Raw genomic sequence first — 57316 nt, 5'->3', positions numbered from 1 at the left:
CGAGCAGATCAGCGCCGAGGCGGTCGCCGAGCGCGCCTTCCGGGTGCTCGACGGCGAGGACGGCCATGCCCACGAGCGCGCCGACCTGGCCGGCATGGTGGGGGAGGCGCACCTCTTCCTCGGCGACTACGAGCGCGCCCAGCGGATGCTCGGCGACGCGGTCACCGCGCTGCCCGCCGACCGCGCCCGGGCCAGGGCCCTGCTGATGGTGCGGCTCGCCGAGGCGTACCGCCGCACCGGCGAGCGGGAGGAGGCCGCCCGGATCGCCGACGAGGCGCGCCTGCTGGCCGCCGGCATGCAGTCCGCCCGGGTCGCCAGGGCCCTGCGCGATTTCGACGCGGCGCTGCGCGAGCAGGCCGCCCCCGTCGCGGGCTGAACGGCCGGCCGGCGGCACCCGTACCGGCGCCCGTGTGCCGCCCCGGGCGGAATCGGCGGCGGGGTGTACGGGCCGTTGCGGTACCCTGACCCCATGCGAACCGTGCGCCTGCTCCTTAGCCGGCCGCGCTGACCAGGACCGGCCCGAGGCCGGAGTCGGCGTGGCGACCCCTCCTGCGAGGGGTTTTTTGCTTTCCGAGTACGTGCTGTTCCGAGTGTGTGCCGCTGGTTCGCCGACTGAAGACGACGGAGCCCGAAGGACCATGAGCGAGACGACGACCCCTGCTTCCGGCGCGGCCGAGGCCGCTTCCGAGCCCTTCCGCTACGGTGCCGCGCTGGCGGCCGAGATCGAGTCCCGCTGGCAGGACCTGTGGGAGAAGGAGGGGACGTTCAACGCCCCCAACCCGGTCGGCCCGCTGGCCGACGGCGCGGTCGGCGACGTCTCCGCCAAGCCCCACAGCTTCATCATGGACATGTTCCCGTACCCCTCCGGCGCCGGCCTGCACGTCGGCCACCCGCTGGGGTACATCGCCACCGACGTGTACGCCCGCTACCAGCGGATGACCGGCCACAACGTGCTGCACACCCTGGGCTACGACGCCTTCGGCCTGCCCGCCGAGCAGTACGCCGTGCAGACCGGCACCCACCCGCGGGTGTCCACCGAGGACAACATCGCCAACATGCGCCGCCAGCTGCGCCGGCTGGGCCTGGGCCACGACTCGCGGCGCTCCGTCGCCACGATCGACCCGGACTACTACCGCTGGACGCAGTGGATCTTCCTGCAGATCTTCAACTCCTGGTACGACGAGGCGGCCGGCACGGCCCGCCCGATCGCCGAGCTGATCGCGCAGTTCGAGTCCGGCGAGCGCGAGGTGCCGGGCGGCCGCGCCTGGTCCGCGCTGTCCGCCGTCGAGCGGGACGAGGTGCTGGGCGAGTACCGGCTGGCCTACGCCAAGGAGGTGCCGGTCAACTGGTGCCCGGGCCTGGGCACCGTGCTGGCCAACGAGGAGGTCACCGCGGACGGCCGCTCCGAGCGCGGCAACTTCCCGGTGTTCAAGTCGAAGCTGCGCCAGTGGATGATGCGGATCACCGCCTACTCCGACCGCCTGATCTCCGACCTGGACCTGCTGGACTGGCCCGAGGCCATCAAGCTGCAGCAGCGCAACTGGATCGGCCGCTCCGAGGGTGCCCGGGTCGACTTCGCCGTGCCCGGCGGCGAGGCGATCACCGTCTTCACCACCCGCCCCGACACCCTGTTCGGCGCCACCTACATGGTGCTGGCCCCCGAGCACGGCCTGGTCGACACGATCGTCCCGGCCGCCTGGCCCGAGGGCCTGCGCGCCGACTGGACGGGCGGCGCCGCCACCCCCGCGGAGGCCGTCGCGGCCTACCGCGCCGAGGCCGCCGCCAAGACCGACGTCGAGCGCCAGGTCGACGCCAAGATCAAGACCGGCGTCTTCACCGGCGCGTACGCCACCAACCCGGTCAGCGGCGAGCAGGTCCCGGTCTTCATCGCCGACTACGTGCTGATGGGCTACGGCACCGGCGCCATCATGGCCGTCCCCGCGCACGACCACCGCGACTTCGCCTTCGCCCGCGCCTTCGGTCTGCCGATGCGCTGCGTCGTCGAGCCCACCGACGGCCGCGGCGAGGACCCGCACGCCTGGGACGACGCCTTCGACACCTACGACTCCGTCATCGTGAACTCCGCCCACGACGACCTGTCGCTGGACGGCCTGAGCGTCGTCGACGCCAAGGCCGCCGTCACCCGGTGGCTGACCGGCCGCGGCATCGGCGAGGGCACCGTCAACTACCGCCTGCGCGACTGGCTGTTCAGCCGCCAGCGGTACTGGGGCGAGCCCTTCCCGATCGTCTACGACGAGGACGGCGCCATGCACGCGCTGCCCGAGTCGATGCTGCCGGTCGAGGTCCCCGAGGTCGACGACTACTCGCCGCACACCTACGACCCGGACGACTCCGCCTCCACCCCGAAGACCCCGCTGTCCCGCAACGAGGCCTGGGTCGAGGTCGAGCTGGACCTGGGCGACGGCCCGAAGAAGTACCGCCGCGAGACCAACACCATGCCCAACTGGGCGGGCTCCTGCTGGTACGAGCTGCGCTACATCGACCCGGCCGACGCCGACAAGGTCGTCGACCCGGCCAACGAGGCGTACTGGATGGGCCCGACGGCCGAGAAGCCGGCCGGCGGCGTCGACCTGTACGTCGGCGGTGCCGAGCACGCCGTGCTGCACCTGCTGTACGCGCGCTTCTGGCACAAGGTGCTGTTCGACCTGGGCCACGTCTCCTCGGTCGAGCCCTTCCACAAGCTGTTCAACCAGGGCATGATCACCGCCGACGTCTACCGCGACGAGCGGGGCTTCCCGGTGCCCGCCGCCGAGGTCGAGGCCCGCGACGGCGGGTACTTCTGGCAGGGCGAGGCGGTCAAGCGCGAGGCCGGCAAGATGGGCAAGTCCCTGAAGAACGCCGTCGCCCCCGACGAGATCGCCGACGAGTACGGCGCCGACACCCTGCGCCTGTACGAGATGTCGATGGGCCCCCTGGACGTCTCCCGCCCGTGGGACACCCGCGCCGTCGTCGGCTCGTACCGCTTCCTGCAGCGCCTGTGGCGCAACATCGTCTCCGAGGCCACCGGCGAGCTGGTCGTCACGGACGAGGAGCCGGACGAGGCCACCCTGCGCGCCCTGCACAAGGCGATCGACGGCATCCGCGGCGACATGGCCGGCCTGCGCTTCAACACGGCCGTCGCCAAGGCGATCGAGCTGAACAACTTCCTGGTCAAGCGGGGCTCCACGCCGCGCCCGGTGGCCGAGCAGATCGTCCTGATGGTCGCCCCGCTGGCCCCGCACATCGCCGAGGAGCTGTGGCAGCGCCTGGGCCACCGCGAGTCGCTGGCCTTCGCCGACTACCCGGTCGCCGACCCGGCCTACGTGGTGGACGAGACGGTCACCTGCGTCGTCCAGATCAAGGGCAAGGTCAAGGCCCGCCTGGAGGTCGCGCCGACCATCTCCGACGCCGAGCTGGAGACCCTGGCGCTGGCCGACCCGGCCGTCGTGGCCGCGCTGGGCGACGCCCAGGTGCGCAAGGTCATCGCGCGGGCGCCGAAGCTGGTGAACATCGTCACCGGCTGACACCGCCGAACCGCAGCCCCGGGCCGGGCGCTCCCCACACGGGGCGCCCGGCCCGGGCGTTCTCACCGGTCCACGGTGTGCGGCCCGCCGGTGGTGGGCGCTGTGCCGTCGGTGGTGGGCGCTGCGCCGTGCAGCCGGTCGGCGAGCGCGGCCAGGTGCTCGACCAGCTCCGGCGGCTCGTGGACGGTGAACCGGTACCCCAGCAGCGCCAGGTGGAGCGCCAGCCCGTCCAACGAGTTGGAGCCCGCGCGCAGGGTGCAGGTCAGCTCGTCGATCGGCTCGACCACCGCCGAGGTCGGCGTGGTCCTCGTGACGACCTCGTGGGCCGGCGCCCGGACCGTGCAACGGGCCTGGTAGCGGTACTGGCCGACCGCGACCTCCCAGGACGCCCATCGGCCCACGTCCTGCTCCGGGGGCTGCCTGGGTGTGAAGCGCGGGCCGTGCGGCGGGCGCAGCGCTATCCGGTCCACCCGGAAGTTCCGCCAGTCCGCCCGGGCGGTGTCCCAGGCCACCAGGTACCAGCGGGTGCCGCTGTGCACCAGCCGGTGCGGTTCGGCGTCCCGGCGGCTCGCCGTGCCGTCGTGCGCCCGGTAGTCGAAGCGCAGCCGCTCGTGCGCCCGGCACGCGCCGGCGACGGCCGCCAGCAGTTGTGCATCCACCACCGGCCCGTACCCCGGCATCGCCACGGTCGCGGAGGCCAGCGCGTCCACCCGGTGCCGCAGCCGGGACGGCATCACCTGGAGCAGTTTCGCCAGCGCCCGCACCGACGACTCCTCGATGCCGGAGACGGTGCCGCCCGCGGCCGTCCGCAGCCCGACCGCCACCGCGACGGCCTCGTCGTCGTCCAGCAGCAGCGGCGGCATCTCCGCCCCCGCACCGAGCCGGTAGCCGCCGGCCGTACCAGGCGTGGACTCCACCGGGTAGCCCAGGCTGCGCAGCTTGTCGACGTCACGGCGCACCGTGCGGACGTCCACGCCGAGCCGGCCGGCGAGATCCGCGCCCGGCCAGTCGCGGCGGACCTGGAGCAGGGACAGCAGACGCAGCAGGCGGGCGGAGGTCTCCAGCATGCGGCCAGTCTGGCAGCGGACGAGGACAACTGCTGTCCTCGGTGCCGTCCCGCGGAGCCCGACGGCAACGGCCTCCCGGGCCGCGGGCGCGAGGGGCCGGCTCCCGGGGGCACCCCTGAGCGGCCCCTGACCTCTCCCTGATCTCTGCCTGATCTCTGCCGAAGCACCGGCCTCGGCCCCCGGAGAGGCGCCCCGGGCGGCTACCGTGGAGATTCCAGGGCGGCCGCGCGGGCCGCGTCCGGCGAGCGGGGCCGGTGGGCACCTGCGGAAGGTGGGGTTGGGATGGACGCGATCGGTGTGGTGATCGCCCTGGTGATGCTGTTCCTGGTGGTGGCGGGGGTGATGGCCGTCGTCGGCACGGTCAAGGCCGCCAAGGCCGTCGCGGCCAAGGTCGAGAAGCACGAGGCCCATGCGCGCCGCACGGTGGAGAACGCCGCCCTGCGTGCCAAGACCTTCACCAAGCCCGGCTCCCAGGGGCAGCTCGCCGCCGTCCGGCTGTCGCTGCGCACCTCCCTCGACGCGACCCGCCAGGTGCTCGAGGCCGGGCTCGCCGAGGACGGCCAGCTCGCCGAGTCGCTCCAGCTGCTCGCCCGCCTCGACGCGCACGCCGCCGAACTCGACCGCGAGATGCGCATCCTGGAACGCGAACCCGACAGCACCCGGCTCGCCGCCAAGCTGCCCGAACTGCGCGAGCGCGCCGGCCGGATCACCCACTCCGCCGAGACCATGCGATGGGCCGCGCAGGACCGGATGCGCCGCTTCGCCGACGACGACCTCGCCCGGCTCGGCCGCGAGTGCGAGAACGAGGCCGGTGCACTGCGCCACTGGGACCGCGTCGGCGGCGAGGACGGCCAGGACGCCACCTCGGGCACCGGCGGCGGCGCGGACACCGGCCGGGCGGCCCGCGCCGCCCGTCCCGACGAGCAGCCGAAGGGCCTCACCGGCGGCAACCGGCTGCGGGCCGAGGACGTGCTCGGCCTCGGCGAACCGCTCAACCGGCTCGCCGACCGGCTGCGGAAGCCGAACACCGGCGGGGCGAACACCGGTGGGGCGTAGGCGTCCTGTCGCGCGCACCGCGCCGCCGGCACCTCGGGCCGCCGGCCTGTAGCGCGGCCCGTGCGCCGGCGGACGACCCGGTGGCGGTCCGCCCGCCGGGCGCCCGGAGCGGGAACGGGGCCGTCGACGCTGTCATCTGCGGCGGTCCCGGAGTAACCTCCGGCACATGCCCGGCCACCTCGCCCTCGTCACCGATTCCACGGCCTACCTGCCCCAGGACGCCGTCGACCGCCATCGGATCGAGGTGGTCCCGCTCTCCGTCGTCGTGGGCGACGAGGTCCTCACCGAGGGTGTCGAGATCTCGCCCAAGGACGTCGCCGAGGCCCTGCGCGCCAAGCGCAGGGTCACCACCTCCAGGCCCAACCCGGAGACCTTCGCCGCCGCCTACCGCGCCGCCGCAGAGGCCGGCGCCACCGGCATCGTCTCCGTCCACATCTCCTCGGAGCTCTCCGGCACCTACGACGCCGCCAAACTGGCCGCCGCCCAGGCGGAGATCCCGGTCGAGGTCGTCGACAGCCGCCTCGTCGGCATGGCACTCGGCCACTGCGTGCTGACGGCGGCCCAGGCCGCCGAGGCCGGCCTCGGCCCCGCCGAGGCAGCCGCCGAAGCCGCCCGGCGATCCGCGCTGACCCGCGGCTTCTTCTACGTCGACACCCTGGAGCACCTGCGCCGCGGCGGCCGGATCGGAGCCGCCCGGGCCCTGCTCGGCTCCGCCCTCGCGGTCAAGCCGCTGCTCCACCTCTCCGGCGGCCGGATCGAACCGCTGGAGAAGGTGCGCACCGCCTCCCGCGCGATCGCCCGGCTGGAGGAGATCGCGGTGGAGTGCGCCGGCGACGACGAGGTCGACATCGCCGTGCACCACCTCGCCGCCGAGGACCGCGCCGAACCGCTCGCCGAGCGGCTGCGCGAGCGCGTGCCCGGGCTGCGGAACCTCTACGTGGGCGAGGTCGGCGCCGTCATCGGCGCGCACGTCGGACCGGGGCTGCTGGCGGTCGTGGTCTCGCCGCGCTGACGGCCGGTGCTCGTTCTTGGTGAGTCCCGTCGAGTTCCCGATCTTCGGTGGGTTCACCCGCGCGGGGTAGGCGAGTTGTCCACACCCCGGGGTTTTCCACAGGGTGACGGAGGTCGGTGGGCGGGGAGCGGCGCGGTTCGTACCTTCCTCGCATGAGGACCACCACCCGGGGCGCCGCACGGCGCCGAGAGACCACCGAGACCGTACGGCGGCGGCTGGCCGCCCTGTTCACCACCGCCCTGCGCGGCGGGCCTCCCCGCAGCAGCAGGGCCCCGACCGGCGGCCGCGCGCAGGCCGGGCCGGGCGGGCCGACCGGGCCCGACCCCGCGGGCACCGCGCCGCCGGCCGGCCCCGGAGGAACCGCCCCTGACAGGCCGTCGGGCAGTGGCCGATCGCCCCGCCGCCGCGCCGTACGGGACGGCCCGCAGCCGCCGGCCCCGCAGCCTGCCGTACCGCCGCAGGCCCCGGCGGCGTTCGCCGCAGCCGACCCCGGTGGCGTTCCCCCGGACGCTCCGCGCTCCGCCGCGGCCCGGCGGTTCGGGCTCTCCCTGCCGGCCGGACTGGTGCTCGACCGCAGGGCCGCACTCGGGCTGGCCGCACTGCTGCTGCTCGCCGTCGGGTACGCCGTCCAGCACTTCTGGCTGAGCCGTCCCGAGCCGGTGGCGGTGCCCACCGTCAGCGGCAGCGCCTCCGCCGTCGCCGGCGACCCGGTGTCCGCCGCACCGGGCGGCTCGGGCATGCCGGGGCCACCGGGGGCACCCGCGCCCACGGTGGTGGTGGACGTCGCGGGCAAGGTGCAGCACCCGGGCCTGCGCACCCTGCCGACCGGCTCCCGGGTCGCCGACGCCCTGCAGGCCGCCGGCGGCGCACTCCCCGGCACCGACACCGACGCCCTCAACCTGGCCAGGGTGCTGAGCGACGGCGAGCAGATCCTCGTCGGCGCACCAGCCGGACAAGCGGCCCCCGGCAGCACGCAGAGCGCCCCGATCAGCCTCAACCGGGCGACCGCCGAGCAGCTCGACACCCTGCCCGGGGTGGGCCCGACGCTCGCCCAGCGCATCCTGCTGTACCGCCAGCAGCACGGCCCCTTCCGCTCGATCGACCAGCTCCGGCAGGTCCCCGGCATCGGGGAGCGCAAGTTCGGCGAGATCAAGGGGCTGCTGACGCTCTGACAGCAGCCGCTTTTGACCCATCGCAGAAGGGAGGTGCAGCCATCGCAGCGACCCTCGCCCCGCCGGGCGATCCGCCCGACCGGGCCCGCACCCCGCGGGACGGTCCGCACGGCACCGCCGAGCGGCCCGGCCCCGCCGGGCGGGCCGCCGACCTGAGGCTGCTGGTGCCCGCGTTCACGGCCTGGGCGGTCACCTCCGCCGTCCTCGCCGTTCCACCCGGACACCATCCCCTCCTCGCCGTCGCAGCGGTGCTCACCGCCGGAGCAGCCCTGGCGCTGCTCCGGCGGCGGCCCGACGGCCACCGCGTCGCCCCGCTGGCAGCCGCCGTCCTGCTCACCGCAGCGGCGGCCGCACTCACCACCGTCCTGCACACGGCCGACCTCCACCGCGGCCCCATCCCGGAACTCGTCCGACCCGCACATCCGGCACGGGCGCCGTCCGCGTCGTGGCCGGGCACACCGGGGCCGGCCGTCTCGCCGGGCCCGCCGACCGGATCGACCGCCCCGACCGCGCCCGGTGCGGTGCCCGCCCCCGCCCCCGCCCCCGCCCCCGCCCCCGTGGAGCTGTCCGTCGAACTCACCGTCTCCGGCGACCCGATCGCCCGCACCGGCCGGGTGCACGGCACCGTGCCCCGGCCAGGCCGTGCTGACCTTCGACGCCGTCGTGGACCGCGTCCGCTTCCCGGCCGATCCCGACCGGCCCGCCGTTGCGGTCCACACCCCGGTCACCGTCGTCGTCCGGGCGCAGTCCATCGCCGCCTGGCGCGGACTCGTGCCCTCCACCAGGGTCGCCGCCGAGGTCCGGCCCGCCGCCCCCGGCGACCGCGACCACGACGCCGCCGCCCGGCTCACCGCCCACGGCCCGCCGCGGGTGCTGGCCGGGCCCGACGGTTCGCAGCGGATCGCGGCCCACCTGCGTGCAGGGCTGCGGGCCACCGCCGACCACCTGCCCGCCGACAGCCGCGGCCTCCTCCCGGGCCTGGTCGTCGGCGACACCTCGCGGCTCCCCGACGACCTCCGGGAGGCGTTCCGCGCCACCGACCTCGGCCACCTGACCGCGGTCAGCGGCGCCAACCTGGCCGTCCTGCTGGCCGTGCTGCTCGGCGCACCGCGCCGGCCGGGCGAGGGCGGCCGCGGCGGCCTGGCTGGCCTGCTGGGCCTGTCCGTCCGGACGACCGCACTCGCCGGCACCGGGCTCACCCTGGTCTTCGTCACCGTCTGCCGCCCCGAGCCCAGCGTGCTGAGGGCCGCCGCCACCGGCCTGCTCGGCCTGCTGGCCCTCGCCACCGGCCGCCCCCGCCAGGGCGTCCCCGCGCTCTCCGGCGCCGTCCTGGTCCTCGTCCTCCTCGACCCCTACCTGGCGCGCTCGTACGGCTTCCTGCTGTCCACCCTCGCCACCGCGGGGCTGCTCACCCTCGCCCCGCGCTGGGCCGATGCGCTGCGCAGCCGGGGCTGGCCGTCGCCGCTGGCCGCCGCCGTCGCCGCCACCGCGGCCGCCCAGGCGTGCTGCGCACCGGTGACGATCCTGTTCGCCCCTCGGATCAGCCTGGTCGCCGTCCCCTGCAACCTGCTCGCCGAGGCGGCCGTCGCCCCGGCCACCCTGCTCGGCTTCGCTGCACTGCTGACGGCGCCCCTGGCCCCCGGCGCAGCGCGCCTGTCGGCCGACCTGGCGGCCGTGCCGACCGGCTGGCTGGCGGCGGTGGCCCGGCACGGTGCGGCCCTGCCCGGTGCCCTGCTCGACTGGCCCGGCGGGGCGGGCGGTGCCGTTCTGCTGGCGGCAACCACGGTGGCCCTGTGCTGGGCCCTGCCTCCGCTGCTGGCGGCCGGCCGGGCCGCACCGCGCCGGGCCAGGGCGGCCCTTGCGGCGGTGGTCGTCCTCGTCCTCGCCGCCGTGCTGCTGCGGCCGCCCGGCATCACCCGGATCGCCACCGGCTGGCCGCCGCCCGGCTGGCGGCTGGCCCTGTGCGACGTCGGCCAGGGCGACATGGCGGTCCTCCCGGTCTCCGCCGACGCCGCCGTGGTCGTGGACACCGGTCCCGATCCGGCCGCGGCCGACGCCTGCCTGGGCGCGCTGGGCATCACCAGGATTCCGATCCTGATCCTCAGTCACTTCCACGCCGACCATGTCGAGGGGCTGCCCGGAGTCCTGCGCGGGCGGAGTGTCGCCGCGATCCAGGTGACGCTGCTCGGGTCGCCGCCGGGTGAGCAGGTCCGCGTCCTGCGGTGGGCGGCGGCCGCCGGCGTTCCGGTCGTCCGGGCCTGGCGCGGCGAGCACCGCACCGCGGGGCCCGACCTCGCCTGGGAGGTGCTCTGGCCCGGCGACGCCCTCGGCCCGGAGACGCCCGGCGCCAACAACGCCAGCATCGCCCTGCTGGCCACCGTCGGCCCGCCCGGGGACCGGCTGCGGCTCGCCCTGCTCGGAGACCTGGAACCACCCGCCCAGGCGGCACTGCTCCGGGACGGCCCGCCCGGCCCGGTCGACGTCCTGAAGGTGGCCCACCACGGCTCCGCCAACCAGGACTGGGACCTCACCGGCGCGCTCCGCCCCCGGCTCGCGCTGATCTCCTGCGGCCCCGACAACCCGTACGGCCACCCGGCCCCGCGGACGGTGGACCGGCTGACCGCCCTCGGCGCCACCGTGCTCCGCACCGACAGGGCCGGGGACGTCGCCGTCCTCGGCGGCCATCGCGACCTGGGCGTGGCCACCCGCCCCCACCCCCACCGGAGCTGACGCACCATGGCCACGACCGGTCCGGACCGCCGGCGCCGTGCCACCCGCGGCTGCCCGCTACTGCACGCCGTCCTGCTCGGGGGCACTGGCGACGCCGTCGCCGAAACGCTCCGTGCCTATCACCCGGAGCAGTTCCAGTCGGCCGACCGCGGCGGTGCCGGGAGCCGGGGTGAACAGCAGCAGCCGCTGGTCCTCCGTCGGCGTCAGCAGCGCCTCGCAGTCCAGGCTGACCGGCCCTATCACCGGGTGCTCCACGCACATCCGGCTGGTGCGGCGCACGGCCACCTCGTGCAGCTCCCACAGCCGGGCGAACTCCTCGCTCGCCGCGGCGATCCGGGCGACGAGCGCCTTGGCCGCCGGGTCGCCCGACCGCCGGGCCACCGCGGCCCGCAGATCGGCGACGTGCACCCGGCTCCAGTGGTCGCGCTCCTCGGCGGGGTAGGCCTGACGGGCCGCCGGGTGGGTGAACCAGCGCCAGACCACGTTGCGTTCGTCCTCCCGCATCGAGCAGACGCTGCCGAACAGCGCCGTCGCCATGGCGTTCTGGGCGAGCAGGTCGCCGAGGTCGCTGACGATCTGTGCGGGGGTGTCCTTCAGCTGGTCCAACAGGTGCAGCAGGGCCGGCCGGATGTGCTCCCCGGCCTGGCGTCCGGCCGGCGGGCGGTGGCCGGCCAGCAGGTGGAGGTGGTCCCGCTCGTCCTCGGACAGCCGCAGGGCCCGGGCGAGCGCGGAGAGGATCTGGACGGACGGCTGCGGGCCGCGCCCCTGCTCCAGCCGGATGTAGTAGTCGGCGGACATGCCGGCGAGCTGCACCACCTCCTCGCGCCGCAGCCCGGGCGTGCGGCGGCGCACACCGGCCGGCAGCCCGACGTCCTGCGGGCTCAGGCGCTCGCGGGAGCGGCGGAGGAAGTCGGCGAGCTCACGGCGGTCCACGTCCATGATCCCCATGATGGGGCGCCGACGGCCCGGCAACCAGGGTCTGCCGATACCACCTTGACCACCTGGGTGCCGCGCGGGCACCTGCAGGCCGCCCACCGTCCCCGGGTGGCCGGGGAACCGGGAGGCCGGGCGGCCGGGGGAGTGGCGCGCGGGCTCAGTCCTGTTCGCGCCAGCCGTCCTGCGCGGCCGCCACGGCCTCGAGCTCGGCCAGCAGTTCCGCCGTCCACCCGTCCTCGGGGGCCTCCAGGACGAGCAGCCACTGGGCGTCCTCGGCGTCGTCCTCGCCTGCCAGCGCGTCCCGGACGAGCTCCGGGTCGTCGAGCTGCGGGCAGCGGCCGGCGAGCTCCTCCCGGGCCTCCTCGGCGGCGTCGCGGTCGGGCAGGACGAGCAGTTGGCGGGCGTGGTTCTCGGTCACCGCACCATTCTGCAACCGGCCCCGCGCCGACCGGTCCGGGGGTCACACGCCGAACCGTCACACGCCGAACCGGTCCGGGGGTGTCACCGCACCGTGCGATCCTGGTACGCGATGGCCAGGAAGAGTGCACCCGACGACCTGCTCGCCCCGCTGACCCTCGCGGTCGGCCAGGAGGAGCTGCTGCTCGACCGCGCGGTGGCCGAGGTGGTCGCCGCCGCCAGGGCCGCCGATCCGGACACGGACGTCCGCGACCTCGCGCCGGGCGCCCTGCAGCCGGGCAGCCTCGCCGAGCTGACCACGCCCTCGCTCTTCGCCGAGCGCAAGGTGATCGTCGTCCGCGCCGCGCAGGATCTCTCCGCCGACTCGGTCAAGGAGGTGAAGGCCTACCTGGACGCGCCCGCCGAGGAGGTCATCATGATCCTCGTGCACGCGGGAGGCGCCAAGGGCAAGGGCCTGCTCGACGCCGCGAAGAAGGCGGGCGCCCGCGAGGTGCAGTGCGCCAAGCTCACCAAGAGCGGCGACAAGCTGGCCTTCGTCCGTAACGAGTTCCGGCGGTTGGGCCGTTCCGCCGGGCCGGAGGCCTGCCAGGCGCTGCTCGACGCGCTCGGCAGCGACCTGCGCGAGCTGGCCGCCGCCTGCAGCCAGCTCACCGCGGACATCGAGGGCACCATCGACGAGGCCGCGGTCGCCCGCTACTACAGCGGTCGCGCCGAGGCCACCGGCTTCGAGGTCGCCGACCTGGCGGTGACCGGCCGCGCCGCCGAGGCGCTGGAGCGGCTGCGCTGGGCACTGGCGGTGGGTCAGCCGCCCACCGGTATCACCTATGCGCTGGCCTCCGGCGTCCGGAGCATCGGCCGGCTGGCCACCGCGGGCCGTTCGATGCGGCCCGCCGACCTCGCCCGCGAGCTCGGCATGCCGCCGTGGAAGGTCGAGCGGGTGCGCCAGCAGATGCGCGGCTGGACGGGCGACGGCGTGGCCGCCGCCCTGACCGCCGTCGCCGAGGCGGACGCAGCGGTCAAGGGCGGCTCCGACGACCCCGCCTACGCGCTCGAGCGCGCGGTCGTGGCCGTTGCCCGTGCCGCCCGCTCCGGTTCCCGCGCGTACTGACGGACTCCTGGGCCGTCGGCGGCTCAGCCGCCCAGCGCCTGGAGCACCGACCGGCTGTCGACCACCAGCGCCTGCCGGATCTGCTCCCGGTCGGGCGCTGTCGTCTTGCCCTCCTGGAACGACCCCGACCAGCTCAGGTAGTACGTCAGGCCGCGGTCCCGCACATAGATCACATGGGTGATGTAGTGCCAGCTGGAGTCCGAGCTGCTGGGGTCGTCCAGGTAGCCGATGTAGGCGTCCTGCCCCAGGTCGGGCACCGAGGTGATCTGGTACTTCCGCTGCTGCAGGCCGGCCCGCTGCGCCTCGAACTCGGGCTCCGGGTCGACGGCCTTGTGGAGCTGCGCCTCCAGGTAGAGCGAGACGTACTCGGTGTCCGCGCCGGTCTTCTTCAGGTACTGGCTGCAGTACATGTCGTCGAGCGCCGGGTGCTTGGTCGCGTAGTGGTATGGCTTGCCGTACTGCGACGGGTAGAGCTGCCCGAAGCTGCCCAGCTTCGCCGAGGTGCAGAGGTCGACGACCGTCCGGTACGGGCCGACCCCCGGCGCCGGGTGCCCGGTCGCCACCAGCTTCGGCACGGTGAGCACGGCCGTCGCCCACACCGCCGATGCCACCAGTACACCGCCCACGCCCCACAGCAGCCCACGCCGTACGCCGCGTCCGCCCGGTGCCGGACCGAGGGGAGCCGCACCGGTGACCGGTGCCGGACCCGCGAGGCCCGGACGGGCAGGACCCGTGCCGACCGGGGTGGCGCGGTCCGGTCCGTGTCCGCCCCCGAGTGCGTAGGGTCCGGGCCCGTACGCCGGAGCCGCGGCGGCCCGGGGGTGCCCGGGGTGCGGCGGTGGCGGCGGTGGTGTCGACATCGGAGCCCCCAGATGACCGTCCGGCGAAGTGGTAGCACCGAACCATACCGGTGGAGCACCCTGTTGCAGAATGTGAGCGAAATATCACGTCGAGCGACCTGCAGTGGTGTCCGGGTGCCTCGTGACGACAACCTCTAGTACGGATCCGGGTCGATGATCTTCCCGAGGACGGCGGCGACGGCGGAGTAGGCCACGCCCTGGGCGGCCCGGTTCTCGGAGTCCGGGGCGCCGGTCGCCACGGCCCGGCGACACTCCTCGGCCTGGCGGTCGGCCCATGCCCTGGCCTTGCGGATGCGCGCGATCAGCTCGTTCGCGTCGACCTGGCTCATGCGTCGACGGTGCCACCGACCTGCCCCGCACCGGGCCGGACACGCCCGAGCAGTTCCATGATCCACCCCCGACGGGCGCACCGGACGGGCCCTGGTGCGGGCCGTACGCCCGGTACCGGGTGCACCAATGCGAACTGCCCGCCCGGTGGGGACCGGACGGGCAGTGGTGGAAGCGCCTTCGCGTCGGCGCTTCCGGTGAAGCTGGGTGTACCGCACCCGCGTGGCGAACGCAGGCCGCGTGCGGTACGGATCGTGCATCCCGGGGCTCCGGGTAGAGGGCCGGGGCGGTCCGGGGGTGGGTGGTCGGCGGCGCGGGTAGAGGGCCGCGGTCGCGCCGACCCGTCCGGGGCGGGCCCCGGGGGTGCCGTCACCGCGGAAGGCGGTGCAGCGGCAACGACAATCAGGCGGCGGTGTTGACCAGCTTGGTGATCGCCGACTTCTTGTTGGCGGCCTGGTTCTTGTGGATGACGCCCTTGCTGGCGGCCTTGTCGAGGGCCTTGGCGGCGGAGCGGGCCAGCACGGTGGCCTTCTCGGTCTCACCGGCGGCGGCAGCCTCGCGGGCCTTGCGGATCGCGGTCTTCAGCGAGGACTTGACGGCCTTGTTGCGCAGGCGCGCCTTCTCGTTGGTCTTGTTGCGCTTGATCTGGGACTTGATGTTCGCCACGAATGAGCCTCAGTCTGTGTGGATCGGTCTCGACGGTTGCACCGTGAACGGCTCCGGACCAGCTGAGAGGGCATGCCGAAACCAGGTGCAGCGCCCAACGCTACCAGGGGCGGTCGACCGTCCCCAAACCGGACGCAGCCGTGCCGCCCGCGTCCAGTAGCCCGCGCCGATGCGAATTCGGAACGGTCAGGCCCGCAGCACCGGCTCCCCGTAGTGCTCCACCACCGGGAAGGGGTCGTAGTAGTGGTGCAGCAGCTCCCGCCAGCGCCGGTACTCGGGGGAGCCGCGGAAGCCCTCGGTGTGGTCGGCCAGGGTCTCCCACCCGACCTGCAGCAGGAAGCGGGAGCCCCGCCCCTCGTCCAGGCAGCGCCGCAGCTCCAGCGAGCGGAAGCCGCGCTGCATGGCGATCAGCGGCCGGGCTTCGGCGAAGGCGGCGAGGAAGGCGTCCTCCTCGCCCGGGAGGACGTCCAGCAGAGCGCTCTCGAGGATCATGGACGGTCATCCTTGCGCACCCGTCCCGCCCCGGGGAAGGCCCGTCCGCGCCGTGCCGCCGCCGGCCGGACCGGCTGGCCGCCACGGCGGGCCGGGGTCGTGGGAGGATGGGGGGAGCCATTATCGATCGGACGAGACCGTCCGGTCCCCGGGAAGCCGGTCAGCGATGACCCGGACACCCCGGCCCCCGGACCACACGGAGAATCGGACCAAGGTGCCCGCGACCCCCAGCAATGTGCCAGAGCCCAGCCGGACCGACCCGGCGGTGATCCGCAACTTCTGCATCATCGCCCACATCGACCACGGCAAGTCGACGCTCGCCGACCGGATGCTGCAGATCACCGGTGTTGTCGACCCGCGGCAGATGCGCGCCCAGTACCTCGACCGCATGGACATCGAGCGCGAGCGCGGCATCACCATCAAGTCGCAGGCCGTCCGCCTCCCGTGGGCGCCGAAGACCGGCGCGAACGCGGGCACCACGCACATCCTGAACATGATCGACACCCCGGGCCACGTGGACTTCACGTACGAGGTGTCCCGCTCCCTGGCAGCCTGCGAGGGCACCATCCTGGTGGTCGACGCGGCCCAGGGCATCGAGGCGCAGACCCTCGCCAACCTCTACCTGGCGCTGGAGAACGACCTCACGATCATCCCGGTCCTCAACAAGATCGACCTGCCGGCCGCCCAGCCCGAGAAGTACGCGGCGGAGATCGCGCACATCATCGGCTGCGACCCGGAGGACGTGCTCAAGGTCAGTGCCAAGACCGGCCTCGGCGTCGAGGACCTGCTGGACCACATCGTCGACAACATCCCGGCCCCGGTCGGCGTCAAGGACGCCCCGGCCCGAGCGATGATCTTCGACTCGGTGTACGACTCCTACCGCGGCGTGGTCACCTACGTCCGTGTGGTCGACGGCCAGCTCACCAAGCGCGAGCGCATCGCGATGATGTCCACCGGCGCTACCCACGAGCTGCTGGAGATCGGCGTCATCTCGCCCGAGCCGAAGGTCGCCGACGGCCTCGGCGTCGGCGAGGTGGGCTACATCATCACCGGTGTGAAGGACGTCCGGCAGTCCAAGGTCGGTGACACCATCACCTCCATGCACAAGGGCGCCACCGTGCCGCTCGGCGGCTACAAGGACCCGCGCCCGATGGTGTTCTCCGGCCTGTACCCGCTGGACGGCTCGGACTACCCGCTGCTGCGCGACGCCCTCGACAAGCTGCGCCTCAACGACGCCGCGCTGGTCTACGAGCCGGAGACCTCGGTCGCGCTCGGCTTCGGCTACCGCTGCGGCTTCCTCGGCCTGCTGCACCTGGAGATCATCCGGGAGCGCCTGGAGCGCGAGTTCAACCTCGACCTCATCTCCACCGCCCCCAACGTGATCTACCGGGTCATCATGGAGGACGGCACCGAGCACACCGTCACCAACCCGAGCGAGTTCCCCACCGGCAAGATCGCCGAGGTGTTCGAGCCGGTCGTGCGCGGCACCATCCTGGCGCCCAACGAGTTCGTCGGCGCGATCATGGAGCTCTGCCAGTCCCGCCGCGGCAGCCTCCAGGGCATGGACTACCTCTCCGAGGACCGCGTCGAGCTGCGCTACACCCTGCCGCTCGCAGAGATCGTCTTCGACTTCTTCGACCAGCTGAAGTCCAAGACCCGCGGCTACGCCTCGCTCGACTACGAGCCCATCGGCGAGCAGTCGGCCAACCTGGTGAAGGTCGACATCCTGCTGCACGGCGACGCGGTGGACGCCTTCTCCGCGATCGTGCACAAGGACAAGGCCTACAACTACGGCGTCATGATGGCGGGCAAGCTGCAGAAGCTGATCCCCCGCCAGCAGTTCGAGGTGCCGATCCAGGCCGCCATCGGCTCCCGGGTCATCGCCCGCGAGACCGTCCGCGCGATCCGCAAGGACGTCCTCGCCAAGTGCTACGGCGGTGACATCTCCCGCAAGCGGAAGCTGCTGGAGAAGCAGAAGGAGGGCAAGAAGCGCATGAAGATGGTCGGCCGGGTGGAGGTCCCGCAGGAGGCCTTCATCGCCGCGCTGTCCACCGACGCGGAGCCCCCGAAGGACAAGAAGTAGCACAGCCGGCGGAGGCCGCCGCCCGGGTCACCGGGCGGCGGCCTCCGCCGTTTCCGTCCGCGGGCCGTTCCTGTCCGCGGGTCGGGCCCTGCCGAAGGCTCAGTGCACGTGGGTGAGCTTCTCCGGGTTGACGACCACGTACGTCTCGGTGATCAGACCGTCGACCACCGTGAAGGCCACCACGCCGCCGACCACCCCCGGCGAGGAGTACACGACCATGCCGGGCTCGCCGTTGACCGTGGCGAGGACGATCGAGCTCTCCGGCGTGAACCACTTGGCCACCAGCCCGGCCACCAGCCGGGAGACCTTGTCGGCGCCGACGATCGGCCGCACTCCGGCGGTGACCACGCCGCCGCCGTCCGAGTGCCAGACCACGTCCGGGTCGAGCACCGCCAGCAGCGCCTGGAGGTCGCCGCCCGCGGTGGCCGCGGCGAAGGCGCTCACCGCCTGCCGGTGCTCGGCCGGGTCGACGGCGCCCCGCCGGCTGCCCTCGCGCACCCGCTTGCGGGCCCGGGAGGCGAGCTGCCGGGCGGCCTCCGGGCTGCGCTCCAGGGTCTCGGCGATCTCGTCGAAGCCGACCGCGAAGACGTCGTGCAGCACGAAGGCGGCGCGCTCGGCCGGGGTCAGCTGTTCCATCACCGTCAGCACCGCCATCGACACCGACTCGCCGAGTTCCGCGAGTTCGGCGGGGGAGGGCTCATCGGCGACCACCGGCTCGGGCAGCCACTCGCCGTAGTACTCCTCGCGCCTGACCCGGGCGGAGCCGAGCTGGTCGTAGCAGAGCCGGGTCACCACGGTGGTCAGGAACGCGCGTGGCTCCTCCACCCGGGAGCGGTCCGCGGCCTGCCAGCGCAGCCACGCCTCCTGCAGCACGTCCTCGGCGTCGGCCACCGAGCCGAGCAACCGGTAGGCGACGGCACCCAGATAGCGCCGATAGGTCTCGAACGGGTCGGCGAGCGCCGCATCGGTGTCGGTCACCCCGCCACGCTAGCGCGGCCGCCCCGAGCCCGGTGCGTACACCACCCGGTGCACACCGCCCCTGGCCCGCACCGGGCACGAACGCCGAGGGGGAGGCCCGGCGCACCGGACCTCCCCCTCGTGCCACGCCGCGTCAGTCGACCTCGGCGACCGCCTCGGCGAACTGCGCCTGGTAGAGGCGCGCGTACGCGCCCTCGGCGGCGATCAGCTCGTCGTGCGAGCCCTGCTCGACGATGGAGCCGTTCTCCATCACCAGGATCACGTCGGCGTCCCGGATGGTGGAGAGCCGGTGCGCGATCACGAAGCTGGTGCGGCCCGTCCGCAGCCGGGCCATCGCCTTCTGGATCAGCACCTCGGTGCGGGTGTCGACGGAGCTGGTCGCCTCGTCCAGCACCAGGATCGACGGCTGGGCGAGGAACGCCCTGGCGATGGTGATCAGCTGCTTCTCGCCGGCACTGACACCGGTGCCCTCGTCGTCGATGAGGGTGTCGTAGCCGTCCGGCAGGGTGCGCACGAAGCGGTCCACGTGGGCGGCCTTCGCGGCCTCGACCACCTGCTCGCGGGTGGCGCCGTCGGCGCCGTACGCGATGTTGTCGGCGATGGTGCCGCCGAACAGCCAGGTGTCCTGGAGCACCATGCCGATGCCGGAGCGGAGCTCCTCGCGGGACATCGCGGCGATGTCCACCCCGTCCAGGGTGATCCGGCCGCCGCTGACCTCGTAGAACCGCATCAGCAGGTTGACCAGGGTGGTCTTGCCGGCGCCGGTCGGGCCGACGATCGCGACCGTGTGGCCCGGCTCGACCTTCAGCGACAGGCTGTCGATGAGCGGCTTCTCCGGCTCGTACCGGAAGGAGACGTCCTCGAAGGCGACCCGGCCGGCCAGCTCGGCGGGGCGCTCCGGCATGGCCGGCTCCGGGGTCTGCTCGGGGGCGTCGAGCAGTTCGAAGACGCGCTCGGCGGAGGCCACGCCGGACTGCACCAGGTTGGACATCGAGGCGACCTGGGTGAGCGGCTGGCTGAACTGGCGGGAGTACTGGATGAACGCCTGCACGTCGCCGATGGACAGCGCGCCGCTCGCCACCCGCAGACCGCCGACGACCGCGACCAGCACGTAGTTCAGGTTGCCGATCAGCATCATCGCGGGCTGGATGATGCCGGAGATGAACTGCGCCCGGTAGCTGGAGGCGTACAGCGCCTCGTTCTCCTTGCGGAAGATCTCCGCGGCCTCCTGCTGGCGGCCGAAGACCTTCACCAGGGTGTGGCCGGTGTACATCTCCTCGATGTGCGCGTTCAGCGCGCCGGTGGTCTTCCACTGGGTGACGAACTGCGGCTGCGCCCGCTTGCCGACCTTGGCCGCCACGACCACGGACAGCGGCACCGAGATCAGCGCGATCACGGCCAGCAGCGGCGAGATCCAGAACATCATGCCGAGCACGCCGACGATGGTGAGCAGGGAGTTCACCACCTGGCCGGTGGTCTGCTGCATGGACTGGCCGATGTTGTCGATGTCGTTGGTGACCCGGCTGAGCACCTCGCCGCGCGGCTGGCGGTCGAAGTAGCTGAGCGGCAGCCGGGCGATCTTGGACTCGACGTCCTGGCGCAGCCGGTAGACGGTGCGCTGGATGGCGGTGGTGGCGATCCGGCCCTGGGCGATGCCGAAGACGGCGGAGGCCGCGTAGATCGCCAGGACCCAGAGCAGGACGGTGCCGATGGCGTTGAAGTCCATGCCCTGGCCGGGGGTGAAGGGCACGGTGGAGAGCATGTCGGCGATGCCGCCCTTGCCGTCCAGGCGCAGACCCTCCAGCGCCTGTTCCTTGCTGATGCCGGCCGGGGCCTGGGCGCCGACCACGCCGGCGAAGATCAGGTCGGTGGCGTGGCCCAGCACGTACGGGCCGGCGACCGCGCAGCCGATGCTGACGGCGCCGAGGGCGAGCACGCCGTAGAGCAGGGTGCGCTCGGGGCGGAGCAGGCCGAGCAGCCGCCTGCCGGAGCCCTTGAAGTCCATGGACTTCTCCGCGCCCTGGCCGCCCATGAAGCGGCCGGGGCCGGCCGGGCCGCGCCGGGCGGCGGCCTCCTGCGAGGCGCTGCGCTGGGCCTTGGGGCCGGGGGTGGTCACGCCGCCTCCTGTTCGGTGAGCTGGGAGAGGACGATCTCCCGGTAGGTCGGGTTGCCGGCCATCAGCTCGTGGTGGGTGCCGCTGCCGACGACGGCGCCCTCGTCGAGCACGATGATCCGGTCGGCGTCGCGGATGGTGGAGACCCGCTGGGCGACGATGACGACGGTGGCGTCCGCGGTCTCGGCGGCCAGGGCCCGGCGCAGCCTGGCGTCGGTGGCGTAGTCGAGGGCGGAGAAGGAGTCGTCGAAGAGGTAGATCTCCGGCTTGCGGACGAGGGCCCGGGCGATCGCCAGGCGCTGGCGCTGGCCGCCGGAGACGTTGGCGCCGCCCTGGGCGATCGGGGCGTCCAGGCCTTCGGGGAGCATCTCGACGAACTCCTTGGCCTGGGCGGTGGCCAGGGCCTGCCAGAGCTCGTCGTCGGTGGCCTCGGGCCGGCCGTGGCGCAGGTTGCTGGCGACGGTGCCGGAGAACAGGTAGGGCTTCTGCGGGATGACGCCGACCGCCTCGGAGAGCCGCGCCGGGTCGATCTCGCGGACGTCCACGCCGTTGACCAGCACCTGGCCGCCGGTGGCGTCGAACAGCCGGGGGACGAGCCCGAGCAGGGTCGACTTGCCGGAGCCGGTGGAGCCGATGATCGCGGTGGTCTCGCCGGGGCGGGCGAGGATGTCGATGCCGCGGAGCACCGGTGCCTCGGCGCCGGGGTAGCGGAACTCGACGTCGCGCAGCTCCAGCCGGCCGCGGCCGTCGAGCTCGGTGACCGGCACGGCGGGGGCGGCGATGCTGGGCTCGGTGGTGAGCACTTCCTGGATGCGCTCGGCGCAGACCTCGGCGCGCGGCACCATCATGAACATGAAGGTGGCCATCATGACGCTCATGAGGATCTGCATCAGGTAGGACAGGAAGGCGGTCAGGGCGCCGATCTGCATCTCGCCGCTGTCGATCCGGTGGGCGCCGAACCAGAGCACCGCGACGCTGGAGATGTTCACCACCGACATCACGGCGGGGAACATGAACGCCATCAGGCGGCCGACCCGCAGCGAGACGTCGGCGAGGTCCTGGTTGGCGCCGGCGAAGCGGTCCTGCTCGTGGCCGTCCTTGACGAAGGCCCGGATGACCCGGATGCCGGTGATCTGCTCGCGCAGGATGCGGTTGACGCCGTCGATGCGCTCCTGCATGCCGCGGAACTGCGGGCGCAGCCGGCGGACCAGCAGCACGACGACGATGCCGAGCAGCGGCACCACGGCGAGCAGCAGGGCGGAGAGCGGGACGTCCTGGTTGAGGGCCATCAGTATGCCGCCGACGCACATGATGGGTGCTGCCACCATCAGGGTGAACGCCATCAGCACCAGCATCTGGACCTGCTGGACGTCGTTGGTCGTGCGGGTGATCAGGGAGGGCGCGCCGAACTGGCCGAGCTCCCGCGCGGAGAAGCTCTGCACCCGGTCGAAGACGGTGGCGCGGATGTCGCGGCCGACCCCCATGGCGGTGCGGGCGCCGTAGTAGACGGCGATGATCGAGCAGACGGCCTGGGCGAGCGAGACGACGATCATCACGCCGCCGATCCGCAGGATGTAGCCGGTGTCGCCCTTGATCACGCCGTTGTCGATGATGTCGGCATTCAGCGTGGGCAGGTACAGGGCTCCGAGGGTGGAGACGAGCTGGAGGAGCACCAGCAGCAGGATCGGTTGGCGGTAGGGCCCTAGGTGGGCCCTCAAGAGTCTGATCAGCACCGTGACACTCTCGTCCTCGACGCGGATGCGCGCATCCTCATTTAGGTCTACTCGCAACTGGGTATTTCGTGCTAGGACCGCCCGTGTCGCCGGGGCGGACCGCGTCTGCACTGCAGGTCCGAAGGTGTGCCAGCTGTCCCGACCCCCTTACGGAACGGCCGCTCACGCCCTAGGCTGCTGCCTGGTTTCTTGTTACTTGCTGGTTAACAAGGCGGGCCGGTTCGGCTGCCCCCACGGCCGCCCGTCCCTCACCCTCGGCCACCCGCCCCCCGGAGGTCCTCGTTGAGTTCCGCGCAGTCCATGATCGAGCGGCGTCCGCCCTCTGTGGCCCATCTCTTCCTCAGCAGGGTAAAGGCCACACCCGACGGTGAGGCGTACCGCTACCCGGTGCCGGTCGACGAGCACGCCGCGGACGGCGCGCCCGGCGCAGAGCAGTGGCGCTCACTCACCTGGGCGCAGACCGCGGAGCGGGTCAGAGCAGTGGCGGCAGGCCTGATGTCGCTGGGTATCGAGTCCGAGGACTGCGTCGCGATCTCCTCGACCACCCGGGTCGAGTGGATCATCGCGGACCTCGGGAACATGTGCGCCGGTGCTGCCACCACCACCGTGTACCCCAGCACCAACGCCGACGAAACGGCGTTCATCCTCCGCAACTCGGCCAGTCGGGCGATGTTCGCCGAGAACGAGAAGCAGCTCGCCAAGGCGGTCGAGGAGAAGGCCCAGCTGCCCGAGCTGGAGACGGTGATCCTCTTCGACGCCCCGGCCGGCGCCCCGGAGACCGCCGGACTGACCGTCATCACCCTGGCGGAGCTGGAGGAGCGCGGCGCCGCCTACCTCGTCGACCACCCGGACGCCATCGAGAAGGCCGTCGACGCCCTGGAGCCCGAGCAGCTCGCCACCCTCATCTACACCTCCGGCACCACGGGCCGTCCCAAGGGCGTGCGCCTGGTGCACGACTGCTGGGCGTACGAGGGCCTGGCCCAGGAGCAGAGCGGGCTGCTGCGCTCCGACGACGTGCAGTTCATGTGGCTGCCGCTGTCGCACGTCTTCGGCAAGACGCTGATCTCCGGCCAGATCGCCACCGGCCACGTGATGGCCGTGGACGGCCGGGTCGACCGGATCATCCACAACCTGCCCGCGATCCGGCCCACCCTGATGGCCTCCGCCCCGCGCATCTTCGAGAAGGTCTACAACGGCATCGCCGGCAAGGCCCGCGCCGAGGGCGGCGCCAAGTACAAGATCTTCATGTGGGCCGCCAAGGTCGCCCGCGACTACGCGCGCACCACCCAGGCCAACCAGATCGCCACCGGCAGGGCCACCGCCCCGTTCGGGCTGACCCTGCAGCACAAGGTCGCCGACAAGCTGGTGTACGCCAAGATCCGCGCCGCGTTCGGCGGCCGGATGCGCGGCTCGGTCTCCGGCAGCGCCGCGCTCGCCCCCGAGATCGGCTTCTTCTTCATGGGCGCCGGCGTGCCGATCCTGGAGGGCTACGGCCTCTCCGAGACCTCGGCCGGCTCCACCGTCAACCGGGACGGCGCGACGCGCGTCGGCACGGTCGGCCTGCCGCTGCCCGGCACCGAGGTCCGGATCGCCGAGGACGGCGAGATCCTGCTCCGCGGCCCCGGCGTCATGCGCGGCTACCACCAGCTGCCCGAGCAGACCGCCGAGGTGCTGGAGCCGGACGGCTGGCTCCACACCGGCGACATCGGCGAGCTCGACAAGGACGGCTACCTGCGGATCACCGACCGCAAGAAGGACATGTTCAAGACCTCCGGCGGCAAGTACGTCGCGCCGAGCGAGGTCGAGGGCAAGTTCAAGGCGGTCTGCCCGTTCGTCAGCAACGTCCTGGTCATCGGCAACCAGCGCAACTTCTGCACCGCGCTGATCGGCCTCGACGAGACGGTCATCATGCCGTGGGCCGCCGAGCACGGCCTGGCCGGCAAGTCCTACGCCGAGGTGGTCGCCGCACCGGAGACCAACGAGCTGATCAACGGGTTCGTCCAGCGTCTCAACGGCGAGCTCCAGCGCTGGCAGGCGATCAAGAAGTTCACCCTGCTGCCGCGCGACCTCGACGTCGAGCACGGCGAGTTGACCCCGAGCCTCAAGATCAAGCGCCCGGTGGTCGAGCGCGAGTACGCCGACGCCATCACCGAGATGTACGCCGGCTCCAACGAGGCCTGACACCCGCCGTCCCGTGCGGCTCCGGGGCAACCCGGGCCGTACGGGACAATGGGGGGTATGCCCTCCGCTCTCCCCGACGGCGAACCGGTGCCGTCCGACGGCTCCCTGCCCGCGCACGCCCTCACCGGGCTCGGCAGCCGGCCGTTCGGCTTCTACCTGCACGTGCCGTACTGCGCCAGCCGCTGCGGCTACTGCGACTTCAACACCTACACCGCCACCGAGCTGCGCTCCTCCGGCGCGGTCGCCTCGCAGGAGACCTACGCCGACAACGTGATCGCCGAGATCCGGCTCGCCCGGAAGGTCCTCGGCGACACCGACCTGCCCGTGCGGACCGTCTTCCTCGGCGGCGGCACACCCACCCTGCTGCCCGCCCGCGACCTGGTGCGGATGCTCGCCGCACTCCGCGAGGAGTTCGGGCTCGCCCCGGGCGCCGAGGTCACCACCGAGGCCAACCCGGAGTCGGTCGGCCCCGCCTACCTGGCCGAGCTCCGCGAGGGCGGCTACAACCGGATCTCCTTCGGCATGCAGAGCGCCCGCAGGCACGTCCTGCAGGTCCTCGACCGCCACCACACCCCCGGCCGCCCCGAGGCCTGCGTCGCCGAGGCCCGCGAGGCCGGCTTCGACCACGTCAACCTCGACCTCATCTACGGCACCCCCGGCGAGTCCGACGACGACTGGCGGGCCTCCCTGGACGCCGCGATCGGCGCCGGCCCCGACCACGTCTCCGCCTACTCCCTCATCGTCGAGGAGGGCACCCGGCTCGCCGCCCGCGTCCGCCGCGGCGAACTCCCGATGATCGACGACGACGTGCACGCCGACCGCTACCTCATCGCCGAGGACGCCCTGAGCCGGGCCGGCTACTCCTGGTACGAGGTCTCCAACTGGGCGACCACCCCCGAGGGGCGCTGCCGCCACAACGAGCTCTACTGGACCGGCGCCGACTGGTGGGGCGCCGGCCCCGGCGCACACAGCCACGTCGGCGGCGTCCGCTGGTGGAACGCCAAGCACCCCGCCGCCTACGCCCGGGCCCTCGCCGAGGGGCGCACCCCCGCCCTCGGCCGCGAGGTCCTCGCCGAGGAGGACCGCCGGGTCGAGCGCATCCTGCTGGAGCTGCGGCTGGTCGACGGCTGCCCGCTCGACCTCCTCACCGAGGACGGCCGCAAGGCCGCCCTGCACGCCCTGGAGGAGGGCCTGCTCGACCCCGCCGCCCACGCGGACGGCCGCGCCGCCCTCACCCTGCGCGGCCGCCTCCTCGCCGACGCCGTCGTCCGCGACCTCGTGGACTAGAGAGGGGCGAGCCGCTCAGGGGCGCGAGGTGCCCCCAGCGCTCCTGAGCGGCTCGCCCGCGCCCCTAAGGGGTGTCGGTGGCGGTCACGAAGTCGATCAGTTCCTCGACGCGGCCCAGGAGGGCGGGGTCGAGGTCCCGGTACGAGTCGACCGAGGCGAGGATGCGGCGCCAGGCCGCGGGCGGGTCCACCGGCCAGCCCAGGCGGCGGCAGACGCCCTCCTTCCACACCTCCCCGCGCGGCACCTCCGGCCACGCCGGAATGCCCACGGAGGCGGGCTTCACGGCCTGCCAGACGTCGATGTAGGGGTGGCCGACCACCAGCACCGAGCCGCCGGAGACCTGCTCCGCGATCCGGTGCTCCTTGGTGCCCGGCAGCAGGTGGTCGACCAGCACGCCGAGCCGGCGCTCCGGGCCGGGCCCGAACCGGGCCACGATCGCCGGCAGGTCGTCCACGCCCTCCAGGTACTCCACGACGACGCCCTCGATCCGCAGGTCGTCGCCCCAGACCCGCTCGACCAGTTCGGCGTCGTGCCGCCCCTCGACGTAGATCCGCGACTCCCGGGCCACCCGGGCCCGCGCCCCGGGCACCGCGACCGACCCGGAGGCGGTGCGGCCCGGCGCCTGCGCGGGGGCCGGCCCCGCGGGCCGCACCAGGGTCACCACGCGGCCCTCCAGCAGGAAGCCGCGCTCCACCATCGGGAACACCCGGTGCTTGCCGAACCGGTCCTCCAGGGTGACCGTCGGGCCCTCCGCGGTCTTCTCGCAGCGCACCACCGCCCCGCAGAACCCGGTCGCGGCCTCCTCGACCACCAGGTCCCGCTCGGCAGCCACCTCCGGGGCCGGCTGCTGCCGCTTCCAGGGCGGGGTCAGGTCGGGGCCGTACTGCCTGCTGCGCATGGACGGAGTGTACGAGCCCGACGCCCGCGCATCCCCCGTCCGGCCTACGGCGCGCCGGGCCGCCGTGCGCCCGCTACAGCCCCGGTGCGCCCCAGACCGGGAACCACCGGGACAGCTCCTGTTCGATCCGCAGGTCGTCGCCGAGCATCGCCTTCACCTGGAGCTCCAGCGGGCTGTTCCGCTTCTCCCCGCCGCCCGGAACCGGCGCGAACGGGTAGAAGCTGCCCCGCTTGTACAGGTACACCAGCGCCAGCGACCGGCCCTCGGCGTCCTTGAAGCCCACCAGGGAGCACAGCAGCTGCGGGCCGAAGCCGTGCGCCTCCAGCTCGCTGTTGACCGCGTGCAGGTCGTTGACCAGGTCCGGCAGCTCCTCCGGTGTGTGCCGGGCCAGTAGCCACGAGTACCCGTAGTCGTCGCGGGAGGCCTCCACCGGGACGCCGCCGCGGTCGGTGTCCGCGTCCAGCAGCGCCCGGACCTGCCGCTTCACCTCCTCGAAGGCACCGCCCTCGACGGCCGCGAAGCAGACCGAGCCCAGCCCGGTCGGCAGGAACCCGGCCGCCGCCTCCAGCGTGAGCGCGGCGGACGGGATGCCGAACAGCTGGTCCAGGTCCGGCTTCACCGGCTTGCTCCGCCCGAGCAGGGTGTCCAGGAATCCCATGACCGTCCTCTCCCCGGCCGTCAGCGGCCGAGCTCGGCGGAGATCTTCGCCAGCTGCGCCAGCCGCTGCTCCAGCGACGGGTGGGTGGAGAACAGCTGGGACGCGGCCTCCCGCGCGTTCAGCGCCGGGGCGAAGTAGAAGGCGTTGTACGGCTGCGCCTTGCGCAGGTCCTCGGTCGGGATCGCGGCGATCTGCCCGGTGACCTTGGTCAGCGCGGAGGCCAGCGCGCTCGGCCGCCCGGTCAGCTGCGCCGCCGAGCGGTCGGCGGCCAGCTCCCGGTAGCGCGACAGCATCCGGGTCAGCAGGAAGCTCAGCGCGTAGACGACCATGCTGACCAGCGGGACGACGATCAGCGCGATCGCCGTGTTCGGGTCGTTGCTGTTGCGGTTGCCGCCCAGGAAGCCGCCGTACAGCGCGACCCTGGTCATCACGCCGGCCAGGACGCCGAGGAAGCCGGCCACCGTCATGACGGCCACGTCCCGGTGCGCGACGTGCGACAGCTCGTGCGCGAGGACGCCCTCCAGCTCCTCCGGCTCCAGCCGGCGCAGCAGCCCGGTGGTCACGCAGACCACCGCGTTCTGCGGGTTGCGGCCGGTGGCGAAGGCGTTCGGCATGTCGTTGCGGGCGACCGCCACCCGCGGCTTGGGCATGTCGGCCAGCGCGCAGAGCCGGTCGATCGTGCCGTGCAGCTGCGGATACTCCTCGGGCGACGCCTCGTGGGCGCCCATCGCCTTCTGGGTGATCTTGTCGCTGAACCAGAACTGCGCGACGAACAGGCCGCCGGACAGCACCAGGATCAGCGGCCAGGCACCGCGCAGCAGGACGATCAGCAGCCCGGTGAACCCCACGTAGACCAGGCCGATCAGGAACATGGTGGTGACCATCCGGCCGGTCAGGCCGCGGTCCGGTGCGAAGCGGGAGTGCTGCCGTGTCGACGACATCGCTGCTCCTTCGGTAGCTCGCTCGCCTTCGATGCTGCCACCGGCCGCCGGACAGGGCACGGGACGCGCCCGCCGGATCGGTCGAGGATCACGTGGGAGGCCCGTTCCAGCCGTCGGGGTCGGGCACTTACACTGGCAGGTACGGTCCTGGCACTCTGCCATCCAGAGTGCCAGAGAACCGGACGGTCACCAGGTCCAACGGGCGAAGACGGAGGTGCGTGCCCCGTGGTCAATGAGCGCAGGGTCGACGAGCGTCTCATCGACACGCGTCCAAGCGTCCGCCCGCTCGACGAGCGCAGGCTCGCCGTGCTGCGCGCGATCGTCCAGGACTACGTGGGCACCGAGGAGCCGGTCGGCTCCAAGGCCCTCGTCGAGCGGCACAACCTCGGCGTCTCCCCGGCGACGGTGCGCAACGACATGGCGGCGCTGGAGGAGGACGGCTTCATTCACCAGCCCCACACCAGCGCCGGCCGCATCCCCACCGACAAGGGCTACCGCCTGTTCGTCGACCGGCTGGCCGAGGTCAAGCCGATGACCGCCCCCGAGCGCCGGGCCATCCGGCACTTCCTGGAGGGCGCAGTCGACCTCGACGACGTGGTCACCCGCACCGTCCGGCTGCTCGCCCAGCTGACCCGCCAGGTCGCGGTCGTGCAGTACCCGTCGCTGACCCGCTCCACCGTCCGGCACGTCGAACTGGTCGCGCTGGCACCCGCGAAGGTGATGCTCGTCCTGATCACCAACACCGGCCGGGTGGAGCAGCGCATCGTCGACTGCCCCGGCACGGTCGGCGAGAGCGTGCTGGCCGACCTGCGGGCCAAGCTCAACGCCCAGGCCGCAGGCCGCCGGCTGCCGGACGTGCCCTCCGTCCTGGACGACCTCCCCAACGCCTTCGAGCCCGGCGACCGGCCGATCGTCTCCACCGTGCTGGCGACGCTCTTCGAGACCCTCGCCGAGCAGAACGAGGAGCGGATCATGCTGGCCGGCACGGCCAACCTGACCCGCTTCGGGCACGACTTCCCGCTGACCATCCAGCCGGTGCTGGAGGCACTGGAGGAGCAGGTGGTGCTGCTGCGCCTGCTGGGTGAGACCGCGGAGTCCGGAATGACGGTCAGGATCGGCCGGGAGAACGAGTACGAGGGCCTCAATTCCACGTCCGTGGTCTCCGTCGGTTACGGTTCGGGCGACCAGAGCGTGGCAAAGCTGGGTGTGATCGGTCCGACCCGGATGGATTACCCGGGCACAATGGGGGCGGTGCGAGCGGTGGCACGGTACGTGGGTCAGATCCTGGCCGAGTCGTAACAGCGAGCTGCGCAACGAGCGCAGCCGGTCGGACGCAAGCACCTTCTAGAGGCGGAACAAGCGGAGCATTTGGTGGCCACGGACTACTACGCGGTACTCGGCGTCCGACGGGATGCGGGGCAGGACGAGATCAAGAAGGCGTTCCGACGCCTCGCGCGTGAGCTGCACCCGGACGTCAACCCGGACCCGAAGACCCAGGAGCGGTTCAAGGAGATCAACGCCGCCTACGAGGTGCTCTCCGACCCGGCCAAGCGCCAGGTCTACGACCTCGGCGGCGACCCGCTGTCGCCCAACGGCGGCGGTGGCGCGGGCGCGGGCGGCTTCGGCGCCGCGGGCTTCGGCTTCTCCGACATCATGGACGCCTTCTTCGGCGCCGCCGGCGGCCAGCGCGGCCCGCGCTCGCGGACCCGCCGCGGCCAGGACGCCATGATCCGCCTGGAGATCACCCTGGAGGAGGCCGCGTTCGGCACCACCAAGGAACTCCAGGTCGACACCGCCGTCACCTGCACCACCTGCTCCGGCGAGGGCGCCGCACCGGGCACCTCCGCCCAGACCTGCGACATGTGCCGCGGCAAGGGCGAGGTATCCCAGGTCACCCGGTCCTTCCTCGGCCAGGTCATGACCTCCCGCCCCTGCCCGCAGTGCCAGGGCTTCGGCACCGTCGTGCCGACCCCGTGCCCGGAGTGCGCCGGCGACGGCCGCGTCCGCGCCCGCCGCAACCTCACCGTCAAGATCCCCGCCGGTGTCGACAACGGCACCCGCATCCAGCTGGCCGGCGAGGGCGAGGTCGGCCCCGGCGGCGGCCCGGCCGGCGACCTGTACGTGGAGATCGCCGAGACCAGCCACGCGGTGTTCCAGCGGCGCGGCGACGACCTGCACTGCACCGTCACCATCCCGATGACCGCGGCCGCCCTCGGCACCCAGGTGCCGCTGCAGACCCTCGACGGGCTGGAGGAGGTCGACATCCGGCCCGGTACCCAGTCCGGGCAGTCGATCCCGCTGCACGGCCGCGGCATCACGCACCTGCGCGGCGGCGGCCGGGGCGACCTGATAGTGCATGTCGAGGTGCAGACGCCGACCAAGCTCGACCCCGAGCAGGAGGAGCTGCTGCGGCGGCTCGCCATGCTGCGCGGCGAGGAGCGCCCGTCCGGCCAGTTCGCACCGGGCCAGCAGGGCCTGTTCTCCCGCCTCAAGGACGCCTTCAACGGGCGCTAGGAGCCACCGCTCAGGGCCGACCACCAGGGGCGCGGGGGACTGCGCAATTCGGATGCGGGTCACCGTACGGACCAGGGGTCGGCCCTGAGCGCGCAGTGACCCACCCCCGGACTGCGCAGTTCCCCGCGCCCCTTCGGCACTCACTCTCGTAAGGAAGCCCCTGTCATGACTGCGCCGGTGTTCGTCGTCGAGAGTGCGGTCCTGGCCGGGGCCGTGGCCGGTGCGGTGGTGCGGCTGGACGGGCCCGAGGGGCGGCACGCGGCCGCGGTGAAGCGGCTGGAGGCCGGCGAGGCGATCACCCTGGCCGACGGGCTCGGCCTCGGGGTCGACGGCACGGTGACCGCCGTGCACGGCAAGGACGCGCTGGACGTCACCGTGGACACCGTCCGCGAGGAGCCCGAGCCGGGCCCGCGGATCGTCGTCGTCCAGGCCCTCCCCAAGGGCGACCGCGGCGAGCTCGCGGTGGAGACCATGACCGAGGTCGGCGTCGACGCGGTGATCCCGTGGGCGGCCTCCCGCTGCATCACCCAGTGGAAGGGCGACCGCGGCGCCAAGGCCCTCGCCAAGTGGCGGGCCACCGCGCGGGAGGCCGGGAAGCAGTCCCGGCGGCTGCGCTTCCCCGAGGTCCACGACCTCGTGACCACCCGTCAGCTGGCGCCGGTGCTGTCCGCGGCGGCCTTCGCGGCCGTGCTGCACGAGGACGGCGCCGAGCCGCTGGCCACCGCGGCGCTGCCGGAGAAGGGCGACATCGTGCTGGTGGTCGGCCCGGAGGGCGGCGTCTCGCCGGAGGAGCTGGCCGCCTTCGCCGAGGCGGGCGCCGCACCGTACCGGCTGGGCCCGTCGGTGCTGCGCACCTCCACGGCGGGCGTGGCGGCCGGCGCCCTGCTGCTCGGCCGCACCGGCCGCTGGTCCTGACTCCTCCCTGCCCGCGGGGCGCGCGGGCGGCCGGTTCGCGCCGGGTTCGTACGCTCAAGAAGAAACCCCCTGCGGGGCGGCGCGGCGGTGCCTAGGGTGCTGCTGTGACCGAACCGCAGAGCACCTCCCAGGGCGCCTACCTGCGCCACCCCCACCTGCACGGCGACCTGGTCGCCTTCGTCGCCGAGGACGACGTCTGGCTCGCTCCGCTGGACGGCGGCCGGGCCTGGCGGCTGACGGCGGACCAGACGCCGGTCAGCCACCCGCGCTTCTCGCCGGACGGCCGGCACGTCGCCTGGACATCGACCCGGGACGGCGCGCCGGAGATCCACGTCGCCCCCACCGACGGCGGCCCCTCCCGGCGACTCACCCACTGGGGCAGCGCCCGCACCGCGCTGCGCGGCTGGACGGCCGACGGCCGCCCGGTCGCCGTCACCACCGCCGGTCAGGCCACCCTGCGCCGCACCTGGGCCTTCGCCGTCCCGCTGGACGGCGGCGAGCCGGCCCGGCTGCCCTACGGGCCGGTCGGCGGGCTCGCCTTCGAGCCGGAGGGCGACCGCGTGCTGCTGCTGTCGGCCTTCAGCCGGGAGCCCGCGCACTGGAAGCGCTACCGCGGCGGCACCACCGGCAAGCTGTGGATCGGCGAGCGGGACTTCGAGCGGCTGCACACCGGCCTGGACGGCAACATCGAGTCGCCGCTGTGGGTCGGCGGGCCCCACAACTCCAGGATTGCCTTTCTCTCCGATCACGAGGGCACCGGGCAGCTGTACTCCAGCCTCCCCGACGGCTCCGACCTGCGCCGGCACAGCGACGGCGGGTTCTACGCCCGCAACGCCACCACCGACGGCACCCGGGTGGTCTGGCACAGCGGGGGAGACCTCTGGCTGCTCGACGACCTCGACGGCGCCGAACCGCGCCGCCTGGACATCCGGCTCGCCGGTCCGCGCACCCGCCGCCAGCCGCACCCGGTCTCGGCCGCCGGCCGGCTCGACGCCGTCGCCCCGGACCGCACCGGCCGGGCCAGCGCCGTCGTCGTCCGCGGCACCGTGCACTGGCTGACGCACCGTGAGGGCCCGGCCCGGGTGCTGGACGCCACCCCCGGCGCCCGCGCCCGCCTCGCCCGCGTGGTGCCCGGCGCCGACGGCACCCAGGGCGCCGTCTGGGTCACCGACGCCGAGGGCGACGACGCGCTCGAGTACGCGCCCGCGGTGCTCGCCGCCGACCGGCGCCGGCTGGCCGCGGGCGGCCTCGGCCGGGTCCTCGACCTGGCCGTCTCGCCGGACGGCCGACAGCTCGCCGTCGCCTCGCACGACGGCCGGGTGCTGCTCGTCGCACTCTCCGACGGCACCGTGCACGAGCTCGCCCGCAGCGAGAACGGCGAGGCCACCGGCCTGGTCTTCAGCCCGGACTCCAACTGGCTGGCCTGGTCCAGCCCGGCGCTCGGCGCCTGGTCGCTGCGCCAGATCATGCTCGCCGACCTGACCAGCCGCAGCGTCAGCGAGGCCACCCAGCAGCGGTTCGTCGACTACGCGCCGGCCTTCACCTCCGACGGCAGGCACCTGGCCTTCCTGTCGGTGCGCAGCTTCGACCCGGTGTACGACGCGCACTCCTTCGACCTGTCGTTCCCGACCGGCTGCCGCCCCTACCTGATCACCCTGGCCGCCGACACCCCGTCGCCGTTCGGCCCGCAGCGGGCCGGCCGCCCGGTCGGCGGCGAGGAGGAGGACGGCAGGCCGTCCGGCAAGGACGCCAAGGAGGGCACGGACACCGAGGACGGCGCCCCCGCCGCCACCCGGGTCGACCTGGAGGGCATCGCCGACCGCATCCTCCCCTTCCCGGTCGAGGGCGGCTCCTTCGGCAGCCTGAGGGCCACCAAGGAGGGCGTGGTCTGGACGCGGCTGCCGCTGCTCGGCGAGCTCGGCGACACCGCCGCCTCGCTGGAGGAGGACCACCCCCGCCCGGTGCTGGAGCGCTTCGACTTCAAGAAGCGCCGCGCCGAGGAGCTGGTCGGCGCCCTGGACGGCTACGCGGTCAGCGGCGACGGCTCCCGGCTGGCGGTGCTGGACGAGTCCCGGCTGCGGATCGTCCCCGCCGACCAGAAGGCCGGCGAGGACGACGAGGTCGACGTCGACCTCGCCCGGGTCCGGGTCACCGTCGACCCGGCCGCCGAGTGGCGGCAGATGTTCGACGAGAACGGCCGCATCATGCGGGACAACTTCTGGCGCGCCGACATGAACGGCGTCGACTGGGCCGGCGTCCTGCAGCGCTACCGCCCGCTGGTGGAGCGGCTCGGCAGCCACGACGAACTGGTCGACCTGCTGTGGGAGACCGTCGGCGAACTCGGCACCTCGCACGCCTACGTCACCCCGCCCGGCCGCGGCACCGAGTCCGCCCGCCGGCAGGGCCTGCTCGGCGCCGACCTCGTCCGCGACGGCGACGTCTGGCGGATCGGACGCATCCTGCCCGGCGAGTCCTCCGACCCGCGGGCCCGCTCCCCGCTGGCCGCCCCCGGCGCCGCCGTCCGCCCCGGCGACGCCGTCCTCGCCGTGGACGGCCGCCCGGTCGACCCGGTGACCGGCCCGGCCCCGCTGCTCGCGGGCACCGCCGGCCAGCCGGTCGAGCTCACCGTGGCCGGCAAGGACGGCGTCCACCGCCACCCGGTGGTCGTCCCGCTCGCCGACGACGAGGCACTGCGCTACCACGACTGGGTGGCCGGCCGCCGCGCCGAGGTCCGCGAGCGCTCCGGCGGCCAGCTCGGCTACCTGCACGTGCCCGACATGGTCTCCTCCGGCTGGGCGCAGCTCCACCGCGACCTGCGGGTCGAGCTGGCCCGCGAGGGCGTCGTCGTCGACCTGCGGGAGAACCGCGGCGGCCACACCTCCCAGCTGATCGTCGAGAAGCTCAACCGGCGGATCGTCGGCTGGGACCGCGGCCGCGACCTGGCCAACCCCGAGCCGTACCCCGGGGACGCCCCGCGCGGCCCGGTGGTGGCGCTCGCCAACGAGTTCTCCGGCTCCGACGGCGACATCGTCAACGCGGCGATCCAGGCGCTCGGCATCGGCCCGGTGGTCGGCACCCGCACCTGGGGCGGCGTCATCGGCATCGACAGCAAGTACGCGCTGGTCGACGGCACGTCCGTCACCCAGCCCAAGTACGCCTTCTGGCTGGAGGGCTACGGCTGGGGCGTGGAGAACCACGGCGTCGACCCGGACGTGGTGGTGGACTGCGCGCCGCAGGACTGGGCGGACGGCCGCGACCCCCAGCTCGCCGAGGGCGTCCGGCTGGCGCTGGAGGCGCTCGCCGAGCGGCCGGCGAAGACCCCGCCGGCGATCCCGGAGCTGTAGCGGCCGGCCCGGCCGTGCCCCGGGCGCGGGGAGCCTCCCTCCCCGCGCCCCGGGACGGCCGCTGCCCTCGGGGCCGCGGCGGATGCCCTAGGCTGCGGACCGTCAGAAGGACCAGCACCACCGCAAGGAGAACGTCATGGCCGGCGAGGCCCAGCCCGACTGCCTGTTCTGCAAGATCGTGGCGGGGGAGATCCCGGCGACCGTCGTGCGGGAGACCGAGCGCACCGTCGCCTTCCGCGACATCAACCCGCAGGCGCCGACCCACGTGCTGGTCATCCCGAAGGTGCACTACCCGAACGCGGCCGCGCTCGCCGCCGCCGAGCCGGAGATCACCGCCGAGCTCCTCGTCGAGGCCGGCCGGGTCGCCGAGGACGAGAAGATCGACGGCCACGGCTACCGGATGATCTTCAACACCGGCTCCGGCGCCGGCCAGACCGTCTTCCACGCCCACGTGCACGTGCTCGGCGGCGTGCAGCTGCGCGAGGGCATGGTCTGAGGTGTCCCAGCGCGAACTCGTCGTCCTCGGCACCGCCAGCCAGGTGCCCACCCGGCACCGCAACCACAACGGCTACCTGCTGCGCTGGGACGGCGAGGGCCTGCTCTTCGACCCGGGCGAGGGCACCCAGCGGCAGATGCTGCACGCCGGGGTCTCCGCCACCCAGATCACCCGGATCGCCGTCACCCACTTCCACGGCGACCACTGCCTGGGGCTCGCCGGCGTCGTCCAGCGGATCAACCTCGACCGCGTCCCGCACCCGGTGGACGCCTACTACCCGGCCTCCGGCCAGGTCTTCTTCGACCGGCTGCGGTACGCCTCCGCCTTCCACGAGACGGCCGAACTCCGGCAGCACCCGATCCTCGACCCCGGCCCGCTGCCGGCGCCCGGCGCCCCCTTCGAGCTGTCCGCCGTCCGGCTGTCGCACCCGGTGGAGTCGTTCGGCTACCGCCTCGCCGAACCGGACTCCCGCCGGATGCTGCCGGAGCGCCTCGCCGCCCTCGGCCTGCGCGGCCCCGCCGTCGGCACCCTCCAGCAGCAGGGCCGGATCGAGGTCGACGGCCGCACCGTCACCCTGGACGAGGTCAGCGAGACCCGCCCCGGCCAGCGCTTCGCCTTCGTCATGGACACCCGGCTGTGCGACGGCGTCGGAGAACTCGCCGAAGGCGTCGACATGCTGGTCATCGAGGCCACCTTCGTGGACGCCGACGCCCACCTCGCCGGCGAGCACGGGCACCTCACCGCCGCCCAGGCCGCCCAGGTCGCCGCCGCGGCCGGCGTCCGCACCCTCGTCCTCACCCACTTCTCGCAGCGCTACCCGGTCCTCGACCAGCACCTCGCCGAGGCCCGCAAGCACTTCGACGGGGAGATCGTCGTCGCGGAGGACCTGGCCCGTGTCCCGGTCCCCCGCCGCCGGTCGTAGGCGCATGGACGCCCCTGATGGGACACCTCTGAGCGGAAAACCATTCGCGTGGTCCGGACGAGTGGCCCACCATCGAATCCGGCCGCCGCGGGCGGTGCCGCACCGCCCCTGCCCTCCGGCAGAGGGCCCGTGCGGCGTACCCTGGTGACCTCGGAGACCCCCGAGCTGCACCCCGAGACGACGGATGGGGATGAGGCAGGCCGCAGCGCCGACCCATGAGTGACACACCGCAGACCCGTACCAACGGACAGCCGCGCCGCGAGGCGGAGGCCAGCGCCCGGATCGTGATCCCTGAGAAGCACCCGATGGTGACTCTGCTGGGTGCCGCCGACTCGCTCCTGCGAGTGATCGAGCAGGGCTTTCCGCAGACCGACATCCATGTGCGCGGCAACGAGGTGACGGCCACCGGAGACCGCTCCGAGGTCAGGCTGGTCGAGCAGCTCTTCAACGAGATGATGCTGGTGCTGCGCACCGGCCAACCCCTGACGGAGGACGCCGTGGAGCGCTCCATCGCCATGCTCAGGAGCGCCGCCGAGGACCCGGGCCACCCGGCGCCCTCCGAGGTGTTCACGGCGAACATCCTGTCCAACCGGGGCCGCACGATCCGCCCCAAGACGCTCAACCAGCAGCGCTACGTCGACGCGATCGACAAGCACACCATCGTCTTCGGCCTCGGCCCCGCCGGCACCGGCAAGACCTACCTGGCCATGGCCAAGGCCGTGCAGGCCCTGCAGGCCAAGGAGGTCAACCGGATCATCCTGACCCGGCCGGCCGTCGAGGCGGGGGAGCGGCTGGGCTTCCTGCCCGGCACCCTCTACGAGAAGATCGACCCGTACCTGCGCCCGCTCTACGACGCGCTGCACGACATGATGGACCCGGACTCCATCCCCCGGCTGATGGCCGCCGGCACCATCGAGGTCGCGCCGCTCGCGTACATGCGCGGCCGCACCCTCAACGACGCCTTCATCATCCTCGACGAGGCCCAGAACACCTCGCCCGAGCAGATGAAGATGTTCCTGACCCGGCTCGGCTTCAACTCCCGCGTGGTGGTCACCGGAGACACCAGCCAGATCGACCTGCCCGGCGGCACCCGCAGCGGCCTCAAGGTCGTCCAGGAGATCCTCGCCGACGTGCCCGACATCCACTTCTCGGTGCTGACCAGCACCGACGTGGTGCGGCACAAGCTGGTCGGCCGGATCGTCGACGCCTACGAGCGCTGGGACGCCCAGCAGGAGGCCGACGACGCCGCGCCCGCCCGCAAACCCGTCCAGCGCCGGGGCGCCCGTGCCCCGCGCCAGTCCCATCGCACCGAAAGCTGAGTCACAAGCCCTCCATGTCGATCGACATCGCCAACGAGTCCGGGTGGGACGTCGACGAGGAAGCCATCCTCGACGTCGCCCGCTACGCCCTCGACAAGATGCGGATCCACCCGCAGTCCGAGCTCTCCGTCATCCTCGTCGACAGCGACGCGATGTCGGAACTGCACGTCCAGTGGATGGACCTGCCCGGGCCCACCGACGTGATGTCCTTCCCGATGGACGAGCTGCGGCCCGGCAAGGAGGGCGAGGAGCTGCCGCAGGGCCTGCTGGGCGACATCGTGCTCTGCCCCGAGGTCGCCCAGCAGCAGGGCAAGGCCGCGCCCTCGCAGCACTCCATGGACGAGGAGCTGCAACTGCTCACCGTGCACGGCGTGCTGCACGTCCTCGGCTACGACCACGAGGAGCCGGACGAGGAGAGGGAGATGTTCGGGCTGCAGAAGCGCATCCTGGACGACTGGCGCTCCGGCCGCGGCCTGTCCGGGATCTCCCCGGCGCCGACCACCCACTGAGGGCCGGCCGTCCGTGAGTGGTGATAGTACGAGCTTCCTCGTCGGGGCTCTGCTGCTGGTGGTGGTCGGCTGGCTCGCGGCGTGTGCCGAGGCCGGCATCTCCCGGGTGTCCCGGTTCCGCGCCGAGGAGGCCGTCCGGGCTGGCCGGAAGGGTTCCGCCCGGCTGCTGACCGTGGCCACCGACCCGATCCGCTACCTCAACCTGGCCACCCTGATCCGGGTGGCCTGCGAGATGGCGGCGGCCGTCCTGGTCACCGTGGTCTTCGTCCGGAACGTCGACAAGACCTGGCAGGCCGTGCTCTCGGCGATCGCCGTGATGGTGCTGGTGTCCTTCGTCGCGGTCGGCGTCTCGCCGCGCACCATCGGCCGCCAGCACCCGCTGACCACGGCGACCGCCGCCTCCTTCGTGCTGCTGCCGCTGGCCCGCATCCTCGGGCCGATTCCGAAGATGCTGATCCTCGTCGGCAACGCGCTCACCCCGGGCAAGGGCTACAAGGAGGGCCCGTTCGCCTCCGAGGCCGAGCTGCGCGCCCTGGTCGACCTCGCAGAGAAGGACGACCTGATCGAGGACGAGGAGCGCCGCATGGTGCACTCCGTCTTCGAGCTGGGCGACACCATCGTCCGCGAGGTGATGGTGCCGCGCACCGACCTGGTGATGATCGAGCGGCACAAGAGCGTCCGGCAGACCCTCACCCTGGCGCTGCGCTCCGGCTTCTCCCGCATCCCGGTGGTCGGCGACAACGAGGACGACGTGGTCGGCATCGTCTACCTCAAGGACCTGGTGCGGCGCACCCACGTCAACCGGGACGCCGAGTCCGAGCAGGTCGGCACCGTCATGCGGCCGGCCGTCTTCGTCCCCGACTCCAAGCCGGCCGGCGACCTGCTGCGCGAGATGCAGCAGATGCGCTCGCACGTGGCGATCGTCATCGACGAGTACGGCGGCACCGCCGGCCTGGTCACCATCGAGGACATCCTGGAGGAGATCGTCGGCGAGATCACCGACGAGTACGACCGGGAGATCGCCCCGGTCGAGGACCTCGGCGACGGCTCGTACCGGATCACCGCCCGCCTGCTGGTCGAGGACCTCGGCGAGCTGTTCGGCCTGGAGCTGGAGGACGAGGACGTCGAGACCGTCGGCGGCCTGCTCGCCAAGCACCTCGGGCGGGTGCCGATCCCGGGTTCCTCCTGCGACATCCCCGTCCCGGACGAGACGGCCACCGACCTGGTGGCGATCCGCCTGAACGCCGAGAGCTCCGCCGGGCGCCGCAACCGCATCGACACCCTGGTCGCCGCCCCCGTCCGCGCCGACGCCGACGCCGAGGACGCCCTCGCCGACCACTAGTGCCGCGTCAGGCACTAGGCAGGTACCCCACCAGGGGCGCGGGCGCGCCCCTGGTGGCATGCCCGCGTTTGCCGGGCGTGCCCGGGCGTTTGCACCATGGAGGGTATGACGCACCAACTGCGCGCGGAGTACGGCCCGACGGGCCGGTCCGGCGAGGTGAGCAGGTGGCACATCGTCCGGACCGCCAACCCCAGCGAGGGCATGTGCGGCGCCAAGATCGAACCCGATGCCGAGACCAGGCCGGAGACGGACTGGGGGACGGGGCTGAAGACCTGCCAGCAGTGCGGCTCGCTGTACCTGCACGAGGTCCCGTTCCACCGCGACTACCACGGCCAAGGCTGACGCACGGCGGGAGGCAGCGATGAAACTGCAAGACGAACTTCCCGTGGACCACAGGCTCGCCCAGGTCTACCGCTGGGGCGCCGGTCTCGGCGGCGTGTTCCTGGTGGTCTTCGGCATCCTCGGACTCTTCGACACCGTGGGGTTCTTCGACACCGACGGCAAGGAGACCCTCGGGCTGTCCAGCAACGGCGCGCTCAGCGTGCTGTCGATCGTGGTCGGCGGCATCCTGATCATCGGCGCCGTGATCGGAGGGAACTTCGCGTCCACGCTCAACATGATCGTCGGTGTGGTGTTCATCCTCGCCGGCTTCGTCGGCCTGATCCTGCTCGACAGCACGGCCAACCGGCTGGCGTTCGAGATCCCCAACGTCATCTTCAGCTTCGCCTTCGGCTTCGTCGTCGTCACCTTCGGCATGTACGGCAGAGTGAGCAGCCATCTGCCGCAGAACAACCCCTACTGGCGCATGCGCCACAGCGGGCCGCAGACCCAGCCCGACGGACCGCAGACCCTGGTCAAGGTGCTCAAGCCCGGACCGCCCAACCCGGTCGGCCACTGAGCCGCAGCCCCGCGGGCCGGGACCGCCGCGCCGCGGTCCCGGCCCCGCGCTGCCCGGCACCCGTCCGGGGTGCGGAATGTACTTGACTGTCCGTCAGATCCACGGCAGCGTCGAACGGTCCGCACGCGACCACGAGGGGGGACCAGATGAGCGAGCGCTCGCTCGGCGGCCTGACGACCGCACCCGTCGGCTTCGGAGCCATGGTGCTCTCGCCCGGCATGTACGGGGAGACCGACGACGACCGCGGCACCGCCGCACTGCACGCCGCGCTGGACGCCGGCGCCACGATGATCGACACCGCCGACGGCTACGGTGCCGACGGCCACAACGAGGCCCTGGTCGGCCGGGCGCTGGCAGGCCGCCGCGACGAGGTGGTGATCGCCACCAAGTTCGGCTTCCGCATCCCGGAGGGCGCCGAGCCGCACAGCTTCCCGGTCGGCTACGCCTTCGGCGAGCTCGCCGTCAACGCCGAGCCGAAGTACGTGCGCGGCTACGCCGAGCAGTCGCTGCGCAACCTCCGCACCGACGTCATCGACCTGTACTACCCGCACTTCCCGGATCCGCAGGTGCCCTTCGAGGACACCGTCGGGGCCGTCGCCGACCTCGTCGTGGCCGGGCTCGTCCGCCACCTCGGGCTCTCCAACGTGACCGCCGCCCAGCTGCGCGCCGCCCACGCCGTCCACCCGGTGGCCGCCGTCCAGACCCAGTGGTCGATGTGGCAGCCGGTCGACCTGGAGCTGCTGGCCGCCGCCCGCGAACTCGGCGTCGGCCTGGTCGCCTGGAGCCCGCTCGGCGGCGGCTTCCTCACCGGCACCGTCCGGCAGCTCGGCGACGACGACTTCCGCCGGCACATCCCGCGCTTCGACGAGGCCAACCTGCAGGCCAACAACGACCGCTACGCCCCGCTCCGGGGCATCGCCGCCGACCTCGGGCTCACTCCCGGGCAGCTGGCGCTGGCCTGGCTGCTGCACCAGGACGAGCACGTGGTGCCCATTCCGGGCAGCCGGACACCCGGCCACATCGCCGAGAACACCGCGGCGGCCGGGGTCACCCTGGACGCCGATGCGCTGCGGCGCGTCGACGAGGCCCTGGCGCTCTTCGCCCCGGCCGGCCGGGGTGCGCTGCTGGGGGAGGCCGACGGCTGAACGGGCGGGCGGGTGTCCGCCCCGCGGTCCGGCGCGGACGGCGAAGGCCCGCCCGCCTATGCTCAGGGCCCATGAGTGAGATCACCGAACTGGACCCCGAGGACAAGAAGCTCATCACGCTGGCCCGTTCCGTCCGCGCCCGCAACGGCGTGGCGGAGGGTGCCGCGGTGCGCGACGAGACCGGCCGCACCTACACGGCCGGCACCGTGGCGCTGGAGTCGCTGCGCCTCAGCGCGCTGCAGACCGCCGTGGCGATGGCCGTGGCCAGCGGCGCCAAGGGCCTGGAGGCGGCCGCCGTGGTCGGGGAGGCGGACGAGCCCGCCGAGGCCGACCTGGCGGCCGTCCGGGACCTCGGCGGCGCCGGCACCCCGGTGCTGCTGGCCAGCCCCGACGCCGCCCTGCGCACCCGCGCCGAAGCGCGCTGAGACCCGCCCGCCGGGCCGGCTGCGCCCGATAGTCTGATGACCGGCCCGGCGGGGGCGCGGGGCCGTCCGGGCGTTGCCGTCCCGGCGCACGGGTCGGTGCAGGGGAGGGGACATGGGCGTACTGGCGTTCTTCGCCGGGCTGCTGCTCACCGTGATGGGCTTCGGCCGCTGGCGGGAGACCGGGTCGCCGTACTGGCTGATCGGCTCGCTCGTCCTCCTGGTGGTGGTCCTGGTGGGCGCGATGACCGGCGGTAGGAAGAGCGGCTGACGGCGGCTGCCGGGCAGCGTCCGTCCGGGCCCGGGTGATCAGGGAGAATGGTGGCCATGAATGCCCCTTCCTCCCCGTACCGCTCCGGGTTCGCGTGCTTCGTCGGCCGTCCCAACGCGGGCAAGTCGACCCTGACCAACGCCCTGGTCGGGACGAAGGTCGCGATCACCTCCGACCGACCGCAGACCACCCGGCACACCGTGCGCGGCATCGTGCACCGGCCGGACGCGCAGCTCGTCCTGGTCGACACGCCCGGCCTGCACAAGCCCCGTACGCTGCTCGGCGAGCGGCTCAACGACCTCGTCCGCACCACCTGGGCGGAGGTCGACGTGATCGGCTTCTGCCTGCCCGCCGACCAGAAGCTCGGCCCCGGCGACAAGTTCATCGCCAAGGAGCTCGCCGAGATCCGCAAGACGCCCAAGGTCGCCATCGTCACCAAGACCGACCTGGTCGACTCCAAGCGGCTGGCCGAGCAGCTCATCGCCGTCCACCAGCTGGGCGAGGAGCTCGGCATCGAGTGGGCGGAGATCATTCCGGTCTCCGCGGTGGGCGACCAGCAGGTCGGCCTGGTGGCGGACCTGATCACCAAGCTCCTCCCGGAGGGCCAGCCGCTCTACCCGGACGGCGACCTGACCGACGAGCCCGAGCAGATCATGGTGGCCGAGCTGATCCGCGAGGCCGCCCTGGAGGGCGTCCGGGACGAGCTGCCGCACTCGCTCGCCGTGGTCGTCGAGGAGATGCTGCCGCGCGAGGGCCGGCCCGCGGACCGGCCGCTGCTGGACATCCACGCCAACGTCTACATCGAGCGGCAGAGCCAGAAGGCGATCGTCATCGGCGCCAAGGGCTCGCGGCTCAAGCACGTCGGCACCACCGCCCGCAAGCACATCGAGGCGCTGCTGGGCACCCCGGTCTACCTCGATCTGCACGTCAAGGTCGCCAAGGACTGGCAGCGCGACCCGAAGCAGCTCCGCAAGCTCGGCTTCTGAGTAGGCCGGGGGCACCCCGGCACCCCGGCACCCCGGCATCCCGAAGGCCCGCAGGCAGCCGCCTGCGGGCCTTCGGCCTGTCCGCCCGTCCCCGGTATCGGCGATGCACGGACGGTGTGCAAGTCGCGGAGGGGTCGCGCACCGTCCGTTCACATGCCCCGTGTCCGTCCTTCATGTCTCGGCACCCGGTCATCCCCCGGGGACCGAGACGGTCTCTTCCGGCCGACGAGCGCTCCGGAAGGCGAAGAACGGGCATGGGACAACCGAGGTTCACCTACCAGGACCCGCAGACCCGCCTCGCCGTCCTGGAGAAGGTGACGCCGGACGAGGCGCGGCAGGCCTTCGCCGCCGCACTGGAGACCGTGCTGCTCGTCGTCCCCTGCGGCACCGAGGTCGACCCGAAGCTGCCGGACGGCCGCCCGCTGCCCCGCTGGGCCTGCGGCGCCGAGGGCGAACTCCCGCCCGGCGCAAAGGTGTTCCGCCCGCCGCTGGTCGACCGGCTGCGCTCCTCGGACGCCCGCCGGGCCCGCCTCGCGGTCGACGACCGCGGGCTGTGGGCGCGCGAGCCCGACGGCACGGTGCACCACGTGCCCTTCACCGAGGTGGTGGGTGTGGAGATGCGCGGCCCGGGCCGGGTCGTGTTCGGCCGCGACACCTGCGTGATCCCGGTGGTGCCGGAGCTGTGGGCGGGCATCGGCCCGGCCGTCGACGCGGTCGACGCCGCCGTGCCCGGGCAGCTGCGCTACCCGGCCTCCGCCTTCCGCCCGGCCGACTGAGCCCGGTCCCTTTCGCCCCTTCCACCGGTTCCACCGCTCCGAGGAGTACCGCCGTGCCCACGTACGCCGCCGTCACCGCCGCCCACCCCGACCGGGTCCGGGCGGCCCTCGGCCGCTCCAAGCTCGGCGGCTACCTCTACCCGGGGGCGGACGGCGGCACGGCGGTCCTCTTCGACCCGCCGAAGCCGCGGTTCGGCCGGATCTCCCGCTCCCGGCTGCTCGACCCGGCCTGGGACCTCGCCTTCGAGGTGAAGGCCGCCGTCTGGCTGCTGGAGGACGACGGCCGCTGCGCCTCCGCCACCGCCTGCTACTCCGGCGGCGGCTACCGCGAGCTGAGCTGGTCTGCCGACTGGACGCCGCCGGCGGACCCGGCCGAGTACGCCGCCCACCGTGCGGACTGGGACGCGTACTGCGCGAAGATCGCGCAGAAGACCGGACTGCGGGACGCCGCCGAGCTCGCCGCGGTCCGCAACGACCCTGCGCCGGACGGCAGCCGGCCGAGCAGCGAGGAGGTGCTGCGCCGGCTGTGTGCGGTGGTCGGCGCCCCCGACACGGCGGTCGGGCAGTCGCTGTTCGCACAGGCCGGGCCTCGCGGCCGGGACTTCGTCCGCTTCGAGGGCCGGCACCGCTGAGGCCGGCACCGCTGAGGCCGGCGGCCGGGCCGGGCCGGTCGGGGCGCGCGGTCGGCGTGAGCGGTCGGCGCGCGGTGGGCCGGGGGTCAGGCGCCTTCGCGGAGGACCAGCCCGACCAGTTCGCGCTGGGAGTCGCTGAGCTTCGGGTCGGCGCAGTAGACGGTGCGGCCGTCGACCGTGATCTCGTAGTGGAATCCGTCGGGCACGCCGTACGTGGGGGCGCGCAGCCCGCCGGCCATGGCCTCGCGGGCCAGCGCGTGCACGTGCGGCGCGTCCGGGCGCTCGGCGGTGTCCAGCTCGGCGTGCTGGGCGTGGCCGGCGAAGCCGCCGGTCCTGGTGACCTGGATACGCATGGTTGTCAGTGTGCTACGCAGGACGGTCTTTTCCGAGGTCTTTCACAGAGTCCACCCCTCCCTCAGGTTGTGGTGATACCGACCTGTGCCCACGCGTCGGCGACGGCGTCCGCGACCCGGGTGTACGCGGGGTAGTGGGAGCTCGCGGTGGCGACGGTGGCGCGGGCGAAGGCGGCGAAACCGGTGTTCGGGGCGAGCCGGCCACTGGTGAGGGTGTCGTACCAGATCCGCCCGGCGCCCTCCCAGGCGTGGCCGCCGAGGGCGGTGGCCGCCAGGTGGAAGGCACGGTTGGGGATGCCGGAGTTGATGTGCACGCCCCCGTTGTCGCGGCGGGTGCGGACGTAGCCGTCCATGTGCCCGGGCTGGGGATCGGTGCCGAGCCGGTCGTCGTCGTACGCCGTGCCGGGGGCCTTCATCGAGCGCAGGGCGACGCCGCGCACGCCGGGGGCGAGCAGCCCGGCGCCTATCAGCCAGTCGGCCTGGTCGGCGGTCTGGCCGAGCGCGTACTGCTTGACCAGCGAGCCGAAGACGTCGGAGACGGACTCGTTGAGCGCCCCGGACTGGTCCCGGTACTCCAGGTCGGCGGTGAACTGTGTGACGCCGTGGGCGAGTTCGTGGCCGATGACGTCCAGGCAGACGGTGAAGTCGACGAAGATCTCGCCGTCCCCGTCGCCGAAGACCATGCGGCTGCCGTTCCAGAAGGCGTTGTCGTAGCGGTCGCCGTAGTGGACGGTGGCGTCCAGCGGCATCCAGGCGTCGTCGATCGAGGCGCGGCCGTAGACCTCGCGGAAGAGCGCGTAGGTGGCGCCGAGACCGTCGTAGGCGCGGTTCGCGGAGTCGTCGGCGACCGGGCCGCCGCCCTCGGAGCGGACGGTGCGGCCGGGCAGTGTCTCGTCGTGCCCGGCGTCGGCGACCGTGCGGACCAGCCGCTGCACCACGGCAGCGGCGGGAGCAGCGGCCAGCAGCCGCTGCTCGCGCAGGGCGGAGTCCAGGACGACCGAGCGGCGGGCCGGCGCATGGCCCAGCTCGGCGAGCCGGTCGAGGATGTGGGGCGGGACGATGGCGCAGAACGGGGACGCTGAAGTCGCAGCCATGTCGCCCAGGGTGACGCATGCATGACGAGATGTCACCACCCCTGCAGAAATCGAACTGTCTCAGTGGGTGGAATCGTGGCGGGCTTCACTTCGTGTGCCCGACGGGCTGGGTTACGCTGGGGAGCATCATGCGTTACGGGCTGCTTCTTCTTAGCTGCCGCGGCGAGGGCCTGTAAGTCCATCGGAGGCCGATTCCCTCGCCGCGGGGAGTCGTGTTGCGCCCTTTTCTGGATGCGGCACACCAGTCGGCCGAGTTCGGGTGTCCTAGCCCCGATCAGCCCGCAATCGACATGGAAGCCGAGAGTCACCCATGACCGAGCAGTCGTCCGTCGCCCGCGCGTTCATCGACCGCCCCACCCCGATCACGGCGAACACGGTGCAGCAGAAGCCCTCCGGGATGCCGTTCCACCGCTACGTACCCTTCGGCACCGTCGACCTGCCGGACCGCACCTGGCCGAGCAAGGTCATCACGCAGGCCCCGCGCTGGCTGTCCACCGACCTGCGGGACGGCAACCAGGCCCTGATCGACCCGATGTCGCCCGCCCGCAAGCGCAAGATGTTCGACCTGCTGGTGCGCATGGGCTACAAGGAGATCGAGGTCGGCTTCCCGTCCTCCGGCGCCACCGACTTCGCCTTCGTGCGCTCCCTGATCGAGGAGAACGCGATCCCCGAGGACGTCACCATCTCGGTGCTGACCCAGGCCCGCGAGGACCTGATCGAGCGCACCGTGGAGTCCCTGAAGGGCGTGCCGCGGGCCACCGTCCACCTGTACAACGCCACCTCGCCGCTGTTCCGCCGGGTGGTCTTCAAGGGCAGCAAGGACGACATCAAGGCGATCGCCGTGGACGGCACCCGCCTGGTGATGGAGTACGCCGAGAAGATCCTGGGCGACGAGACCGTCCTGGGCTACGAGTACTCGCCGGAGATCTTCATCGACACCGAGCTGGACTTCGCCCTGGAGGTCTGCGAGGCGGTCATGGACGTCTGGCAGCCCGGCGAGGGCCGCGAGATCATCCTGAACCTGCCGACCACCGTCGAGCGGTCCACCCCGAACGTCTACGCCGACAAGATCGAGTGGATGTCGCGGAACCTGACCCGCCGCGAGTTCGTCTGCCTGTCCACCCACCCGCACAACGACCGCGGCACCGGCGTGGCCTCCGCCGAACTGGCGGTGATGGCCGGCGCCGACCGCGTCGAGGGCTGCCTGTTCGGCCAGGGCGAGCGCACCGGCAACCTGGACCTGGTCAACGTCGGCATGAACCTGTTCTCGCAGGGCGTCGACCCGATGATCGACTTCTCCGACATCGACGAGATCCGCCGCACCGCCGAGTACTGCAACCAGATGGGCGTCGCCGAGCGCCACCCCTACGCCGGCGACCTGGTCTACACCTCCTTCTCCGGCTCGCACCAGGACGCGATCAAGAAGGGCTTCGACGCCCTGGAGGCCGACGCGGCCGCCGCCGGCGTCCCGGTCTCCGAGTACACCTGGGGCGTCCCCTACCTGCCCATCGACCCCAAGGACGTCGGCCGCTCCTACGAGGCCGTGATCCGGGTCAACAGCCAGTCCGGCAAGGGCGGCATCGCGTACGTCCTGAAGAACGACCACAAGCTGGACCTGCCGCGCCGGATGCAGATCGAGTTCTCGAAGAACATCCAGTCGAAGACCGACGCCGAGGGCGGCGAGGTCACCCCGGCCGAGATCTGGGCGGTCTTCCAGGACGAGTACCTGCCGACCCCGGACAACGCGTGGGGCCGCATCTCGCTGGACGGCCCGCGCAGCCTGACCACCGAGAACGGCCGCGACGTGCTGCACGCCGAGGCCGTGGTGGACGGCGAGCGCACCGCGCTGACCGGCTCCGGCAACGGCCCGGTCTCCGCCTTCGTCGACGCCCTGGCCGGCATCGGCCTGGACGTCCGCGTCCTGGACTACGCCGAGCACGCGCTGAGCGAGGGCGGCGACGCCCAGGCCGCCGCCTACGTCGAGTGCGCCGTCGACGGCAAGGTGCTGTGGGGCGTCGGCATCGACGGCAACACCGTGCTGGCCTCGCTGAAGGCCCTGGTCAGCGCCGTCAACCGGGCGCAGCGCGGCTGACCCGGCCGGACGACACGCGCGAGGCGTCACCCGCAGGGGTGGCGCCTCGCCGCGTTCCGGGGCCGTTCCCTGGGCCGTAGCAGGGCGTGTGTCCTGCGCCACATTTTTTCGCCCCGGCACCCGTTCGGGGTGCTGACACGTGCCCTCAACCGTGGCAACATCGACGCACCGGAACCGGGGTCGGTGGGACGACCCGCGGAGTCCGGTCGCGTGACCTGCCCGCAGATGTGCAGGCCGCCTGCCATGTCTGGGGAGTGGCGCCGTGACAGGGTTGTGGGGTGTCCGTCCTCGCTGGCGGACAGACGTCCTCGGTGACTTCTTCTGCCCGGGCTGCGGCGGCGACCGCAACTACCGCCGACAGCACGGCCGGCGGTGGCTGCGGTTGCTCGGCACCCCGGTGCTGCCGCTCGGCCCGGTCATCGGCAGCGTGCAGTGCACCAGCTGCCACGGCCGCTACGGCGTCGAGGCGCTGGAGCAGCTCACCTCCGTCCGGCTCGCGGCGATGCTCCGCGACGCCCAGTACACCGTCGCCCTCGCCGTGCTCGCCGCCGGCGGCGCCGGCAGCCGGGCCGGCCGGGACGCGGCCTGCGCCGTCATCCGTGAGGCGGGCTTCGACGACTGCGGCGAGGCCCAGGTCCTCGCCTCGCTCGCCGCGCTCACCGGCCGCAGCAGCGGCGAACCCCAGGACGTCGACGACACCGCCGCCAGCGGCGCCGGCGGCCTCGCCATCGAACTCCACGCCGCCCTCGAACCGCTCGCCCCGCACCTGGCCCCCGCCGGCCGCGAGCGGCTGGTCATGCAGGGTGCCTGGATCGCCCTCGCGGACGGCGGCTACCTGCCGCAGGAGCGGGCCGCGCTGGCCGCCGTCGGGCGCTGCCTGCGGCTCGGCCCCCCGCAGGTCGAGGACCTGCTGGAGGCGGCCACCCGCGCGCCGCGCTGAACCGTTCCGGCCCGGCCGGCACCGACGCCCCTGCTGCTCCCGAGACTCCTGCCGGTTCCGATACCTCTGCTGCTCCCGACCCTCTGCTGCTCCCGACGGCGCGTGCCTGATTCGTGACGCCCCTCGACCGGGCCCGACTCCCCCCTCCCGGGCCCGCTGTGACCCGCACCGACTGGGCAACCCCCCGGCCCCCGGTGCGGGCTCACGGCTGCCCGCGACACGCCGCCCCCGGCCCGCCCGGCGTGCGCGAGAATAGGGGGATGCCCATACTGCCCGCCGCCGTCGCCCGGAGTGCCGCCGCATGAGTCTGTTCCGCGACGACGGCGTGGTGCTGCGCACCCAGAAGCTCGGCGAGGCCGACCGGATCATCACCCTGCTCACCCGCCAGCACGGCAGGGTGCGCGCGGTCGCCCGCGGGGTGCGCCGCACCAAGTCGAAGTTCGGCGCCCGGCTGGAGCCGTTCTCGCACGTCGACATCCAGTTCTTCAGCCGCGGCAGCGACCTGGTCGGCCGCTCCCTGCCGCTGTGCACCCAGGTCGAGACCATCGCCCCGTACGGCGGCCGGATCGTCGGCGACTACGCCCGCTACACCGCCGGCACGGCCATGCTGGAGACCGCCGAGCGCTTCGCCGAGAACGAGGGCGAGCCGGCCGTCCAGCAGTACCTGCTGCTGATCGGCGGCCTGCGCACGCTCGCCGCGGGGGAGCACGAGTCGCACCTGGTGCTCGACGCCTTCCTGCTGCGCTCGCTCGCGGTCAACGGCTACGGCGCGAGCTTCACCGACTGCGCCAAGTGCGGCCTGCCCGGTCCGAACCGTTTCTTCTCGCTCCAGGCGGGCGGTGTGCTGTGCGCCGACTGTCGGGTCCCTGGAAGTGCCGTACCCTCCCCTGAGACACTGGTCCTGCTCGGCGCACTGCTGTCCGGGGACTGGCAGACGGCGGACTCCTGCGAGCCGCGGTACTGGCGCGAGGGCAGCGGACTGGTGGCCGCCTATCTGCAGTGGCACCTGGAGCGGGGCATCCGCTCGATGAGATACGTGGAGAAATGAGCATGGCAGCACGACGGCTCTTCGGCAGCAAGCAGCGGGCCTACGAGTCCCCGGCTCCGCACCCCAGCGGTGCCCGGCCGCCGAAGATCCCGGCTGACCTGGTGCCCAACCACGTCGCCTGCGTGATGGACGGCAACGGCCGCTGGGCCAAGGAGCGCGGCCTGCCCCGCACCGAGGGCCACAAGGTCGGCGAGGGCGTCGTCCTCGACGTGCTCCGCGGCTGCCTGGAGATCGGCGTCAAGAACCTCTCCCTCTACGCCTTCTCCACCGAGAACTGGAAGCGGTCCCCGGAAGAGGTGAAGTTCCTGATGAACTTCAACCGGGACGTCATCCGCCGCCGCCGCGACGAGATGGACGCCATGGGCATCCGCATCCGCTGGGCCGGCCGCATGCCGAAGATGTGGAAGAGCGTCGTCCAGGAGCTCCAGGTCGCCCAGGAGCAGACCAAGGACAACACCGCCATGACGCTGTACTTCTGCGTCAACTACGGCGGCCGCGCCGAGATCGCCGACGCCGCGCAGGCCATCGCCCGCGACGTCGCCGCCGGCCGGCTCGACCCCAAGAAGGTCAACGAGAAGACCTTCGCCAAGTACCTGTACTACCCCGACATGCCGGACGTCGACCTGTTCCTGCGGCCCAGCGGCGAGCAGCGCACCTCCAACTTCCTCGCCTGGCAGTCCGCCTACGCCGAGTTCGTCTTCCAGGACGTGCTCTGGCCGGACTTCGACCGCCGCGACCTGTGGCGCGCCTGCGAGCAGTACGCCCGGCGCGACCGCCGCTTCGGCGGGGCCATCCCCAATGAGGTGGCCGCCGACGACGCCGCCGCGGCGGAGGTCCCGGCGCAGCGCTGACGGCCGCACCTGCTTCTGCGTGCGTGCGAGAGGCCCGGGTCGACCGACCCGGGCCTCTCGTGTTCAGGTGCCGTGTGTGCAGGTGCCTCTTCGCGTGGTCAGGCCTTCTGGGCGCAGACCCCGCAGGTACCGAAGATCTCCAGGGTGTGCGCGATGTCGCTGAAGCCGTGCTCGGCGGCGACGGCGTTCGCCCAGTGCTCCACGGCCGGGCCCTCGACCTCGACGGTGGCGCCGCAGCTCCGGCAGACCAGGTGGTGGTGGTGACCGCTGCTGCACCGCCGGTAGACCGCCTCGCCCTCGGCCGTCCGCAGCACGTCCACCTCACCGGCCTCGGCGAGGGACTGCAGCGTCCGGTAGACGGTGGTCAGGCCCACCGAGTCGCCCCGGTGCTTGAGCATGTCGTGCAGCTCCTGCGCGCTCCGGAAGTCCTCGATCTCGTCCAGCGCCGCCGAGACGGCGGCTCGCTGCCGAGTGGATCGGGCGCGCGGCGTCGGGCCTGCGGTGGTCACCGTGGGTCCTCCAGGGGGTGGGGTGCTGTCGCACCTCATTGTGCCAGCCCCCGGCCCGCCGAAGGCCCGGTCCCGCGGGGCTCGTTCCGCGCCGGAGGCACCGTCGCACGGCCCTCCTCCGGGGCGGACCCGGCGGCGTCCCCGCCCTCCGGCCGGCCCGGCAGCACCACGTCGCAGACCTCGGGACCGGCATCCGGCGATGTGCGGTTCCGGCGCCCGGCCAGCGGCCCGGCCACCGCCCCGAGCAGCGCGAAGGCCGCGATGGCCAGCAGCACGATCGCCGGGCCGGACGGCACGTCCGCCTCGTACGAGCCCGCCACACCCAGCACCGCCACGGTGACGCCCAGCCCGACCGCCGCGGTCTGCGTCGCCCGGAACGACCGCGTCACCTGCTGCGCCGCCGCTACCGGCACCACCATCAGCGCACTCACCAGCAGCAGGCCGACGACCCGCATCGCGACCGTGACGGTGACCGCGGCCATCACCGCGAGCAGCAGGTTCAGCAGCCGCACGGGGATGCCGGTGACGCGGGCGAACTCCTCGTCCTGGCAGATCGCGAACAGCTGGCGGCGCAGCCCGAAGGTCACCGCGACGACGATCGCCGCCAGCACGGCGATGGTGGTGAGATCGCCCGGCGACACGGTGAGGATGGAGCCCCACAGGTAGCTCTCCAGATTGCCGCTGCCCGCCTGCGCACTCATGCTGACCAGCAGTTTTCCGCAGGCCATGCCGCCGTAGAAGAGCATCGCGAGGGCGATGTCGCCGCGCTGGTTGCCGCGGGAGCGGACCAGCTCCATCACCACGGCGCCCAGCACGCAGACCAGGACGGCCATCCAGACCGGATTGGCCTGGAAGAGGAAGCCGAGACCGACACCGGTGAGTGCGACGTGCCCGATGCCGTCGCCCATCAGCGCCTGTCGGCGCTGCACCAGGTAGACGCCGACGGCCGGCGCGGTGATCCCGACCAGCACGGCGGCGATCAGCGCCCGCTGCATGAAGTCGAATTCGAGCATCTCGATCATGCGAGCAGTCCCCGGGTGTGCGAGTGGGTGTCGTCGGCGTGCGGGTGGACGTGGTCGTGGCCGGGCAGCGCGTGCTGTCCGACCCCCTCGGGCGGCGGGCCGTCGTGCGCCACGCAGCCGTCCCGCAGCACCACGGCGCGGTCGATCAGCGGCTCCAGCGGGCCCAGCTCGTGCAGCACCAGCAGGACGGCGCAGCCGCGCCCGGCCTCCCGCCGCAGGATGTCGGCGAGCACCTGCTGGCTGGCGACGTCCACGCCGGCCATCGGCTCGTCCATGATCAGCAGGTCGGGCTCGCCGACCAGCGCCCGGGCGATCAGCACCCGCTGGTGCTGGCCGCCGGAGAGACCGGCCACGCCGTCCTCGGCCCGGTCGAGCATGCCGACCGCGGCCAGTGCCCGGTCGACCGCCAGGCGGTCGCCGCGGCGGAACGGCCGCAGCCGGTGCTGCGGCAGCCGTCCGGTCGAGACGACCTCGCGGACGGTCGCGGGCACGCCGCCGGCGGCGGTGGTGCGCTGGGGCACGTAGCCGATCCGCTGCCAGGCGCGGAAGCGGCCGAACGGGGTGCCGAACAGCTCCAGCTCCCCGCGCTCCAGCGGCACGCCGCCGATCACCGCCTTGACGGTGGTGGACTTGCCGGAGCCGTTGGCACCGAGCAGGGCGACCACCTCGCCGGGGCGGACGGTCAGGTCGACGCCGCGCAGCACCGGGCGGCCGCCGACGGAGGCCACGGCCTGGCTCAGCCGGACGGCGGCCGGCTGCTCGGGGGCGGCTGCTTCGGAGGAGGTGGCGGGGGTCGGCGTGGGGGCCTCGGGCGCGGTGCGCCGGGGGAGGACTGGGCTCATGGGTGGTGTCCCGTCAGCTGGTGGCGCCGAGCGCGGTCCGGAGGTTGGTCAGGTTCTGCCGCATGACGGAGAAGTAGTCGCCCTTGCCGCCCTTGATGCCTTCCAGCGGGTCGAGCACGGCGGTCTGCAGCTTCAGGTCCTTCGCGACGGTGGTGGCGAGCGCGGGGCTCACCAGGCTCTCGAAGAAGACGGTGGTGACGCCGTGCTCGCGGGCGGCCTTCTGGATCTCGGCGAGCCGTGCCGGGCTGGGCTCGGCCTCCGGGTCGACGCCGCTGATGGCGATCTGCTCCAGGCCGTAGTGGTCGGCGAGGTAGCCGAAGGCGGCGTGACTGGTGACGAAGGTCTTGCTCCCGGAACCCTTCAGGCCGTCCTGGAACTCCTTGTCCAGCGCGGTCAGGCGGGCGACCAGGTCGGCGGTGTTCTTCTCGTAGTCGGCGGCGTGTGCCGGGTCGGCCTCGGCGAACTCGGCGCCGACCGCCTTGGCGACCGCCGCGTACCGGGTGGGGTCGAGCCAGATGTGCGGATCGCCGGCCGGGCCGGAGGCGTGCTCGTGGCCCGCGTGCCCGTGGCCGTCCGCCTCCTCGCCGCCGTGCTCGTCCCCGTGCTCGCCACCGTCCTCGTCGATGTGGTGGTCGACCAGCGGGGAGGTCGCCGCGGCGTCCACGATGTGCTTCGAACGGGACTGCTCGACCGCCTTGTCGACGGTCGGCTGCAGGCCCTTCAGATAGAGCACGGCGCCGGCCTTCTGGACGGCGCCGACCTGCTTGGCGGTCAGCTCGAGGTCGTGCGGCTCCACGCCGGCGGCCGTCAGGTCGGTCACCTTCACGTGCTCGCCGCCGATCTGCGAGGCGAGGAACTCCATCGGGTAGAACGACGCGACCACCGAGAGCCTGCCGCCGGCGTCCTGCGCGCTGCTGCTGCCGCCGCAGGCGGTCAGCGTGAGTGCCGCGGCGAGGGCGGTGGCGGTGAGGGCCGCTGCCTTGGCGGACCGGCGGAGGCCGCCGAGGGGCCGGGAGGGGCTTTCGGCAGGTCGGGGGAGCGTCATGACAACCATTCTCATCTTATGTGGAAATGATTGTCAACTCACTCGATTGGGTGAGCGGCGTCCGCCGGGAGCGTGAGCTCTGCTGCGCCGTCGGTGTGCTTGCCGAGCCTGCAGGGTGTGCCGGCGGATGCGGCGGGTGTGCCGGCGGATGCGGCGGGTGTGGTGGTGGACACGGCGGGGTGCGGCGGCGGATGCCGCGGGGCGCGGTGGCAGCCAATACCGATTTGAACGTCCTACCCGCGTGCCCGGTAACCTGAGGTATTCGGGTGCGCGCAACCAGCCGTGCCCAGACCGTGCCGTCGTACTGAAGAGAGCACTGTGGCCGCCGACAAGATCGACACGATCGTCAGCCTGAGCAAGCGCCGTGGCTTCGTCTACCCCTGCAGCGAGATCTACGGCGGTACCCGCGCCGCCTGGGACTACGGTCCGCTGGGCGTCGAGCTCAAGGAGAACATCAAGCGCCTGTGGTGGCGGGCGATGGTCACCGGTCGGGAGGACGTCGTCGGGCTCGACTCCTCGGTGATCCTCGCGCGCGAGGTCTGGGAGGCCTCCGGCCACGTCGCCACGTTCAACGACCCGCTCACCGAGTGCCTCTCCTGTCACAAGCGCTTCCGCGCGGACCACCTGGAGGAGGCGTACGAGGCCAAGCACGGCAAGCTGCCGGCCAACGGCCTCGCCGACATCAACTGCCCGAACTGCGGCAACAAGGGCGCCTTCACGGAGCCCAAGGAGTTCTCGGGCATGCTGAAGACGCACCTCGGCCCGGTCGAGGACGGCTCCGGTCTCGCCTACCTCCGCCCGGAGACCGCGCAGGGCATCTTCACCAACTTCAAGGCCGTCCAGACCACCTCGCGCAAGAAGCCGCCGTTCGGCATCGCCCAGGTCGGCAAGAGCTTCCGCAACGAGATCACCCCCGGCAACTTCATCTTCCGCACCCGCGAGTTCGAGCAGATGGAGATGGAGTTCTTCGTCAAGCCGGGCGAGGACGAGAAGTGGCACGAGTACTGGCTCGAGCAGCGCTGGAACTGGTACCGCGACCTCGGCCTGCGCGAGGAGAACATGCGCTTCTTCGAACACCCGAAGGAGAAGCTCTCCCACTACGCCAAGCGCACGGTCGACATCGAGTACCGCTTCAACTTCGGCGGCACCGAGTTCTCCGAGCTCGAGGGCATCGCCAACCGCACGGACTACGACCTCACCGTGCACAGCGAGCACTCCGGCCAGGACCTCAAGTACTTCGACCAGGAGTCCGGCGAGCGCTACTTCCCGTACGTCATCGAGCCGGCAGCGGGCCTCAACCGCGCCATGCTGGCCTTCCTGATCGACGCCTACTTCGAGGACGAGGCGCCCAACGCCAAGGGCCAGATGGAGAAGCGCGTCGGCATGCGGCTCGACCCGCGCCTCGCCCCGGTCAAGGTCGCGGTGCTCCCGCTCTCCCGCAACGCCGACCTCTCCCCGAAGGCCCGCGGCCTCGCCGCCGACCTGCGCACCGCGTGGAACGTCGACTTCGACGATGCCGGCGCCATCGGCAAGCGCTACCGCCGCCAGGACGAGATCGGCACGCCGTTCTGCGTCACCGTCGACTTCGACACCCTCGAGGACAACGCGGTGACCGTTCGCGAGCGCGACACCATGGCGCAGGAGCGCGTCTCGCTCGACCAGGTGAAGTCCTACCTGGCCGCCCGCCTGATCGGCTGCTGACACCGGTCGGTGTGAATCGGTCGGTGTGAGCCATCAGGTGGTGCGAGCCATCGGGTGGTGCGACTTCCGGCCCCCTTGCCGCGGACTCCGCGGTGAGGGGGCCGCGTTGTTTCCGGGGTGGGCCGTCTCCGGTGTGAACCGGAGGTCAGCGGCGGCCGCGTGCCCGGGTGGTCGGTGGTTCAGTGGGGAGCCCGGCCGAGCGGAGGGCGGCGAGCGCACCCCGCGAACGGCTCTCCTCCAACACGGCGACCGCACCCAGGAGGACTTCGTACAACTCGCGCTGCGGCAGAAGCGCATGCCCGAGCTGGGCCAGATCGGCCGGGGAACGCATCCCGGCGGCCTCCCTGACCAGCACGGCCGACAGCTGCGGTGCCGGCGCACCAGCCGCCGGGGCGGCCAACTGCTGTACGACGGCCACGACATCGCCGATCGGCCGACCCGCCGCCTGGCGCAGCAGATGCCGTACGTCGCCGGTGCGCCCCGCGGCCGACAACCCGACTGCCAGCGCCGCCAGTTCGGCGGGCGGCGCCGAGGCCCACTCCCACAGCAAGGTCTGCCCGTCCGCGGGCTGGCCGGCCCGCTCCAACGCCGCGAGCAGCGACGGCAGGGCGGAGGCGGGTGCGCCCCACAGGGCGTGGAACAGCTCGCTCGCCTCGTCCACCAGCCCGGCACGGCGGAGCTCGGCAAGGGTGCCGACGGCTTGATCGGCCGAGCCGTGCGCCGTCGCGCGGGCCAGGTAGGCGGCCGCGCCGTAGGGCCCGTGGGAGCGCAGCAGGCCGGCCAGCTGCGCCACGTTCTCGGGCGCCAGTGTCACGGCTGCCTGCGCCACCACTGCCGCCGATTCGTGCGCTGCGCCGCGGCGGTGCAGCTCACCGATGCGCCCGGCGACGGCCGCGATCTCCTCGGCACTGCGCAGCGGCGGAACGGCGGCCTCCGTCGCTTCGGCCTCCGCCGGGTCTGCCCGGTGGTCCTGGACGTGCTCGGGGTGGTCCATGGAGCCGGCCGGTGCCTGTGCGGCGTTTTCGGCCGCGGACTCCGCGGACCCCTGTATACCGCCGAAGCGTGCACCCCGGACCGGCGCCGGCCGGG

52 protein-coding genes (1 of these 52 only partly in view) are annotated in these 57316 nt (G+C 73.0%); 32 read left to right on the top strand and 20 right to left on the bottom strand.

The annotated features are described in order from the left end of the window. On the top strand, nucleotides 1-376 hold the end of the coding sequence (locus tag ACQ614_RS12015; protein WP_363499296.1) for a hypothetical protein. 932 nt of this gene lie to the left of the window's left edge; 376 of the gene's 1308 nt are visible here — the last part of the coding sequence; the start codon falls outside the window, past its left edge; it ends in the stop codon at nucleotides 374-376. A gap of 262 nt (nucleotides 377-638) precedes the next feature. Beyond that, a complete protein-coding gene (gene leuS, locus ACQ614_RS12010; RefSeq protein ID WP_431678502.1) occupies nucleotides 639-3524 on the top strand; it encodes a leucine--tRNA ligase in 2886 nt (961 codons plus the stop codon). Nucleotides 3525-3586: 62 nt separating this feature from the next. Here leuS and ACQ614_RS12005 read toward each other — a convergent pair whose 3' ends face one another. Next, nucleotides 3587-4591, bottom strand: a complete 1005-nt coding sequence (locus tag ACQ614_RS12005; protein WP_431678500.1) for a helix-turn-helix transcriptional regulator — start codon at nucleotides 4589-4591, stop codon at nucleotides 3587-3589. A gap of 282 nt (nucleotides 4592-4873) precedes the next feature. On the opposite strand from ACQ614_RS12005, the gene ACQ614_RS12000 reads away from it, so the two are divergent. The 4 genes from ACQ614_RS12000 (at nucleotide 4874) to ACQ614_RS11985 (ending at nucleotide 10561) form a co-directional block, all read left to right on the top strand. Then, complete coding sequence (locus ACQ614_RS12000) at nucleotides 4874-5647, top strand: hypothetical protein (RefSeq protein ID WP_431678499.1); 774 nt, start codon at nucleotides 4874-4876, stop codon at nucleotides 5645-5647. A gap of 166 nt (nucleotides 5648-5813) precedes the next feature. Continuing rightward, nucleotides 5814-6659, top strand: coding sequence for a DegV family protein (locus tag ACQ614_RS11995; protein ID WP_431678498.1), 846 nt, complete (start codon nucleotides 5814-5816; stop codon nucleotides 6657-6659). 152 nt (nucleotides 6660-6811) lie between these two features. After that, nucleotides 6812-7831: a helix-hairpin-helix domain-containing protein gene (locus ACQ614_RS11990; RefSeq protein ID WP_431678496.1), complete on the top strand. Its 1020-nt coding sequence runs from the start codon at nucleotides 6812-6814 to the stop codon at nucleotides 7829-7831. 642 nt (nucleotides 7832-8473) lie between these two features. Continuing rightward, entirely contained in the window at nucleotides 8474-10561 is a 2088-nt protein-coding gene (locus ACQ614_RS11985) for a ComEC/Rec2 family competence protein (RefSeq protein ID WP_431678495.1), read from the top strand. Nucleotides 10562-10618: 57 nt separating this feature from the next. Here ACQ614_RS11985 and ACQ614_RS11980 read toward each other — a convergent pair whose 3' ends face one another. Continuing rightward, complete coding sequence (locus tag ACQ614_RS11980; protein WP_431678494.1) at nucleotides 10619-11500, bottom strand: helix-turn-helix transcriptional regulator; 882 nt, start codon at nucleotides 11498-11500, stop codon at nucleotides 10619-10621. A 154-nt stretch (nucleotides 11501-11654) separates the two neighbouring features. Further along, nucleotides 11655-11915 carry a hypothetical protein gene (locus ACQ614_RS11975; protein ID WP_431678493.1) on the bottom strand — a complete coding sequence of 87 codons (261 nt, stop codon included), beginning with the start codon at nucleotides 11913-11915 and terminating at the stop codon, nucleotides 11655-11657. Nucleotides 11916-12026: 111 nt separating this feature from the next. On the opposite strand from ACQ614_RS11975, the gene holA reads away from it, so the two are divergent. Continuing rightward, nucleotides 12027-13022, top strand: a complete 996-nt coding sequence (gene holA, locus ACQ614_RS11970) for a DNA polymerase III subunit delta (protein ID WP_431678491.1) — start codon at nucleotides 12027-12029, stop codon at nucleotides 13020-13022. Nucleotides 13023-13045: 23 nt separating this feature from the next. Here the strand turns inward: holA and ACQ614_RS11965 are convergent, their stop codons facing one another. From ACQ614_RS11965 to ACQ614_RS11950, 4 genes are all read right to left on the bottom strand, one after another. Continuing rightward, complete coding sequence (locus ACQ614_RS11965; RefSeq protein WP_431678490.1) at nucleotides 13046-13633, bottom strand: hypothetical protein; 588 nt, start codon at nucleotides 13631-13633, stop codon at nucleotides 13046-13048. A gap of 383 nt (nucleotides 13634-14016) precedes the next feature. Next, complete coding sequence (locus ACQ614_RS11960; protein ID WP_431678489.1) at nucleotides 14017-14211, bottom strand: hypothetical protein; 195 nt, start codon at nucleotides 14209-14211, stop codon at nucleotides 14017-14019. A gap of 400 nt (nucleotides 14212-14611) precedes the next feature. Further along, complete coding sequence (gene rpsT, locus ACQ614_RS11955; RefSeq protein WP_431678488.1) at nucleotides 14612-14875, bottom strand: 30S ribosomal protein S20; 264 nt, start codon at nucleotides 14873-14875, stop codon at nucleotides 14612-14614. A gap of 186 nt (nucleotides 14876-15061) precedes the next feature. Further along, nucleotides 15062-15367, bottom strand: coding sequence for an antibiotic biosynthesis monooxygenase family protein (locus ACQ614_RS11950; protein ID WP_431678486.1), 306 nt, complete (start codon nucleotides 15365-15367; stop codon nucleotides 15062-15064). Between the two features lie 214 nt (nucleotides 15368-15581). Between ACQ614_RS11950 and lepA the strand changes: the two genes are divergently transcribed. Next, nucleotides 15582-17450 carry a translation elongation factor 4 gene (gene lepA, locus ACQ614_RS11945; protein WP_363499358.1) on the top strand — a complete coding sequence of 623 codons (1869 nt, stop codon included), beginning with the start codon at nucleotides 15582-15584 and terminating at the stop codon, nucleotides 17448-17450. A gap of 99 nt (nucleotides 17451-17549) precedes the next feature. Here the strand turns inward: lepA and ACQ614_RS11940 are convergent, their stop codons facing one another. From ACQ614_RS11940 to ACQ614_RS11930, 3 genes are all read right to left on the bottom strand, one after another. Continuing rightward, nucleotides 17550-18428 (bottom strand): sigma-70 family RNA polymerase sigma factor, encoded by an 879-nt coding sequence (locus tag ACQ614_RS11940; protein ID WP_431678484.1) that lies wholly within the window; start codon nucleotides 18426-18428, stop codon nucleotides 17550-17552. 133 nt (nucleotides 18429-18561) lie between these two features. After that, entirely contained in the window at nucleotides 18562-20460 is a 1899-nt protein-coding gene (locus ACQ614_RS11935) for an ABC transporter ATP-binding protein (protein WP_431683899.1), read from the bottom strand. Between the two features lie 80 nt (nucleotides 20461-20540). After that, nucleotides 20541-22274 (bottom strand): ABC transporter ATP-binding protein, encoded by a 1734-nt coding sequence (locus ACQ614_RS11930; protein ID WP_431678482.1) that lies wholly within the window; start codon nucleotides 22272-22274, stop codon nucleotides 20541-20543. A 282-nt stretch (nucleotides 22275-22556) separates the two neighbouring features. On the opposite strand from ACQ614_RS11930, the gene ACQ614_RS11925 reads away from it, so the two are divergent. Both ACQ614_RS11925 and hemW read left to right on the top strand, forming a co-directional pair. Then, nucleotides 22557-24455 carry an AMP-dependent synthetase/ligase gene (locus tag ACQ614_RS11925; protein WP_431678481.1) on the top strand — a complete coding sequence of 633 codons (1899 nt, stop codon included), beginning with the start codon at nucleotides 22557-22559 and terminating at the stop codon, nucleotides 24453-24455. A 57-nt stretch (nucleotides 24456-24512) separates the two neighbouring features. After that, nucleotides 24513-25742: a radical SAM family heme chaperone HemW gene (gene hemW, locus ACQ614_RS11920; protein ID WP_431678480.1), complete on the top strand. Its 1230-nt coding sequence runs from the start codon at nucleotides 24513-24515 to the stop codon at nucleotides 25740-25742. 64 nt (nucleotides 25743-25806) lie between these two features. Here the strand turns inward: hemW and ACQ614_RS11915 are convergent, their stop codons facing one another. The 3 genes from ACQ614_RS11915 to htpX form a co-directional block, all read right to left on the bottom strand. Next, a complete protein-coding gene (locus ACQ614_RS11915) occupies nucleotides 25807-26640 on the bottom strand; it encodes a DUF3097 domain-containing protein (protein WP_431678478.1) in 834 nt (277 codons plus the stop codon). 73 nt (nucleotides 26641-26713) lie between these two features. Continuing rightward, nucleotides 26714-27298 carry a PspA-associated protein PspAB gene (gene pspAB, locus ACQ614_RS11910; RefSeq protein WP_431678476.1) on the bottom strand — a complete coding sequence of 195 codons (585 nt, stop codon included), beginning with the start codon at nucleotides 27296-27298 and terminating at the stop codon, nucleotides 26714-26716. A gap of 20 nt (nucleotides 27299-27318) precedes the next feature. Beyond that, nucleotides 27319-28239 (bottom strand): zinc metalloprotease HtpX, encoded by a 921-nt coding sequence (gene htpX, locus ACQ614_RS11905; RefSeq protein WP_431678475.1) that lies wholly within the window; start codon nucleotides 28237-28239, stop codon nucleotides 27319-27321. A 258-nt stretch (nucleotides 28240-28497) separates the two neighbouring features. Between htpX and hrcA the strand changes: the two genes are divergently transcribed. From hrcA to ACQ614_RS11820, 17 genes are all read left to right on the top strand, one after another. Continuing rightward, a complete protein-coding gene (gene hrcA, locus ACQ614_RS11900; RefSeq protein WP_431683898.1) occupies nucleotides 28498-29538 on the top strand; it encodes a heat-inducible transcriptional repressor HrcA in 1041 nt (346 codons plus the stop codon). A 72-nt stretch (nucleotides 29539-29610) separates the two neighbouring features. Further along, complete coding sequence (dnaJ, locus tag ACQ614_RS11895) at nucleotides 29611-30753, top strand: molecular chaperone DnaJ (protein WP_431678474.1); 1143 nt, start codon at nucleotides 29611-29613, stop codon at nucleotides 30751-30753. Nucleotides 30754-30918: 165 nt separating this feature from the next. After that, the gene (locus ACQ614_RS11890) at nucleotides 30919-31668 is read left to right on the top strand and encodes a 16S rRNA (uracil(1498)-N(3))-methyltransferase (protein ID WP_431678472.1); all 750 of its coding nucleotides are present in this window, start codon (nucleotides 30919-30921) and stop codon (nucleotides 31666-31668) included. Nucleotides 31669-31772: 104 nt separating this feature from the next. After that, nucleotides 31773-35012: a S41 family peptidase gene (locus ACQ614_RS11885; protein ID WP_431678471.1), complete on the top strand. Its 3240-nt coding sequence runs from the start codon at nucleotides 31773-31775 to the stop codon at nucleotides 35010-35012. A 136-nt stretch (nucleotides 35013-35148) separates the two neighbouring features. Then, nucleotides 35149-35508, top strand: coding sequence for a histidine triad nucleotide-binding protein (locus tag ACQ614_RS11880; protein WP_431678469.1), 360 nt, complete (start codon nucleotides 35149-35151; stop codon nucleotides 35506-35508). Nucleotide 35509: 1 nt separating this feature from the next. Continuing rightward, nucleotides 35510-36430: a ribonuclease Z gene (locus ACQ614_RS11875; protein ID WP_431678468.1), complete on the top strand. Its 921-nt coding sequence runs from the start codon at nucleotides 35510-35512 to the stop codon at nucleotides 36428-36430. 215 nt (nucleotides 36431-36645) lie between these two features. Then, nucleotides 36646-37749: a PhoH family protein gene (locus tag ACQ614_RS11870; RefSeq protein ID WP_431678466.1), complete on the top strand. Its 1104-nt coding sequence runs from the start codon at nucleotides 36646-36648 to the stop codon at nucleotides 37747-37749. A gap of 14 nt (nucleotides 37750-37763) precedes the next feature. Then, entirely contained in the window at nucleotides 37764-38258 is a 495-nt protein-coding gene (gene ybeY, locus ACQ614_RS11865) for an rRNA maturation RNase YbeY (protein ID WP_095874941.1), read from the top strand. A 13-nt stretch (nucleotides 38259-38271) separates the two neighbouring features. Further along, complete coding sequence (locus tag ACQ614_RS11860) at nucleotides 38272-39600, top strand: hemolysin family protein (protein ID WP_431678464.1); 1329 nt, start codon at nucleotides 38272-38274, stop codon at nucleotides 39598-39600. A 105-nt stretch (nucleotides 39601-39705) separates the two neighbouring features. Further along, nucleotides 39706-39942, top strand: a complete 237-nt coding sequence (locus ACQ614_RS11855; RefSeq protein WP_431678463.1) for a hypothetical protein — start codon at nucleotides 39706-39708, stop codon at nucleotides 39940-39942. A 19-nt stretch (nucleotides 39943-39961) separates the two neighbouring features. Next, the gene (locus ACQ614_RS11850; protein ID WP_431678462.1) at nucleotides 39962-40498 is read left to right on the top strand and encodes a DUF4383 domain-containing protein; all 537 of its coding nucleotides are present in this window, start codon (nucleotides 39962-39964) and stop codon (nucleotides 40496-40498) included. 146 nt (nucleotides 40499-40644) lie between these two features. Then, a complete protein-coding gene (locus tag ACQ614_RS11845; RefSeq protein ID WP_431678461.1) occupies nucleotides 40645-41643 on the top strand; it encodes an aldo/keto reductase in 999 nt (332 codons plus the stop codon). Nucleotides 41644-41714: 71 nt separating this feature from the next. Continuing rightward, nucleotides 41715-42068, top strand: a complete 354-nt coding sequence (locus tag ACQ614_RS11840) for a cytidine deaminase (RefSeq protein WP_431678460.1) — start codon at nucleotides 41715-41717, stop codon at nucleotides 42066-42068. 112 nt (nucleotides 42069-42180) lie between these two features. Then, a complete protein-coding gene (locus ACQ614_RS11835) occupies nucleotides 42181-42336 on the top strand; it encodes a hypothetical protein (protein ID WP_363489811.1) in 156 nt (51 codons plus the stop codon). 56 nt (nucleotides 42337-42392) lie between these two features. After that, entirely contained in the window at nucleotides 42393-43322 is a 930-nt protein-coding gene (era, locus tag ACQ614_RS11830) for a GTPase Era (protein ID WP_431678458.1), read from the top strand. 254 nt (nucleotides 43323-43576) lie between these two features. After that, a complete protein-coding gene (locus tag ACQ614_RS11825) occupies nucleotides 43577-44098 on the top strand; it encodes a hypothetical protein (RefSeq protein ID WP_431678457.1) in 522 nt (173 codons plus the stop codon). Nucleotides 44099-44151: 53 nt separating this feature from the next. Continuing rightward, complete coding sequence (locus ACQ614_RS11820; RefSeq protein ID WP_431678456.1) at nucleotides 44152-44730, top strand: hypothetical protein; 579 nt, start codon at nucleotides 44152-44154, stop codon at nucleotides 44728-44730. 86 nt (nucleotides 44731-44816) lie between these two features. Here the strand turns inward: ACQ614_RS11820 and ACQ614_RS11815 are convergent, their stop codons facing one another. Together ACQ614_RS11815 and ACQ614_RS11810 are read right to left on the bottom strand one after the other, a co-directional pair. Further along, nucleotides 44817-45083, bottom strand: a complete 267-nt coding sequence (locus tag ACQ614_RS11815; protein WP_431678454.1) for a protealysin inhibitor emfourin — start codon at nucleotides 45081-45083, stop codon at nucleotides 44817-44819. 62 nt (nucleotides 45084-45145) lie between these two features. Continuing rightward, entirely contained in the window at nucleotides 45146-46177 is a 1032-nt protein-coding gene (locus tag ACQ614_RS11810) for a M4 family metallopeptidase (RefSeq protein ID WP_431678453.1), read from the bottom strand. A 310-nt stretch (nucleotides 46178-46487) separates the two neighbouring features. On the opposite strand from ACQ614_RS11810, the gene leuA reads away from it, so the two are divergent. The 4 genes from leuA to ACQ614_RS11790 all read left to right on the top strand — a co-directional run bounded on the left by leuA (nucleotide 46488) and on the right by ACQ614_RS11790 (nucleotide 51108). Then, nucleotides 46488-48269 carry a 2-isopropylmalate synthase gene (gene leuA, locus ACQ614_RS11805; protein ID WP_431678451.1) on the top strand — a complete coding sequence of 594 codons (1782 nt, stop codon included), beginning with the start codon at nucleotides 46488-46490 and terminating at the stop codon, nucleotides 48267-48269. 262 nt (nucleotides 48270-48531) lie between these two features. Beyond that, nucleotides 48532-49209 carry a TerB family tellurite resistance protein gene (locus tag ACQ614_RS11800; RefSeq protein ID WP_363489825.1) on the top strand — a complete coding sequence of 226 codons (678 nt, stop codon included), beginning with the start codon at nucleotides 48532-48534 and terminating at the stop codon, nucleotides 49207-49209. A gap of 301 nt (nucleotides 49210-49510) precedes the next feature. Then, nucleotides 49511-50257 carry a DNA repair protein RecO gene (recO, locus tag ACQ614_RS11795; protein ID WP_431678450.1) on the top strand — a complete coding sequence of 249 codons (747 nt, stop codon included), beginning with the start codon at nucleotides 49511-49513 and terminating at the stop codon, nucleotides 50255-50257. A gap of 2 nt (nucleotides 50258-50259) precedes the next feature. After that, nucleotides 50260-51108, top strand: a complete 849-nt coding sequence (locus tag ACQ614_RS11790) for an isoprenyl transferase (protein WP_431678448.1) — start codon at nucleotides 50260-50262, stop codon at nucleotides 51106-51108. 98 nt (nucleotides 51109-51206) lie between these two features. Here ACQ614_RS11790 and ACQ614_RS11785 read toward each other — a convergent pair whose 3' ends face one another. Genes ACQ614_RS11785 through ACQ614_RS11770 form a run of 4 tightly spaced genes read right to left on the bottom strand, consistent with a single transcriptional unit; the run spans nucleotide 51207 to nucleotide 54526 of the window. Continuing rightward, the gene (locus tag ACQ614_RS11785) at nucleotides 51207-51617 is read right to left on the bottom strand and encodes a Fur family transcriptional regulator (protein ID WP_431678447.1); all 411 of its coding nucleotides are present in this window, start codon (nucleotides 51615-51617) and stop codon (nucleotides 51207-51209) included. A gap of 35 nt (nucleotides 51618-51652) precedes the next feature. Continuing rightward, on the bottom strand, nucleotides 51653-52636 hold the full coding sequence (locus ACQ614_RS11780) for a metal ABC transporter permease (protein ID WP_431683897.1): 984 nt from the start codon (nucleotides 52634-52636) through the stop codon (nucleotides 51653-51655). Beyond that, nucleotides 52636-53481, bottom strand: a complete 846-nt coding sequence (locus ACQ614_RS11775) for a metal ABC transporter ATP-binding protein (RefSeq protein WP_431678445.1) — start codon at nucleotides 53479-53481, stop codon at nucleotides 52636-52638. The genes ACQ614_RS11780 and ACQ614_RS11775 overlap by 1 nt, the downstream gene beginning before the upstream one ends. Nucleotides 53482-53494: 13 nt before the next feature. After that, nucleotides 53495-54526 carry a metal ABC transporter substrate-binding protein gene (locus tag ACQ614_RS11770; protein WP_431678444.1) on the bottom strand — a complete coding sequence of 344 codons (1032 nt, stop codon included), beginning with the start codon at nucleotides 54524-54526 and terminating at the stop codon, nucleotides 53495-53497. A 318-nt stretch (nucleotides 54527-54844) separates the two neighbouring features. On the opposite strand from ACQ614_RS11770, the gene ACQ614_RS11765 reads away from it, so the two are divergent. Beyond that, complete coding sequence (locus tag ACQ614_RS11765; RefSeq protein WP_363489837.1) at nucleotides 54845-56227, top strand: glycine--tRNA ligase; 1383 nt, start codon at nucleotides 54845-54847, stop codon at nucleotides 56225-56227. Nucleotides 56228-56372: 145 nt separating this feature from the next. On the opposite strand, the gene ACQ614_RS11760 is transcribed toward ACQ614_RS11765, so the two are convergent. Next, on the bottom strand, nucleotides 56373-57221 hold the full coding sequence (locus tag ACQ614_RS11760) for a hypothetical protein (protein ID WP_431678443.1): 849 nt from the start codon (nucleotides 57219-57221) through the stop codon (nucleotides 56373-56375). Nucleotides 57222-57316 lie beyond the last annotated feature (95 nt).

Origin of the sequence: Kitasatospora dryopteridis, assembly GCF_050749075.1 — a bacterium.
In the GTDB taxonomy this organism is placed as follows: domain Bacteria; phylum Actinomycetota; class Actinomycetes; order Streptomycetales; family Streptomycetaceae; genus Kitasatospora.
This window is presented reverse-complemented; position numbering and strand designations above follow the sequence as displayed.

Coding starts and splice junctions, on each gene's coding strand:
- ACQ614_RS12005 (WP_431678500.1), bottom strand. CDS start 4,591: ATGCTGGAGACCTCCGCCCGCCTGCTGCGTCTGCTGTCCCTGCTCCAG.
- ACQ614_RS11880 (WP_431678469.1), top strand. CDS start 35,149: ATGGCCGGCGAGGCCCAGCCCGACTGCCTGTTCTGCAAGATCGTGGCG.
- ACQ614_RS11915 (WP_431678478.1), bottom strand. CDS start 26,640: ATGCGCAGCAGGCAGTACGGCCCCGACCTGACCCCGCCCTGGAAGCGG.
- ACQ614_RS11790 (WP_431678448.1), top strand. CDS start 50,260: ATGGCAGCACGACGGCTCTTCGGCAGCAAGCAGCGGGCCTACGAGTCC.
- ACQ614_RS11960 (WP_431678489.1), bottom strand. CDS start 14,211: ATGAGCCAGGTCGACGCGAACGAGCTGATCGCGCGCATCCGCAAGGCC.
- ACQ614_RS11935 (WP_431683899.1), bottom strand. CDS start 20,460: ATGGGCGGCCAGGGCGCGGAGAAGTCCATGGACTTCAAGGGCTCCGGC.
- ACQ614_RS11855 (WP_431678463.1), top strand. CDS start 39,706: ATGACGCACCAACTGCGCGCGGAGTACGGCCCGACGGGCCGGTCCGGC.
- hemW (WP_431678480.1), top strand. CDS start 24,513: ATGCCCTCCGCTCTCCCCGACGGCGAACCGGTGCCGTCCGACGGCTCC.
- ACQ614_RS11810 (WP_431678453.1), bottom strand. CDS start 46,177: ATGGCTGCGACTTCAGCGTCCCCGTTCTGCGCCATCGTCCCGCCCCAC.
- holA (WP_431678491.1), top strand. CDS start 12,027: ATGGCCAGGAAGAGTGCACCCGACGACCTGCTCGCCCCGCTGACCCTC.
- ACQ614_RS11815 (WP_431678454.1), bottom strand. CDS start 45,083: ATGCGTATCCAGGTCACCAGGACCGGCGGCTTCGCCGGCCACGCCCAG.
- ACQ614_RS11950 (WP_431678486.1), bottom strand. CDS start 15,367: ATGATCCTCGAGAGCGCTCTGCTGGACGTCCTCCCGGGCGAGGAGGAC.
- ACQ614_RS12000 (WP_431678499.1), top strand. CDS start 4,874: ATGGACGCGATCGGTGTGGTGATCGCCCTGGTGATGCTGTTCCTGGTG.
- recO (WP_431678450.1), top strand. CDS start 49,511: ATGAGTCTGTTCCGCGACGACGGCGTGGTGCTGCGCACCCAGAAGCTC.
- leuS (WP_431678502.1), top strand. CDS start 639: ATGAGCGAGACGACGACCCCTGCTTCCGGCGCGGCCGAGGCCGCTTCC.
- ACQ614_RS11840 (WP_431678460.1), top strand. CDS start 41,715: ATGAGTGAGATCACCGAACTGGACCCCGAGGACAAGAAGCTCATCACG.
- ACQ614_RS11980 (WP_431678494.1), bottom strand. CDS start 11,500: ATGGACGTGGACCGCCGTGAGCTCGCCGACTTCCTCCGCCGCTCCCGC.
- ACQ614_RS11850 (WP_431678462.1), top strand. CDS start 39,962: ATGAAACTGCAAGACGAACTTCCCGTGGACCACAGGCTCGCCCAGGTC.
- leuA (WP_431678451.1), top strand. CDS start 46,488: ATGACCGAGCAGTCGTCCGTCGCCCGCGCGTTCATCGACCGCCCCACC.
- ACQ614_RS11825 (WP_431678457.1), top strand. CDS start 43,577: ATGGGACAACCGAGGTTCACCTACCAGGACCCGCAGACCCGCCTCGCC.
- era (WP_431678458.1), top strand. CDS start 42,393: ATGAATGCCCCTTCCTCCCCGTACCGCTCCGGGTTCGCGTGCTTCGTC.
- ACQ614_RS11870 (WP_431678466.1), top strand. CDS start 36,646: ATGAGTGACACACCGCAGACCCGTACCAACGGACAGCCGCGCCGCGAG.
- ACQ614_RS11770 (WP_431678444.1), bottom strand. CDS start 54,526: ATGACGCTCCCCCGACCTGCCGAAAGCCCCTCCCGGCCCCTCGGCGGC.
- ACQ614_RS11845 (WP_431678461.1), top strand. CDS start 40,645: ATGAGCGAGCGCTCGCTCGGCGGCCTGACGACCGCACCCGTCGGCTTC.
- pspAB (WP_431678476.1), bottom strand. CDS start 27,298: ATGGGATTCCTGGACACCCTGCTCGGGCGGAGCAAGCCGGTGAAGCCG.
- htpX (WP_431678475.1), bottom strand. CDS start 28,239: ATGTCGTCGACACGGCAGCACTCCCGCTTCGCACCGGACCGCGGCCTG.
- ACQ614_RS11760 (WP_431678443.1), bottom strand. CDS start 57,221: ATGGACCACCCCGAGCACGTCCAGGACCACCGGGCAGACCCGGCGGAG.
- ACQ614_RS11775 (WP_431678445.1), bottom strand. CDS start 53,481: ATGAGCCCAGTCCTCCCCCGGCGCACCGCGCCCGAGGCCCCCACGCCG.
- ACQ614_RS11990 (WP_431678496.1), top strand. CDS start 6,812: ATGAGGACCACCACCCGGGGCGCCGCACGGCGCCGAGAGACCACCGAG.
- ACQ614_RS11995 (WP_431678498.1), top strand. CDS start 5,814: ATGCCCGGCCACCTCGCCCTCGTCACCGATTCCACGGCCTACCTGCCC.
- ybeY (WP_095874941.1), top strand. CDS start 37,764: ATGTCGATCGACATCGCCAACGAGTCCGGGTGGGACGTCGACGAGGAA.
- ACQ614_RS11890 (WP_431678472.1), top strand. CDS start 30,919: ATGACTGCGCCGGTGTTCGTCGTCGAGAGTGCGGTCCTGGCCGGGGCC.
- ACQ614_RS11835 (WP_363489811.1), top strand. CDS start 42,181: ATGGGCGTACTGGCGTTCTTCGCCGGGCTGCTGCTCACCGTGATGGGC.